The sequence below is a fragment of the Desulfovibrio sp. ZJ200 genome, assembly GCF_011039095.1.
In the GTDB taxonomy this organism is placed as follows: Bacteria; Desulfobacterota; Desulfovibrionia; order Desulfovibrionales; family Desulfovibrionaceae; genus Desulfovibrio.
Genome location: NZ_JAAKEH010000022.1, coordinates 1 through 52,699 on the forward strand (window position 1 = coordinate 1; position 52,699 = coordinate 52,699).

Here is a 52,699-nt window from a genome sequence, read left to right on the forward strand (position 1 = left end):
AGCGTGACCGCCGCCTGTCCGCTGCGGATTATCTGATTATGCCCGACTATCCTTTGGATGACATAACTCGTTCCTCAGTTATGGCCTGGCGTCAGGCCCTGCGCGACCTGCCCGCGCAAGCCGGCGCACCCTGGGATGGCGGCGGAGAGGCGACGCCGTGGCCGGTAAACCCCAGAGGTGTAGAGCAATGACGGATTCATTCAAGCCGCGCAAAGTCATTGACGCTCTGGCCCTGCTCTTCGGCGACCGCGAGCACTGCCGCCAGAGCTTTGAATCCGAACGCCAGGGCCGCCAACTGCCGCCGGAGTGTCGGCGCAGGTAAGAAGCCGCCGCGCGCATTGTGAGGCTGAGATGTACTATTACGGCCTGCATTTTGTGGGCAGCGACAAGGTTCCCGTGCAGGTGCGCGTCCATACCCAAAAAACGGAGATCTGGGCGCGCTCCGCGCCCAACGGAGAGTGGACGCCCTGGCGGCGGCTGGACGTGATCCGCAACGCGGACGGGACGCTTGCGGAACAGGTAAGCGAGGCCACACATGCCAAGGACGCCGATACCGCCGGCAGGCTGCGCAAGCCTGCCCTGCTGACATTCACAGGGGACGTGTCGGGAAAAGTGAGCATCGACGGATCGGCAGATGTGCAGGTATCGCTATCCGTAGTATCCGTTCCGCAACTTGCGGCACTTGAAAGCAGGATTGCCGCCCTGGAAAGGAGCGGCTCGTATGGGGGTGATTACTGATGGCCACGATCACCATCCCCACTTTCGGCGGCGAGGTGCCGCGCACAACGCCCCGGCTCCTTGAGGCAACGCAGGCGCAGCGCGCCGTGAATTGTGATCTGCGCCGGGGCGCCCTGGAGGCGTTGCGACTCCCCGCAAAGCGGCACGAGCTGGCGGCCACCGCCCTCAGCATATTCAAGCACCGGCAGGACGGTTGGCTTGCCTGGCCGAACGTCGTGAACGTCGTCAAATCGGCGGTCATTGACGCGGAGGGGGACAAGCCTCTGGGGCACCTCTTTCTCACCGGGGCGCGCGCGTACCCAACGCAATATCTTGCGGGCGGGGAGGAGTACCGCCTTGGTATTCCCCGGCCCGGCGCGGCGCCGCTTGTGGCCGTAGCCAGGGGGGCGGTGGAAAAGACCGTGGCCTGTTACGCCTGGGGCGCGGACTCGGACAGTCAGATCCCGCCCCGCTACGGCTATGAGGACACCCTTGCCCCCATCCGGGAGGACAACGTGAGCGTGGCGGCGTTTGCCGCATCGGCTTCGGAAGAGCCGGAAAGCTCGCCCACAGACAGCGGCATCGGCCGTTCCTCGGCCTACTGCTACACGCTGGTCCAGTCGCTTGCCGACGGGATATTTCAACAGGAGTCGGCCCCGTCTCCGCCGTCGGAGGTGGTGGACGTGCTGGACGGCGACGGCGTGACCCTGAGCGGTTTTGAAATTCCAGAGGTGGACGGCCTCAAGGTCACGCACATCAGGCTGTACAGGACGCAATCCGGCGAAAAAACGTCCGAGTTTCACTTTCTTGCTGAGCTTCCCGTGCCCGTTGCATCGTACCTGGACACCACGCATGACGCGGACTTGTCCACGCTGGTCTTGCAGACAACGACATGGGATTGCATTCCCGACGATGCACGCGGCCTCATTGTGGCCGACAATGGGATATATGCGGCCTTCCGGGGCAATGAACTCCTGATTTCCGAGCCGAACTACGCCTATGTATTCCCGGCGGACTACCGGCTTGTGGTTGAGGATCAGATCGTCGCCCTGGGGCACACCGACAATACAATCGTGGTCTTGACCACGGGGCGCCCCTATCTCGCAACGGGGAGCGATCCGGGGCAGATGCAGCTTACCCACCTTCCCATTGAGCAGTCATGCGTTTCCGCCCGCTCCGTGGGCAGCCTGCCGGGCGGCGTCGTCTATGCAAGCCCGGACGGCCTTATGCTGTTCACCGCAAGCGACCAGTCGCTTGTGAGCGGTCAGACCTTTACCCGCGACCAGTGGCAGGAGCTTGGCCCCCAGAACCTGATGGGCACCGTTCTTGACGGCAAATACATCGGCTTCTTCGCGGGCACACGCCACGGGCTGATTTATTCGGTAGGCGCGAAGGACATTGTGCGCGTGGAGCTTCCGAAGGGCTGGCAGGTGCGCGCCCTGTACCATCATTCGGTGGACGACTGCATCTACCTGTCCATTGATACGCCGGAGGGGAGCGGCGTCTATCAGTGGGAAGCAGGCGCGCCCATGAGGTACACATGGCGCTCGAAGCCCTTCTTCTTTTCCGCCCTCACAGCAATGAGCGCCGTCCGCATTGAAGGCGAGCAGACCGGGGGCGACCCGGTTGACGTGACCATTTTCGGCCCGGACGCGGAATACCCGCGAAGCATGCTGGAAATCAGAAGCACCAGAACCGCGCGCATTACTGCCACGCGGGCTGAAAAGCTGTGGAGCCTGGAAATACAGGGAACAGCAACAGTTTATGAGGCCCGGCTCGGCGGGAGCGTTGAGGGGGTGGAATATGGCGCATGAGCATGGCCTCCCCTCTGTGCCCCGTGGGCTGCCCAGGGAGCTTACGATATTCCTCCAGGGCATATTGAGAGTTCTGTCCAGCATGGGCGGCTTTGGCCGTGGCACCGAAAAGACGCGCGCCCTTCGCGTATCGGACGGGAAAACCGTTGCGGCGCCGGCCGCGCTTGGCGCAGGGGCCGTGGCCACGCGGCACATCAACGACGGCGCGGTCACGCAAAGCAAGCTGGCCGATTTGTGCGTGACAGAGGGCAAGCTGGCACAGAGTTCAGTGACGGCGTTCGCCATAGCGGGCGGGGCGGTCACGGGCGAGGCGTTGGCGGCGCAATGCGTGTCCGCTGACAAGCTCGCGGACAATGCGCTCCCGGCGAGCATGGAGGGCAGCGCCAGGGACGGGGAAGCCGTCCAGATCGGGAAGTGGTACGGCGCGCCCCATGTGGCCCTGCTCGGCTTTCGCGTTCCCCTCATGGATGGGGCCACGCACCTTCGCGCGGGTATCAAAAATTTGCGCGAGGAGGCCGGCGTGTGGCGTTTTGACGCCGTAGCCCACATGAGCGACGGCGAGGAAACAGAGGCGCAGGCGGAGCGCCAGGGGGAAATTTCATGGCGCGCCAGCGGCATAAGGAGGGTGGCGGATGCAAAGTAACGACGTCGGCATGTTTTATCTGGACTGGCAGAACAAGCAGCGGCGGGCCACGGCATACCTCAGCGACGCCTTCATGGAGATGGAGCAGGACAAGACCATCCGCCCGACTTTCTATGATGGCACGGTCAAGACGATGGATGATTTTTTGGCCGACCTCTGCCGCCCCGGCTCCCTGCCCTACGCGATTTTCTGGAAAGGCGGCCCCGCCGGCGTTGCGTGGCTGAACAGCGTGGAGGGCAAGTCGGCCCGTGGGCATTTCGTGCTTTTCAGCAGGGTATGGGGCCGGGATCGGACAAGGAAGATCGGGCGCTGCATCTATGAGAACTTCCTCGGATACAGGGACGCGCAGGGATACATGTTCGACGTTATCCTTGGCGTGACGCCAAAAAACAACGTCCTTGCCTGGCGTGGAGCGGTGGCAAGCGGGGCGCGGGTTATAGGCACGATACCGCATGGCGCATGGCTGCATTATGAGAACAGGTGCGAGGATGCCGTGCTGACGGCGGCTACAAGAGAAATGCTCGGCCTCGCGGGGGTGACGCAATGAAGATATGCACAATGCTCAAAATGGACATTGCCACGGGAGAAGTGATCGAGGCGGAAGCCTGCGAGTGGGACGGCCCGGTGGCTTTGTGCAAGGGAGGCGGCGGCAGCAGCACGACCAACACGGTGGACTACGCCTACAACGCGCGCATGGCCGCGCTTTCCGAGGAACAACAGGCGTGGGCCAGGGAATATTTTACTCTCTGGCAGACATATCAGAAGCCATACGAGATAGCGCAGGCCCAGGCTAATCTGGCCATGCTCCCCCTTGAGACAGACATCTACAAGCAGCAGTTGACGGCGGCAAAGGAGATTTTGCCACAGCAGAGCGAGGCGACAAAGCAATTCATGACTGCCGCCCTTGACGGCGTGGACGTGAATGAGCGCATGGCCCTGGCCACAGCCGATACGGCGAACGCCTGGAAGGATGTTCAGGCCGCAACGGCGCGGGCCAATGCCCGCCTCGGCGTCAATCCAAATTCGGGCCGCTTCCAGGGAATAGCGGCCGCACTGGATACCCAGAAGGCCGCACAGCTCGCCGGCGCGAGGACGCAGGCGCGCGTGGGCGCCGAGCGGGAGAACTTTGACCGCCTCATGAAAGCCTCTGCCCTCAATGCCCAAAACGGCATTTTGCAGGGGATCGGCTTCATGAAGAGCTAAGGGGTGTGCCATGCCACTCTATAGACCACAGAATCCGTTTGCCGACGCCAGCAGCCAGATGCAGGGCGCGGCGGCAACCATGGGGAAGCAGACAAAGGAAGGCCCGCGCACGGAAATTGAGGCTCCACGGCCAACCGCCGGGCAGGTTCTGGCGCAGGGAATTGGCGTTGTGGGCGCCGGGGAGCAGCTTTGGAATTACGGGAATCGCGGGGTTGACTGGATAAAGGGCCTTGGCGCCCCGGATGCGGCCACCCAGGCGGCGAAGGCCGGGGCAGGAGCGGCGCCCACACAGGGGGCCGTACAGGCTGCACAGGCCGCGAACAATGCCGCAGCGGGCGCCGTCCAACTCAACACCGGGGCGCAGGTCGCCCAGAATGGGGCCACCGCAGCGGCAGAGGCGGGCAAGAATTCCCTGGCCGGAATGTCTGAGGATATTGCCGCGCAGGCTCTTGGGGAGGGCTCCAACAGCGCGGCCCAGACGGCCGGGCAGACAGCCGCCGGCACGGCGCCGCAGGGTTTGACGAGCATGGGCCCCGTGGTCGGGCCGGCCATTGGCGGTGTCGCCGGGGGCTATGCCGGCAGGGAGCTCGGCCAGGCCATTGCCGGCGATACAGGCGCAGCCGTCGGTGGCGTAGTCGGCGCGGCGGGCGGCGCCTACCTCGGCGGCATTGCCGGGGCGTCCATGGCGGGCGCCGCAGGTGGCGCGGCCGGAGGCGCCGCAGCGGGAGCGGCGGCGGGGTCAGCCGTCCCTGGCGCAGGCACGCTGATCGGCGCGGGCATCGGCGCGATCGCTTCATTCTTTTTGTAGGAGGGGGACGGTATGCCTCTTTACAAGCCGAACAGCAACCCTGCGGCGCTGGCGCAGTCCGCCATGAGCAACGCGACACAGGCCGCGGCTTCGCAGACCAGGCAGACCACGGTCAACGTCAAAAAGGAAAGCAACTTCTGGGACGACCTGTACAAGGGAGCGGCCGCGCTCAATATGGGCGCGCGGGCCGTGGGCGGCATGGTGGATGCCGTTGAAGATGTGAAGGGCATGTATGACGAATACAAGGTACGCGACGCCTATGACGCCATGAGCAAGGCATACACAGAAGGCGGCATTGAGGCGCTGCAGACCAATCCGGACTTTCAGGATTATCACCATGCGCAAGCCTTTGGAAGAATAATGAAGGACAGGGCTGCATCCGAGAAAGGACGCATGGAGATGCTCCAGAATGCCAGGAAGATTGCCGAGCAAAATTACAATGACGTGCGTGCCGTCCTCATGCCTGGCCTTGAGGCATACAAATCTGGAGACATGAACACGTTTTCGGACAGCATGGTGAAGGCTTCCCAAGTGGTCAACATGCCCTACAGAATTGAACCGGCCGGTGATGGCAACTACAAACTGTTTTTTCGATCCGATGCAAAAGGCGGGTGGACCGATACCGGGAGGAAAATGACCGGCCAGGAAGTTTTTGAGATGGGCCGGAACTATCTGCGCGGCGAAATCAACGTCCTGAGCGGAATGGGGATGAAGTTGACGCCATACAATCAGCAGCAGGTTCTTGAGGGGATGCGCCGCGCCATGGCGACCAACGACACCAATGTGGAGAACATGGCCGATTATTCCAGGCACATTCCGTTGCTGAACGCCAATGGGCGAATCGTGGGCATGGCAATCCCGCAGAATCCGCTGGATGGCTCAAAGAATACCGAATACGACGCGTACGGGATGAATGGAAAGCCCCTGGGAAGGTTTGACGTGCAGGGAATTCTGCAACGGGGAATGCGTTTTGGGAACATGGTGCAGAAATCCGGCAGAGGTGCTTCAGTGGGTAAGGTCGGGCCGGGGGGGAGCAACGCGCATATTGCCATGCTGAACGCCGGGTACGTCTGGGACAAAGATCAGAAGTGGTACTTCAAGGCCGGGGCGGATGCGGACGGGAAACCGCAGGCCGACTACAGCCAGCCCGCCAGCGTGGAGATTTACCAGAAGGCAGTACGACAGGCTGGCGGTTTCGCTCAAGGTATTGGCGGGGTTCAAGCAAATGACGCTGACCCTTGGGGATGGAGAACTCCACCTTCATCGCAACAGCAGCGCCCGGCGCCGCCCAACATTCCCCGCCGGGAAGCGGCACCTTCCAAGAGTCCCAATGCCGGGCAGCTCGTCATGTACTCGAAAAACGGCGCCTCACAGTGGGCTATCATCGGAGAGGACGGCAGGCCGCAGGAGATCACGCCCGAAGAAGCCAATGCATATTCCCGCCGGCTGGCAGGACCGGAACCGGCCCCCCGCAGACGGGCCGATCGGGTGACCATCCATGACGTGTGGGACGAACTCTCGCCGGAGGAACGGGAAGACTGGCAGAAGACCGGCAAGCTTCCCGGCCGCTATAATCAGGTTCGCTAAAGAAGGTACTGCCATGCTCAGGCTCAGTGAATTCAGGGCGCTCTATCCGCAATATGACGACATGACGGATTTTGAAGTCACGCAGAAAATGCATGACACCCAGTACGCCAACATGCCTTTTGCTGATTTCGCCAAACAATTCGGCGGCCCCTTGCAGGAGGACAAGGCCGAAATTGCGGCCAGAAACTACAACGCCGCGAATCCCGATCACCCCATTACCGCCCAGGACATCCGCGACAAGGACAGGAGCGGATTTTGGGGAGGGATTCGCCTGCTGGGCGAAGGCATCTACGATTCCGTCACCGACCAGTTTCCCGAAGACCTTGCCCGGGCATGGCGTAGCGGCGACATCGACCCGGCCAACCCCGGCATTGCGGACAGCATCATTCGTCAGCAGACCAGGGACAGCGCCGCGCGCATTCCCTCCCTTCAGGAAGCCGAAGGCGATACTTTGGCAAATTCCCTGTATCAGGGGCCGAAATCCGTAGCCACCAGCATGGCGACAGGCATCGCCGGCAGCCTTATCGGAGGAGCTGCCGGGGCGGCCGGTGGTTCCGCTGTGCCCGGCATCGGCACTGTGGCGGGCGGCATTGCGGGTTCCATGCTTGGCGGCGCCACCATGAGCGGAGTGGCCTTCTATCGCATGGCGAAAGACCAGTTCGTGGATGAGGTGCAGCAGGCCATGCAGGCCAGCATGGGCCGCACCATGACCAGCGAGGAAGCCGCCGAACTGAACAAGGCCATTGACTCCGACGCCACGAAATACGGATTTTGGGAAGCCGGACCCGAAGCCATGATCCAGGCTTTCACGCTTGGCCTGATCAAGGGCGCGGGCGGCAGGTTGTTGAAGAAATTCGGGCTGGGGGCCATAGCGGATGCCATCGGCAAACGTGCCCTGACCCGCATTCCCGCGAAAGTGGGGGCAGGGCTGGGGGGAGAAGAAGGCACTGAAGGCATCACCTATCTCGGCGAGGAGGTTATCCGGCAACGGTACGGTTTGCGCCCCGATGCGCCGAGCCTGGGCGAGTTTGTCAGGGAGCAGGCCGGGCCTGTGGCCGTGGGTTCTTTGTTGCAGCTTGGCGGTATGCGGGCCGCCGAGGCTGTCGGCCGCCGGATGCGCCGCCGCTCGGATGAAGCCGCGAGCAATGCAATCAACCCCGGCGAACAGGCACAGCCGGAAACAGTTTCCTCCCAGGCAGCGCCATTCACGGAGGAAGAGCTTGCGGACGTTGCGGCTGGCTTTTCCGGCCCGACGTGGAAGGCGGAAGCCCCCCGCATGAGCGAAGAAATGTGGAACCGGGAGGCGGCCGCCCGTGGCTTTGACCACCTGCGAACCGATCTGAAAAAGCCCGATTCCATTGAGGCAAACGAGCAGGCGCAGGCCGACGCCGACTTCCTTATCGAACAGGGGCGCGCCCCCTCTGTGCGCTACACGCCCATGCTTCAGGCGCTGGAAGCCGGAAACACCATAGACCTCTTGCAACTGCCGCAGGACGCCTCCGGCATGGCCCAGGGCATCCACATGTTTGGGCTGCCCGAAGGCACGGGCGCGCAGGCAATGGGCACCAATGACACGGGGCTTGGGCCGATTGCCACGCCAACCGAGTATTATGAGCCAAGCCCGATTGCCACGCCCTACCAAGCCCGGCAGGCGCTTCCGCAGGTGTCGGGTGCGTCTGCCGGGCCGGGGCAATGGGCAGGCGGAAGGAGCCAGTTGAGCTACCCGTGGCGCGGCATGGCTCAAGGTATCGGCGGCCTGATGGATACGCAGCAGGCGGGACCGTCCGCAGGCCAGGGACGTTGGGCCGGGGGCAGGTCGCAACTCGCCTACGGCGGGGGCAGGATGCAGGGTTTGGGGTTCATGGACGAACAGGGCGTCGCTCATGCCGCTCCACAGCCCATTCCGACACAAGGCCAGATCACCAACACTCAGACGCCGCCGCGCGCCGACACAACGGCCATGGCCGAAGGCCTGGGCCTGATCCCCCCGGCGGCGACACCAGAGGTTGCGCCGGAACCCAAAGAGGCGCCGGACGGCACCGTGGACAAGGACAACGTGTACGTCAAGCATAATGGCTGGTGGTACACGCTGGGCAAGGATGGGCAGCCGGTGGACAGGCTCGGCGTGTCGTACTATGCGCGCCTCGAAGATGAATGGAAGGCGTCCCGAAATGCGGCCAACGAGGCTGCGCCGGCGCCTGCCGCGCCCGCGGCACAAAGGCAAGGTACGGAAGATTTTTTACGGAATCACGTTATGGTGGGCTCGATTCCTTCCGCCGGCCCGCAGCAACGTCCGCATGTCACGCCGCAAGTGCAGCCGGAATGGAATTACACGCTACCCTCTTTCGTGACAGCGCAGTATCAGCAAGCAGTGTCGGAGGCGCAGACAAAATCCAAAGACTCGGGAACCGAACATCCGGCAAAACCGCACGAAAGCCGCAAGGAAGCCCGTCGCCTGACCAGCGCCCAGCTTCGGGAGCGGGTGCGGGCAGAGCAAAACCCGGTGAGGTTTGACGGGGACGCCATCGGCTATACCCACGAGGATTACCCCATGCCCACCGCGCCGGGCGGCACTGTGTTCACCAGCGCCGGCGGGCGAAGGCTGGCTCCGTTTCCACAGGTGGATTATGCGACGCCACGCAAGCACAAGGCCAGCAACGCCAGGGTTGCGGCCTGGCTGCTGGACGAGGCCCGCAAGGAGGTCGCGCACAACGAGTGGCGCTCGCTCTTGCTGCGCGACAAAAAAGCTGACAACCTCAGCCCGGCGGACGTGCAAGAGCTGGTGAATATCCTGTCCAACGGCGTGGAAAAAGACGCGCAACCGTCGTTTCTCAAGTCTTTTCCGGCGGAGACGGAGCGCAAGAGCGACGCGAAGGAAAAGACAGGGAAAGAGGACGGAAAGGAAGCTGTGGCGGCCGCGCCGCAGGCGGAGTGGAAAGAGGAACGGAGTGTTTCCGAGCCCGAAGTTCCCGTTTCAGAACAGGCCGATACGGAGAAGCAGACGCAGGAAACAGGGCGTGATTATGGCAGTGTGGACAATCCCAACACGATTGCGCTCTCGGAACACTTCGCGGACAGGCTCATGTCTGGCGCCGTCTATGGCTCCATTGTCGAGGCCCGGAAAGAGGCCGCCGGGCTTCTTGGCGGAAAAATCTTCCCCGGCACGGAAGCCGCCAAGGCTCTTGACGAGGCCATTGAGCTTGGCGCGGTAAAGGCTGCGCGCAAGACCGTGACAGACATGCGTGCCGGCGGGAAGAGCGACGTTGAAATTTTCCGGGAACTGGTCAGCCTCTATCAGCGTCAACCGAACCTCGGAGCGCGGACAAGCACCAGCGTTGCCCAACAGGCATACAGCACGCCGACCCCCATTGCGTTCCTGGCCTCGCGTCTGGCCGGGATCGGGAAGGAAACGACGGTATATGAGCCTACCGCCGGGAACGGCGCGCTTCTCATTGAGGCAACGCCCCGGCTTGTGACGGCCAATGAATTGAACCCCGGACGCGCGGGCCGCTTGCGCGCGCAGGGCTTTACCGTCACAGAGCAGGATGCAACCGACTTCCGGCCGCCCTATAGAGTGGATGCCGTAATTGAAAATCCGCCCTTCGGGCGCGTCTGGGATGAAAATCATACAGCCACGCAGGAAATGGACGTTGACGGCTTTGCCACGAAGGAGATTGATCAGGCAATCGTTGTGCGGTCTCTCCAGGCATTGAAAGACAAGGGCAGGGGCCGCGCCGTCCTCATCATCGGCGGCAAGCAGGGCGGCGAGGACGCACGCAAGCAAAAATACCGGGCCTCCTCCCAAACAAAATTTTGGGGCTGGCTTTTCAACAATTATCATGTGTTGGATCACTTTTCGGTTGATGGTAAACTATACTCACGCCAGGGGGCCAGCTTTCCCATTGACGTGATTGTTTTGGATACCAACGGCGCCAGCGCCGGGCGGATATTCCCCGGCGCGCAGCCGCCAAGGATATATTCGACCTTTGAATCCCTGGAGGAAATTTTCAATGGCGCGACGATGGGTGAATCCGGGCAGCGGGGTGACAGGGACGCTGGAAGTGCCACCGGGCTGGAAGGAAGAAGAGATCAACTCGTACAGCGTGCTGATGGACTTGCTCGCGTGGAACCTGGAGCAGCTTCTGAAGGCAACGGACGACAAGGACGCAACTCCGGAGGAGAACTACCAGACGAGACTGGAAGTAGCGCGCGAGGCGATCGAGGAACTTCACAGCCGGGGCCTGGCAATGGGAACCGAAGCATCGGCGATAGCCAGCGGGGATCCGGGCGAGATCGACACGATGCTGATGGACGACATGCTGACCGAGAAGCTGAGGTTCTTCTGGTGGGAGGGTTGCAAGTTTCCCCTCAAGGTGACAACCGAGGAGCCGGACGAGTATCCGACAAATCTGATGGAGTGGGCGATGGCCGTGGCGTACACCTGGTAGCATCCCAAAAAACAGAAGCGAAGCTCCAAAAGGCTACAGAGTTTCAGGCCCCCTACAAAAAAACAAGTTCTCTCCCCTCCATGGGAACGCTCGTTCCCAAGAACATGGTTACTGCCGTGGACAACGCCATGAAGGCGTTGGAAAAGGAACACGGCAATATTGACAGCTACGTTGCCACGGAACTCGGATACACGCCGGAGGAGCTTGGCGGCTACTTCGCCGCCGAGCAGGTTGACGCTCTTGGGCTGGCAATCCACAACCTGGCAAATGGCGCAGGCTTCATTATCGGCGACCAGACCGGCATCGGCAAGGGCCGCGTCAATGCCGGCATCATCCGCTGGGCCAAACAGCACGGCAAGACGCCCGTTTTCATTACCTGTTCCAACACACTGTATGCCGATATGGTGCGCGACCTTGCGGACATCGGCATGGAGGGCTTTGCGCCGCTGCCGACAAACCCAGGGCTGACCGGAAAAGATGCGGTGGCCCTGCATGACGGGCGCACGCTGACGACGAAGAACGGCGCGAAGCACAACGCCCTACTGGCGCAGGTGGCCGCAGACGGCCTCGGCGACTACGACGCCATATTCACGACCTACAGCCAGTTAAGCAACGACCCGAAGGGGACGCGCCGCAAATTCCTTCAGGACATCGCGCCGAACGCGGTTTTTATTCTGGATGAATCGCACAACGGCGGATCCGCCGCTGCGGCTTCGAGAGGAGCCAAGGGAAAAGAGAACACGTCCTCGGAACCTCTTTCGGTGTTCATCCGCAAGTTGCTGAACAGCTGCCCGAACGGAACGTTTTATTCCTCAGCTACCTACGCCAAGCGTCCTGATCTCATGGACTTGTACTCCAAGACGGATATGCGCTTTGCCGTCAACGACATCAAGACGCTGGGAGAAGCTATTGCGCGTGGGGGGATCCCCATGCAGCAGGTTGTTGCGGCAGAGCTGACCGAGGCAGGGCAGTACATCCGCCGCGAGCGTACCTGGGAAGGCGCGGATGTGGAAACGGCATCCGTGAAGACGGATACAACGCGGGCCGACGCCAGCGCGGAAGCGCTGCGCGTCATTATGCAGTTCGACCGTGCCAAACAGGAAATCCTCAAGAACATCAAGGACAGCGAGGCGGGCCACGGCGGCACAGCATACGACAACAGAAGCGCCAACGAGAGCGCCATGAGCTCCACCAGCTTCGCTGGCATCATGCATAACCTCATCGGACAAATCACACTGGCCCAGAAGATTGACGCCGTTGTGGACGCCGCAGACGCGGCCCTGAAGCGTGGTGAGAAGCCCGTTATTGCGCTCTACAACACCATGGGCTCTCCCGTTGATGAATATGCCAAAACGAATACCGTGAAGGTTGGCGACGCCATTGACATGACCTTCAGGGATATGTTCCTGCGCTACCTGGACAAGGTGCGCACAATCACCAGGAAGGATGCCAATAAAAAGGTTATTGAGCAGCGCCTGTTGACGGATGCGGAGCTTGGGCCGACAGCGGTGGAGCTCTACAACCATGCGCGTGACATCATCAGCGAATCCGGCCTGGACGAGCTTCCGCTGTCGGTCATTGACAGTATTGAGCATGGCCTGCGGCAGCGCGGCTATAAGGTCGGCGAGATTACTGGCCGGTCATTGGGCATCGACTACTCCGGCACGCAACCCGTGCTCTCCAGCGTTGACAACTCCGCCCAAAACAGAACCAGGGTTATCGCAGGGTTCAATGGCGGGGAGATAGACGCTGTCATTCTGAACGACGCAGGCAGCACAGGCATCAGTCTGCACGCCTCGGAGAAGTTCAGGGATCAGCGTCGCCGTACCATGATTATTGCCCAGCCAGCCCCGAACATTGACACGTTCATGCAGACACTGGGGCGCATCTTCCGCACTGGTCAGGTTGTACCTCCGAAATACCAGTTGCTGTTTACGGACATCCCAGCTGAAAAGCGACCTGCGGCCATCCTGGCAAAGAAGATGGCGAGCCTGAACGCCAGCACGACGGCGGCCAAGGATTCCGACGCATCGTTCAAGAATATCCCCGACTTCATGAACAAGTATGGGGACAGTGTTGCCGTGCAGGTGATGGACGAGAATCAGGAACTTCACGAGCGCATGGGCGCCCCGCTTTCCGGCGGGGAGGATAAGAGCAACGCCGGGGCCATGCAGAAGCTCACGGGATATATTCCCCTGCTGCCCGTGAAAGATCAGGCGCGCCTCTATACCCTTCTGGAGGCGGAATACAATGCGATGATTGCCCAGTACGAGGCCATGGGAACTCTTGACCTCGAAGCGAAAACGCTCCCCCTGGACGCGAGGCTGATACACGAGGAGGTTATCCAGCCGGCAAAGACTGACGAGCATATCTCCAAATCGCCCTTTGCCGCTGCGGCCAAAGTTGGCGCATACGATGTAAAGCGCCTGGGGCATCCGTTCAGCTCCGCAAAGGTGAAAGAGTTTGTGCAAAAGGCCAAACCTGTTGATACGGATGCCGAACAGAAAAAAATGCGTGCCTACGCAAACGAGCGCCTTTCCCGCATCAAGGATGAAGATCGCAGGGAAGCCAATAAGGATCGGCTTGAGGCGGCATTCTCGGATTTCATGTCCATTATACGGCAGTTCAGCATCGGCGACCCGGTGATGGTCAACAATGAACGCGAGCAGCAAAACATCCCCGGCGTCGTCATCGGCATCTACCGCGACGAGCGCATAGAAAATCCGCTCGCGTTGAGTTCGTGGAAAATGGACGTTGCCATAGCCGACGCGGCAAAAAGGATTATTTTCCCGTTCACACAGCTTGCCAGGGGAAGGTCAGAAGAAGGCGCGACCACGGTTGAGGCTTACGGGATTTCTCTTTCAGAAGCCTATAAGGCATTTGACAGCGGGCAGAGCGAAAGCCGCGAGAAAGTATATATTGCCACGGGCAATATCCTTTCAGCGTATGAACGCCTGAAAGTTGGGAAGGTTATTCAGTTTCAGGATCATGATGGCAATATCATCCCTGGGCTGATGATGCCCAGGGGCAAGAGCATGGAGGAGCTGCTTGACGCTGTGGACACGGCCATGACACCAGAGCAGTCAATGCAGTTCCTTGACAGGCTTGCTCCAGGGGCCGGTATCGTCAAGACCGAGGACAAGAATTTTGTCATGACGCGGGGCGAGGACGGATACCATATCTCCGTGCCTGCCTCCAAAAAGGATGGCGCGCAATACTTTTTGAATGGCGGTATCCTGAGCGCGGCGAGACGGGATTTTGTGAAGTCTGGACAAAGCATGGTGCTGCGCGACCTGACGGCCAGGCAGGCGGCCGACGTGCTGAAGGCCATGTCCGGGCAGGGTTATGGTTTTATTGCCGACAACAACAAGGAAGTGGCGCGCCAGATCATTGAGCAGACGAAGCACGCCGAAGCGCCGATGGCTTCCCGTATGCCTGGGCAATACCTCCCGCCGCGCAGGAGCGGCATAGCAAAGTTGAGGGCGGCAACGGTCAAGGCTGTGGCCGATAAGCTGAACGCGCGGGCTTCCCATGCCGCGCCTGTGGAGGTTGTGCAGCGCGCGGAAGAACTGCCCGAATCTCTGCGGAAGATTTTTGCCGACAACCTTTCAGAGATAGAAGGCGTGTACGACCCGGCGTCGGGTATGGTTTGGTTCGTCGCGGACAATATTTCAGATACCGGCCGCGTGGCGGAAGTCTGGGCGCATGAGCAGATCGTGCATCACGGCCTGCGGGGGATGCTCTCCGACGCGGAACGCAAGACCGTGCTGAACCGGCTTTGGCTCAATCTGGGCGGCATGGGCAACGGCATGATCAAAGAGATTGCCGGCAAATACGGCCTGAACCCGCGCACAAGCGAGAGTGCCCGCCTGACCGTGATGGAGGAGGTCATAGCTTCCCTGGCCGAGAAGAGGCAGAAGGGCGGCCTGGACGCCAGGGAGCAGAGCGCATGGCGCAAAATCGTCCATGCCGTTCTCCGGGCATGGAGCAGGCTGGTGCACGCTGTTTCCGGGCGTAGCGCGCGTATGAGCTACGAGAATGTGGATGCCCTGCTGGCAGACCTGGGCCGGTTTGTGATGGAGGGGGCACCCCGGGGAAGGGCCGCTGAAAATGCCGCTCCTGTGTCGGCGTTCGCGTCAGTGGGCACGGATGGCGAAGCCGCGGGCCGGGCCGCGTGGGAACAGGTGAGGAAGGACACGGAGGAGTGGGGGCGGCAGCTTGACGGTGTGCGTTCCGGGTCTATCCATCCCCGCCAAGTGCTTACTGTCGGTCAGACGCCTCCTGTTTTGCGAAAGCTGGGTGCTCCTGCTCTTCCCATGACAATGACACAATCTGTTCTGGCGAAGATCGGACAAGGAGGAAAACATAATCTGCCGGATTCGATGATCCGGAATCTGCCTGCTCTGCTCGCTGAACCCGTGATGGTTTTCCGGTCAGGGACGCAGGCAGACAGCCTTGTGGCCCTGCTGGAAGGTATTCATGAAGAGATGCCGGTAGTGGCGGCAGTACATCTGGACGTGTCACGCGGAAGCGTCAATATCCATGAGATCGCCAGCGTGCATGGCCGTTCTGGCGGCTTGGGCTGGGTGGCCGGGGAAATCCAGGCCGGACGGCGGGTATATGCTGACAAAACAAAAATCCCCACATGGCTGAGGGGATTTTCCGGGGATCAGGGAAGCCGACGCATGTCCGGGCTACAATTGCCCGGGGCCTTCGTGCTTCCGAATGATCCTCGTGGGATTAAGATACTCACGGAAAAGGACGTGGTCAAGCCCGTTGCGCCGCCTTCGGCGCATGAAGCCGACGCTCCTCTGGCCTCCCTTTCGCCGGGCGCCATTCTTGGCATGACCGTCCGGCGGGCGGCACGGGCGGCCGACGAGCCGGAAATCCGGCATATGTTCAGAGAAAATGACATCAGCCTGCTGCAAAGCATCGTCCAACTGCCGCACTGGATAGCCAAGCAGATCCCTGCCTTCGCCACAGTGTATGACCGGCAGTTGCGGCGCAAGGATGAATGCTCCGCCGCGCTGAAAGAGAGTCTGGAAACCGTGCCGAGCATGTTCGGGAAAGATCGCCTGAAGTCCGCCGATATGGACAGCCTGCGTGAAATACTGCGGGCGACAGAAGGCAGCAATCCGAAAGAGCTTGAGGATGTCACAAAGTTCATATCCAAGGACAGCCTGCCCAACGGGCGGAAAACGATTGAGGTGAATCCGGCATTCTACAAGGCATATGAGGCATGGGTGGATACCCTGCCCGGTACGAAGGCCGCAAAGAAGGCCCTGGTGGAAATCCGCAAAAGTCTGGATCAGGATTTTGTGCTGGCCCACAACCGCATGGCGTCCATGAGCGAAATGAGCGACGACGCCATCAAGACCTTCCGGCAGAGCATCGGCCATGTGCCCAACTATTTCCCGCATCACCGCTACGGGGCCTACTTTGTCCAGGCGAAGGTGGGTAACGAGGTGGTGTTCCGGCAGCACTTTGACGCCTTTGGGAAAAAGGCGGCCATGGCCAAGGCCCGGAAAATCGTCGCGGAACAGCGCGAAAACTACCCAGACGCGGAATGGACGGACGGCAAAAATGACCGCCTGCCCGATGAAGTGCTCGGGGCGCCCATAGACTCCGAGGCCATGGAGCAGATCATCCGGGCGGCCACAGCCAAAATCGACGACAAGAAGCGCGCCGGGGAAATTGCCGACCTGCTCACCGAAAGCGTGGCCGATGTGCTCAAGACCCGCGGCTGGGGGGCGCACGGCATTCAGCGCAAGGGTATTCCCGGTTTTGAAACCGAGGACATTGCCAAGGTGCTCTATGACTACAAGGCGGGTCTGAACGGCTGGCTGACCAAGATGGAGGCGGCCCGGGATTTCAGCGCGGCGCTTTCCCAAATCGACGCCCGGCAGACGCCCAACCTGTGGAAGTATACCGCGCAGTATGTCAAGGACATGCTCAGGAACAGCGACCGCGTGGACAGGCTCACCGGCAACATCAAAGCTGTGGCCTTCGCGTGGTACCTGGGCGGCAGCATCAAGACGGCATTTGTGAATGCGATGCAAAACCTTGCTGTCGGCGTGCCGCGTCTGCAAATGGACGTGATGGGCGGCGGCCGGGAATGGCTGGCCGGGGCCCGGAGCGCGCTTGTGGACAGAGTGACCGGCAACAAAGGCAAGGGGCTGACGGAAGATGAGGCCCGGCTGGTGCGGGAACTCTATGGCGAGAGCGTCATTACCGACGCCTTCATGGAAGAGGTGCGCGGTCAGTTGCGCGGCGTGAGCGGCGCGTCCTTGTGGAACAAGTTTACCCGCGTGCTGGGCCTGCCCATGAGCGAGGCGGAGCGGTTCAACCGGGCCTCGCTGGCCCTGGCCGCATTCCGGGCCGCCCGATCGGGAAAGCTGAAAGCGCGTGCCCGGGAGAAATACGGCGTCAAGGGCAAGGCCGATTATGAGCAGGCCAAGGCGTTCGCCGCCGATGTGGTGCGCGACGCGCATTTTGTCTACGGCAAGGGCAATATGCCGGAATTCATGCGCAGCAATATCGCGGGCCGGGCCATGTCCAGCATGTACACCTTCCGCATGTTCACGCACAACATGGTTGCCATGTGGTCATGGGCGCTGAGAACACAGGGCAGAGAGGGCGCGGCCTTTGTGGCCAAGAGCCTGGGCGCGACCATGGCCCTGGGCGGCGTCACGGCCCTGCCGCTGTACGCCACCCTTATGGCTCTGTGCCAGATCGCGACCGGGGATGATGACGACTGGACGGAGCTTATCCGAAAGCATCTGCCGGAAAGCAATCTGCTGCGGGACGTGGTTTGCTACGGCGCTCCGGCCATGGCCGGCGTGAACATCGGCGGCAGCCTCAAGATGGAAACACCCCTCACGCGGGGACTGACGAAGGGCAAAACGCCGCAGGAAGTGCTTACGAACAGCATCGGGGATATTATCGGCATTCCCTATGACCTGCTGGTGGTCAAGCCTTCCCGCATGATGGAAGCCTACCGGGGCGGCAGCGTGTACAGGGCCGTTGAAGAGGCGGCGCCGGTTATCATGAAGAACGCCATGCAGGCGTGGCGGCTGTACCGCGAAGGCCAGACCACCATGCGCGGCAGGCCCATAAACAGCCCTGGTCAGACCGGCGCGCGCAAGCTGACAGGAACCGAGGCGGTTGGCAAGGCTCTGGGCTTCCAGCCTGTGAGCAGCACCAAGAGCTATGAAGCCTACGCGGCCAGCAAGCACGCGGATCAGGTGCGGAGCGACAAGATAGACGAGCTGACCGTGCTGACGCTGCGGACGTATGACACGGGCGACCCGGCAGGGCGGCGGGAGGCCATACGCGAGATTGCCCGGTGGAATGAAAAGATGAAAGACGAGGGCAAACCGCACATGCTGATCTCGTTCAAGGATGTCATGCGGAGGGTGAAGGCCAGAAGGCGGCAGAACCGGGTCAGCGGCAAGCAAAAGGAAAAGGGAGCCCGCCAGACTGAAATCTGGGGCATTTGAGCGGGAAGGGCCGGAGCGTGGAAGCTCCAGCCCTTTTCGTTTAGCCGTGAATCAGCTTTTCCGCTTCCATGAAGGCGCGGAACATGTGCTCAATGGCGATCATGTTGTGATTGATGGACATGAAGAAAGCATCGACGGATTGCCCGAGCGATTCTGAGAAGGCGCGCTGGACTTTACCGAGGTTCTGCCCGTTCCCGTGGGAAAGGCCCATTTGCATGACGGCCTTCAAGTCCACGCTTGCCTTGAAAAGACTGCCACGCAGGTTCAGGATTTCCGCCATGCAGGATGCGCCCGCTTCTGCGAGGGGTGGATAGCCGGCAGGGAGGGCCTTGGGCTTGGGGTTTTCCAACGTCTGCCGCACGATTTCCATCTTCGTGAGATATTCAATGGCCTCGCTCATGCGCGATTGTGGCAACTGGCAGTAGCGGGCAATGCGGAAGTGGTTGTTGAAGCGGCTCCAGATCTGGGGGAACAGCCCTTTGGGCCGCGCATCGACCGGGATGGAGTCCACCCGCGCCTTGACCATCGCTTGCAGCGTGCATTGCTGGTCCGGCGTGAGTGGGGCATCGGAATTTTGGGTGGAACGTTCCGCCCTGCCGTTCATCCAGTAGCTCCACTGCATTGCCCAAAAGGAAAGGCCGGGAGCTGAGAACCGCCAAACGAACGGCAGGGGCATTACTGCTTACCTACTCCCGGCCAATATGTGCGTGAATATATCACGCCATAGGGCACGAAAAAAGCCATTGACAAACGGAATGGCGACCGTCGTTTGGGGAGTTTCTCAGGCTCCGTGCGGCCACCACGCCACAAAATGCGGGAAATGTCAACAACTTTTTTCGAGGGAAAATACTTGATAAAAATTTATATTATAAATATGTTTTATTTACGAAAGGAGAGAAAAGCATGAAATTTGTCTGGGACGCCCAAAAAGCTGCCATAAACAAACGTAAGCACGGGGTATCCTTTGAGGAAGCACAGACTGTCTTTCAAGACTGTGACGCATTGAGAATTTTCGACCCTGATCATTCGGAGGATGAAGACAGATTTTTGCTCCTCGGTCTGAGTTCGGTTCTCCGTTTGCTGGTAGTCTGTCACTGTTATCGCGAAAACGATGAAAAAATCAGGATTATTTCGGCACGGAAGGCATCAAAGTCCGAATTGACAACGTATGAACGGAGGAAATAGCCATGCGGGATGAATACGACTTTTCCAATGGTATCAAAAATCCTTATATTAAGCCGCAAAAAACAACGGTAACCATCCGACTTGACACGACAGTGGTTGAGTATTTCAAAGGTTTGTCGGAGCAGATAAACATACCTTATCAGACATTGATCAATGCTTACCTCGCCGATTGCGCGGCGAAGCAACGGAAGCCCGTGTTAAGTTGGGGGGAATAGCGATGCCGGGTGTTCACAACCGCCAAACAGGAACGGCTTTTGAGCGGGAAGGGCCGGAGCATGGAAAAGCTGCGTATTTCTTGGAGGGTAGTAAAAAGGGGGAACTGATGGGGTAACAAAGTTTTTTTATATTTATTTTATATAATAAATTTACTATGATATAGAAAAAGTTCTCAAGCCTCCCTTGCTACCAGAATGTAATCCCATGCGGGTTTCTATAACCCCGAAAGCCTTGAGAACAGGGTTTTCGGGGTTCTTTGCTTTCTCGTGGCGCCCGGTCCCAGGAACAGGCCACGAAGGTCAGGGAGCTTTTTTACTTTGAAGCCCTTGGAACGCGCAATGCCCGGCATAGCTTTTGCCGTCCCCTGAGACGCTCGCGTAAGGGTATGATCTTTCTGCCTTTTCTTGTGAAGAAGAAACCGCCAGGCACGAAAAGCGAGTGTAGTTGTAGCCTTGACTGAGAGAAGGAACTGATATGAATAGTGAAAAATGGAACGATCTAGTTGATATTTTTGAACAAAACAAATTTAGTTCTGAACAACAGCTGCAAAATATATGGGAAACTATATTTTCTGAATATTTTGGATATAGTAGATTAAAAGGAGATATCGACAGTAAAAGAACTATACAAATTGGTTCTACCGAAAGAATTATCCCTGACATTATTTTAAAAGACAATAATAGTGACTTATTTATTGTTGAATTAAAGAAATCTCAATTACATTGCGGAAATGAACAGTTAATCAGTTACTTAAAATTACTAAAAGTCAATGTTGGAATTTTAATATGCGATTGCATATATGTTTATTCCTTTGATTATACAAAAAATGATGCGGAACAAGACTTTATAAAAATAGATTTTATAAAAAATAACAAAGATGGTGAACTTTTTATTACGATGTTTTCAAAAACAAATTTTACTGAGGAAAATATAAAACAATTTATCAATAGTAAAATACAAACAAAGCAGAATGTATTAAATATTAAAAAAGAGATAAATAATGATTTACTATTCAATTTATTAGAAAAATATTTTTCTAATAAATATTCTACCGAAGAAATTAAAAAAGCAATAGAAACTATAGAAATTATAGTTACGGATAACTCTGGCAATGATTGCAGTAAAAAAGATAAAGCGGTTGCAATTTTCCAAAAATCTTCTTTTGTTCCTGTGGGAAATGATATTGGATCAAAACTGTCAAAAGACGATATTTGTGTATTATTCCAGAAAAATGGTATTAATTTACACAAACCAAATGATTTTACAAAAGCATCAAAAAACAAATCAAATAATGTTTATTGGGCAAATCCAAACATATCTGTGCTTGAACAGGATTGGGAACTTATTTTAAATGATTGGATTAATAAAGAATTACATTATTTTTTTATTCCAGCTAATTCAATACAGTTATCTGAATTAAAGGTAAGAAGTGATAATCCAGATAAGATCAATTTGAATATTCAATACAAAGATCAAAAATATTCCGACAGAGGTAGTAATATTAGTTTTAAAAAATGGCATATAAAAACAATAAAATATCAAATTTAGTTTAATCTCAGTATGTATTTAAAAATAATGAAATTTGTATTCCTAACTTACAAAATAAGCTTTTATAATATATAGTTATAACAAATTTGCATGAGTCCAAATTATGCTTCCGTCAACTATTTTAATCTGAACTCCGCCTCGACAATCCACTGGCCCCCGGTCTTTGCCGGGGGTCTTTTGCATGCGCCGTCTTTGCCGTCACCCGCGCTGCTCGAAAATTATTCACCTGCATAAAAGTTATACATCTTTCTCTGGCCTGAGGCACGCGCCCTGCGCTGAAAATGCCGTGCCTGATCCGGACCGGGAAAAGGGGCCGCGCCTTCATTGTTTTTTGCGGGCATCCGGTATATGATTATTCGCTTGGAGCACAAAGCCCAAGTTTGAAGGAGCGGGAATATGACCGAGGAAAAAAGAGAGACCCCAGCGCCGGAAGACGCTATCGAAGATTTTGCCGCCCTGCTGGCGGCCCACAGCGCGTCGTCCGAGCGTTTGCAGCCGGGCCAGAAAGTCAGCGGCACTGTGATTGCCGTCACCGGCGAAAGCGTCTTTGTGGACGTGGGCATCAAGGTTGACGGGATCATGGAGCGCAAGGACATTCTGGATGCCCAAGGCCAGGAAAGCGTCGGCCCGGGCGACAGCGTGGAAGCCTGGGTCATTGGCGTTTCCCCGCAGGAGATCCGCCTTTCCCGCTCCATGAGCGGCAGTGGCGTAGCCGCTCTGGAAGAGGCCCGGGACGCCGGGCTGCCGGTGGACGGCCGGGTAACCGCCGTGTGCAAGGGCGGCTACAGCGTAGAGGTCCTCGGCAAAACGGCTTTTTGCCCGGGCAGCCAGATGGATGGCGCGGCCCTGGGCGATGCGGATTCCCTGGTGGGGCGCACCCTGCAGTTTTTGATCATCCGCGTGGAGAACAGGGGCCGCAATGTCGTGGTCTCACGCCGCGCCCTGCTGGAGCGTGAGCGCCTTGAGCAGCTTGAGGTCCTTCTTGAACGTCTGAAAGTCAACGACACCGTGGAGGGCCGCATTTCCCGCCTGGCGCCCTTTGGCGCATTCATGGAACTGGCTCCGGCAGTGGAAGGCATGATCCATCTTTCCGAGCTTTCCTGGTCGCGCGTGGGCGCGGCGGATGAAGTCGTTTCGCCCGGGGATGTGGTCAGAGCCAAGGTCCTGTCGATCAGCAAGAACGACAAGGGGCAGGTGCGGATTTCCCTTTCGCGCAAGCAGGCCCAGGGCGATCCCTGGCTGGAAGCGCCGGAGCGGCTCAAGGCCGGAACCGTGGCGCAGGGCAAGGTTATGCGCCTGGCCCCGTTCGGCGCTTTTGTGGAACTGCTGCCCGGCGTTGAAGGCCTGATTCATATTTCCGAACTGGCCTGGGGCAAGCGGATCAACAAACCCGAGGAAGTGCTCAACGTGGGCGAAACAGTTTCCGTGAAAATCAAGGACGTGAACGCGGACGCCCGCCGTATCAGCCTGAGCCTGCGCGACGCCGAAGGCGATCCCTGGCAGGACGCGGCCCAGCGCTTTGCCGTGGGCGCGACAGTCAGCGGCACTGTGGAAAGCCGCACCCAATATGGCTTGTTTGTATCCCTGGCGCCGGGCATCACCGGGCTTTTGCCCGCAGGCGTCATGAAAAGCGCCAGGAATGCAGGGCAGTACGGCAAGCTTGACAAAGGCGACGCCGTCACCCTGGTTGTACAAAATATAGACAGCGCGGCGCGGCGCATCAGCCTTGCGCCCGAGGGCACGGAAGCCGCGGCCATGGCCGACGACAAAGCCTGGAAGCAGCATGCTTCATCCAGGGCGGCATCCGGCGACGCGGGTTTGGGCATTATGGCACAGGCCTTGCAAAATGCTATGAAAAAAAAGTAACGAGGAGCGTTTCCATGACAATACAGAAATACCTTGCCGCTGCTTTGGCCGTGATCTTTCTTGCGGCTGGGCAACTCGCCCAGGCGGCAGGGCTGCCCGATTTCACCGAACTGGCGGCCAAAAGCGGCCCGGCGGTCGTCAATATCGGCACCGAGCGGAAAAGCTCAGGGGGCGGCCCCGAAGACTTCTTCGGGGAGATGTTCCGCAACATGCCTCCCGGCTTTGAAAAATTTTTTGAACAGTTCGGCGGCAGCAAGGGCCGTGGCGGCAAACGGCCGCAGATGAAGCAGAAATCCCTGGGGTCGGGTTTTCTTGTCTCCGCGGACGGCTATATCGTCACCAATAATCATGTGGTGGCCGACGCCGACGTCATTCATGTCACCCTGGATGAAAGCAACGGCAAAAGTGAAACCTTGAAGGCCACGCTGATTGGTTCGGATGAGGAAACCGATCTGGCCCTCTTGAAAGTGGAAACGAAAAAACCTCTGCCGTTTCTTGTGTTCGGCGATTCCGACGCGCTCAAGGTAGGCGAGTGGCTGCTGGCCATCGGCAACCCATTCGGCCTGGATCATACCGTGACCGCGGGCATTCTGTCGGCCATGAACCGGGATATCCGTTCCGGCCCGTTTGACAATTTTCTGCAGACCGACGCCTCCATCAACCCGGGCAACAGCGGCGGACCGCTGCTGAACATGGCCGGGCAGGTCGTGGGCATCAATACGGCGATTATCGCCAGCGGCCAGGGCATCGGCTTCGCCATCCCCAGCAATATGGCCGCAAAAATCATTGATCAGATCAAAAGCGGCAAAAAGATCAGCCGCGGCTGGATCGGCGTCAGCATTCAGGATGTGGACGAAAATACCGCCAAAGCCCTGGGGCTTGCTGAACCCAAGGGCGCGCTGGTGGGCAACGTCATGGAAAACGAGCCTGCCGCCAAAGGCGGCGTAAAAGACGGCGATGTGATTATCGCCGTGGACAAGAAAGACATCGAAGACGCTTCGGCCCTGCTGCGCGCCATTGCGGACAAAGCCCCGGGCAGCCCTGCGGTGCTGACTGTCTGGCGCGACGGCAAGAACTATGATCTTACAGTGACGCTCGGCGAGCGCAAATCTTCCCAACTTGCGGACAACCGCCCCGGAAAAGGGCAGAAGCAGCGCAATGAAGGGCTTCTCGGCCTGACGGTGCGGCCTTTGAACAAGGACGAACGCCGCGAGCTGCGGCTCAACAAGGGCGAAGGTCTGCTGATCGTGGACGTGACCCCCGACAAGCCTGCCGCTGAAGCTGATCTGCGCCCCGGCGACGTGATTCTGAAAGCCAATCTGAAGCCCGTGAACAGCGTGGAAGAGCTTTCCAAAATCGTCAACGAGGAAGGCGTCAAACGCGGGGCAATCATGCTCCAGATCGAACGCCGCGGCGACGTGTATTTCCGTACCGTGCCTTTGCCGCAAAAATAAGCCGTTTACCGTTTTGCATGCAAGGGGGCTTCGGCCCCCTTTTTTTGTTGCAACATAGCTTGACATTCATCAAATAATGTTGAAATATTAATCTATGCAAAGCAGGCAGGCGAGTAAAATTTTTGAGGCGCTCTCCTCCGATGTGCGATTGGACCTGTTCCGGCTGTTGGTGAAGAATGCTCCTGAAGGTCTTGTGCAGGGGGATATTGCCAGGCAGCTCGCTATTCCCCCGACCAACCTTTCTTTTCATCTGAAAACCATTGTGCAAAGCGGGTTGGTGGACGTGGAAAGAGAAGGCCGCTTTATGCGTTACAAGGCCAATATCCCGCTGATGCTGCAAATCGTGGGGTATCTGACGGAAGAGTGCTGTTCGGGTAATCCGGAAGCCTGTCGCCGCTTCAGGCAAGCCAGTCCCGTAAAGGACGGCATACTGCCGAAACGCTAGGCCCGGGTATGAGGATTTTTTTACGAAAACATTTCAACTACTCAACATCTATTGCTCTATTGTATGAGGTTGCCATGTCTGCCACTCCCAAAACTCCAAGCTGTTGTTGTGCGTGCGGTTCACAGCCCACGGCCCCGATTGAAAACCCGAAAGGCTGGAACGGCAAATATTTTGCGGCTGTCGCGGGTCTGGCCGCGCTCTGGTGGCTTGCCTATTCCTCTGTTTTGCCGGCTTCGCACTGGCTGGTATTCAAGGTGCTCGGCCTTGACCCGGATTCGCATTGGGGCTTGTCCCTGGAGTTTTTTCTGTACGACACGGTGAAAATACTCCTGCTGCTGGTGGCCCTGATCTACGGCATTGCATGGATTCGCGCCTCGCTCAATGTCGAACGGGTCAGGGATTTTCTGGCGGGCAAGCGGCGCGGCCTCGGCTATTTCCTGGGCGCGACTTTCGGCGCGGTCACGCCGTTCTGCTCCTGTTCCAGTATTCCGCTGTTTCTTGGATTCACTACGGCGCGTATTCCCATCGGCATTACCATGTCCTTTCTTATAACCTCGCCGCTGATCAATGAAATTGCGGTTGTATTGCTGTGGGGGCTGCTCGGCTGGAAATTCACGCTGGTGTATGTTCTGGTCGGTATGGCGGCAGGCATCCTCGGAGGCTTTGTCATGGACGGCCTTAACGCAGGCCGTTGGTTGCAGCCGTTTATCCTTGAAACGCTGGAGAAAGCTCCGGCGCACCATTTTATCAATGAAGCAGGGGAGGTACAGAAACTGACCATACGCCAACGGCATTCCTTCGCTTACAGCGAGACTGCTTCCATTTGCAAGAGGGTCTGGAAGTGGGTGATCATGGGCGTGGGCATCGGCGCGGCACTGCACGGTTTCGTGCCGGATAACTGGTTTGCGGATAATCTTGGAGCCGGGGAATGGTGGTCGGTTCCGGCGGCGGTACTGGTAGCTATCCCGTTGTATTCCAACGTCACCGGCATTATTCCGATTATGGAAAGCCTTTTGACGAAGGGGCTGCCCATTGGCACGACTCTGGCTTTTTGCATGAGCGCAGTCGCGGCGAGCATACCGGAAGTTATGATGCTCCGGCAGATTATGACCATCAAGCTGCAAGCGACGTTCATAGGCTATTTGTGGGTGATCTTTACAGTACTGGGCTGGCTGTTCAACATCCTTGGCCCGTATATGGTTTAATCAACTGGAGAAAGACAATGGAAATCAAAATATTCGGCCCTGGCTGCGCCCGTTGCACGGAAACGGAAAATCTGGTGAAAGAAATAGCTGCGACCAAAGGCGGAAATATCACAGTGCAAAAAGTATCCGACTTTAAAGAAATGATGGCGGCGGGCATCATGTCTACCCCGGCCATAGCTGTTGACGGCGTGGTGAAATCCAGCGGCAGGGTTCCCGGCAAAGCAGAAATTGCGGCCTGGATTGACAGCGCCTCCGGCTCGGCTGTTCAGGGCACAAGCGGTGGTTGCTGCGGTGAAAACTGCTGACGGATTGATAGAAGCAGATTGTCATGAACTATGGCCCGGATGCGATTCCGGGTCATAGAGCAATTTCACTTTGAAATTGCTCTGGCGGCCGCGGGAGCGGACGCCCGCGCCGAATGAGCGTCCAGACCGCGCTCTGGACGCGAAATGATGGCAGCGCCGCTTTTGAAATTGAATAATTTCAAAAGCAAAATGCTCTCGTTCATTTCCGATCAAGTCGAAACCAGTTCACTTGACGATGGCTCTTTTTGCCAGGTTTCATGTGAATGGAACTCTTGATGATAGTGAAACATTATTTAGTTAATATACTCATCTTGTTAATACTCTTGATGAAAAAACCTCGCGTCGAGGCTCAAAAAACGTACAGCCCGGCTGCAATGCAACCGGGCTGTAACATTCACAGGCCACAGCGTTTCACTGAGCAGGCTAGCCGATATCCCAGTCAAGGCCGAAGGTGTCGTGCAGGATGCGCACAGCCAGCTCCACATATTTTTCCTGGATCAAAATGGTTATTTTGATTTCAGAAGTGCTGATCATCAGAATATTGATGCCTTCCTGGGTCAGTGCGGCAAAAGCGCGGGCCGCAACGCCGGAATGATTGCGCATGCCTACGCCGATGGCGGAAACTTTGGCTACGCTGACGTCGTGCATCACTTCCGAGGCCCCTGTTTTCCGGGCTACTTCCGTCATGATCTCAAGCGTCTGGGGCAGATCCTTGCGCGTGATGGTGAAGGTAATGTCGGTATGCCCGTCAAGGCTGGTGTTCTGGACGATCATATCCACCAGAATGCCTTTTTCCGAAAGCGGGCCGAACACCGCCGCCGCAACTCCCGGCACATCGGGCAGATCCCGCAGGGTTACGCGGGCTTGATCTTTATCGTAGGCAATGCCGGAAACAAGCACAGCTTCCATGCTGGAATCCTCCTGAGTGACAAGAGTGCCGGGATCGTCGCTGAACGTGGAGCGCACGTGCACAGGGACCTTGTATTTTTTGGCAAATTCCACAGATCGGATATGCAGAACCTTGGCCCCCATGCTCGCCATTTCCAGCATTTCCTCATAGGCGACGCGATCCATCTTGCGGGCCGTGGAGCAAATATTGGGGTCAGTGGTATAAACGCCATCCACGTCCGTGTAAATTTCGCATTCCACGGAACCGAGAGCCGCGGCCAAGGCCACTGCCGAGGTATCGGAACCGCCGCGGCCCAGGGTCGTGACCCGGCCGTTTTTCGTGCAGCCCTGAAAACCCGCCACCACCAGAACGTCGTAGTGCTCCAGGTACTGGCGCAGCGCCTTGCTGTCAATGTCCAGAATACGCGCCCGACCGAAATCGTCGTCCGTGGTGATTGGAATCTGGCTGCCCAGCAGGGAACGGGCGCGGATGCCCGCATCTTTGAGCAGCATGGTGAAAAGGCTGATGGAGACCTGCTCGCCGGTGGAAACCAGCATGTCGCACTCCGCCTTGTCAGGGGTGTCCGACCAGGCTTCCGCAAGCGCCAGCAACCTGTTGGTCTCCCCGGCCCTGGCCGAAAGCACGGCAATCACCTTGTTGCCGCGTTGCAAGCCGTTCAGGACTTTTTCACGCACTTTTTTCATGCACTCCAGGGTTGCCACTGAAGTGCCGCCGAACTTTTGTACAAGAATCTTCATGCCTGTATCCATGTGTCCACGATCCTTCACCGAGCAGGCAGGCCGCTTAACCTGCGCATCAAGACATGAGACGGCCGCAAAACACTCAAAACATGTTAGCGCGGGCCGTGAGCGTAAAAATCGCCTTTTGCCCGGCTGTCACGGCAAACGCGTGGCCGGTCCGCCCGGCACAGCAGTGCGAAGTCGTCGCGAAAGGCCGATCTTACGCCTCGCTCTCCGGCCAGACGGCGCGCAGACTGCCCAGAAGAGCCGTTGCGTTGTGGCCGTGGGCCTGCATAAGCAACAGTCTGCTTTCTTCGCACGACTCAAAGGATATGTCCAGATATTCTTCCGGCAGTTCAGCCTCGGGCAGATATTCGGCCCATTCCACAATGGTCAGAACAGCGGGATCGTCCAGCCCTTCCGCAAGCTCATCCGGCAGGGAGGAGCCGCTGCGGTAGAGATCGCAATGCAGCACAGGCGGCGAGGTGGGATAATGGTTGCAAACGGTAAACGAGGGGCTTGCCACTTCCGCTGAAGAGCCGCCGGGCAAGGCTTCGACCAGCGCGCGGGTCAAGGTGGTTTTGCCGCTGCCCAGAGGGCCGCGAAGCAAAAGAGCCCGCAGAGCGGGGCAGGCGGGCAGGCTTTGGGCCAGCCACTGCCCGAGGCGGGTCGTATCCTCAAGCCCTGCCAGTTTCACGACGGCCACGGCAAAATCTCCTGATCCGGTGTGACACGGGCAAGGCGCGCCCGCACATGGGGCAGGGCATCCGCCACTTCCCCGGCCGTATTGCCCCGCGCTGGATAGCGCCTTGCGCAGGCCCGCCCGGCCAGAGCGTGCAACGCCACTCCCATGCCGGCTACGGGCAGGCTGGTTTGCCAGCCCGCCTGACAGGCTGCCAGGAGACCGCCAAGGCAACCGGCAAGCACATCGCCTGATCCGCCCACTGCCAATTGGGGCACGTCATAGGGGCTTGCCAGCAGCGGGCCTTGCCCTTGCCCTGCCAGTGTGCCCGCGCCTTTGAGCACGACCGTGCCCAGGCAGGCGCGGCAGAGCGCGGCCAGAGCCGCGAACCTGTCCGCCTGCACGACCGGCGCGGCGCATTGCAGCAGGGCCGCGGCTTCGCCGGGATGCGGCGTCAGAATGTCGCGCTCGTTGATCTTGCGCAGTAGCGCCGGTTCACGGGCGAGCAGGATCAGTGCGTCGGCGTCGAACACGGCGGGAGGGCGGTTGTCCAAGGCCAGCACAGAGGCCAGAAAGGCGGCGGCCTCCTTGCCCCGGCCCATGCCGGGGCCCACGACCAACGCGCCGCAGCGTTCCAGCAGATTGCCCAGCGTCTCGGGAATTTCCGAAGGCCAGCGACACTGATCCGGCTCTCCCAATGCCAGAGTCATGATTTCCGGCCAGCCGTTTTTGATCTCGGTCACGGAGGCCGCGGGCGCAGCCGCGGTGACCAGCCCCGCTCCGGCGCGCAGGGCTGCTCTGGACGCCAGATGGGCCGCGCCGCCGAGACCGGGCGCGCCGCCGAGCACAAGGACATGGCCGAAACGGTTTTTATAACTTTCCGCCGCGGGAGAGGGCAGAGCCGCCAGACTGCGCCCGTCCAGCAAATACGCGCTGCAAGGACAAGTTTTGCGCACCACGGCCGGAATGCCGATGGCGCGGACATGCAGCGTGCCGGCCCAGGCGCGCGCCCAGGGCAGAATCAGCCCGGGCTTGGCCGCCGCAAAGCTGACTGTGGCGGTCGCGCGCACGGCTATGGGGCAAGGTCTGCCGGTAACGCCGTCGAGCCCTGAGGGAATATCCAGTGCCAGCACAAAGCGGGGCGGGTCCAGGGCATTGAGGCGCTGGACAAGTTCCGCCAGATCCGGCCGCAAATCACCGTTGAAGCCGGTCCCCAACAGCCCGTCGACAATAATTTCCGGCGCTGCCTTCCAGTCCGGCAGATCCGGGCGGCGCAAAAAAGCAAAGGGAACGCCTGTGGCCCTGGCCATGCGGATGTGCCTGGCTGTTGCTCCTGCATAGCTTTTCAACGGCCTGATGTGCCAGACCAGCGGGCGGGCGCCTTCGTCCAGCAGGTGACGGGCGAGACAGGCCGCATCCCCGCCGTTGTTGCCGCTGCCCATGAACAGCCAGATCTTGTGACCGGCAAGATCCGGGATATGTTCCCGCAGCGCCGCCAAGGCGGAGCGCGCGGCATTTTCCATGAGCATGACGTCCGGCAGGCCCAGGGCCACGGAAGCCGCATCCCAGCGGCGCATTTCGGCGGGCAGGGGCAGGGCGGGCAGCATGTCGAAAAAATCGGCCGCAGTGCGCATCATGCCTCCAGAACCACCACGGCCACAGCCGCGAAACGCTCGTGGCTGATGGAAAGGTGGCAATGTTTGACGCCCAACCGGCGCGCCCGGTTTTCGGCCTCAGCCAGCAGGCGTAATTGCGGCGCTCCCTGCGCATCGTGCCCGACTTCGATCTGGCGCGGCCCGATCCCGTTGCTGAAGCCTGTGCCCAATGCCTTGACCGCCGCCTCTTTGGCCGAAAATCGCCCGGCCAGGTAGGCGATAGGACGCGCGGGCAAAGCCGCCAGTTCAGCGGGAGTCAGGATTTTTTCCAGGAACCGGAGGCCGAATTTCCGGTAGATGGCCTCAAGGCGCGCCAGTTCCGTCATATCTATGCCCAAACCCACAATCATAGCCGCTCCGCTGCCGAAGACCCAAGCGCCCGATCGTAGTCTGACGCTTGCCCGCCGCTGAAATTTCGTTTATGCTGATACATTCACTACACCTATTCTGACCCGTTCCCGGCCGGTACGTCAAGCGCGCCCGACTGCCGGGAACGCAGGGGAGCATCATTCATGAAACTGTGCATTATCGGGACAGGCTATGTGGGCCTGGTCAGCGCGGCCTGCTTTGCGGAAATGGGCAATACCGTAACCTGCGTGGACGTCAATCCGGCCGTGGTCGATAAACTTAATGCCGGTTCCGTGCATATTTTCGAGCCAGGCCTTGAGCCCATGGTGCGGCGCAGCCGCGCCGACGGTCGACTGCGCTTCACTACCAGTCTTGAGCAGGGCATTGCCGATGCCGACTGCGCCTTTATCTGCGTGGGCACTCCCCCCCAGCCTGACGGCTCCTGCGATTTGAGCTATGTGCGGCAGGTCGCCTCTGAAATCGGACGGCAGATGCAAAAGGATCTGATCGTAGTGGACAAGTCCACTGTGCCGGTCGGCACGGCCGACAATGTGCGCGCGCTGATTGAAAAGGAATTGGCAGCGCGCGGCCTGAATTTGCATGTAGACGTGGTTTCCAATCCCGAATTTCTCAAAGAGGGCGATGCCATAGCGGATTTCATGAAGCCGGATCGCGTGGTCCTGGGCACGGATTCAGAGCGCGCGGCCGCGGTCATGCGCGAACTTTACGCGCCCTTTGCCCGCACGCGCGAAAAGCTGATCGTCATGGGCGTTCGCAGCGCGGAAATGACCAAATACGCCGCAAACTGCATGTTGGCCACCAAGATTTCCTTTATCAACGAGATTGCCGCCATTTGCGAGCGGGTGGGAGCCGACGTGCGCGACGTGCGCGCCGGCATCGGCTCGGATTCGCGTATCGGCTACCAGTTCATTTACCCCGGCGTGGGCTATGGGGGATCGTGCTTCCCCAAAGATGTCAAGGCGTTGATCCACACTGCGGAAAAGGCGGGGGCCGACCCTCTGCTGCTCACTGCGGTGGAGGCCGTCAATGCCCGCCAGAAACTGCATATGGCTGAGCGCATTCAAGAATACTTCGCGCCGCAGGGCGGGGTCAAAGGCAAGACTCTGGCTCTCTGGGGCCTGGCTTTCAAAGCCAATACCGACGACATGCGCGAAGCCGCTTCCATCAGCATCGTCAAGGCCCTTACGGACGCGGGCATGCGCATCCGCGCTTTTGATCCCGTTGCCGGGGCCAATGCCCGGCGGGTTTTCCAGGGCAATCCGCTGGTGGAAATACTGGACGATCAATATGCCGTCTGCAAGGGCGCGCAAGCCCTGCTCGTGGTGACGGAGTGGAACCAATTCCGCAATCCGGATTTCGAGCGCGTGAAAACACTGCTCACGGCCCCCTTGCTCTTTGACGGGCGCAATTTATATTCTCCTGCATTCATGGCGGAGTGGGGCTTTGCCTACTTCTGCATCGGCCGCCCGGCCGCCTGATTTAGAGCGGTTTGCTAATGAAATTAGCTAAACCGCTCTGGCGACAGCGTTAGCTGGCGCCCGCGCCGGCGGTAGCCGTTAGCAAGCTTTGCTTGCTTGCGCCAGCCGTTGGCGAGTCTGCGAGCCTTACGGATGGCGACAGCGGTTGCGTTGGCTGGCTGCCGCAGTAACCAGTTGCTGTCTTCATCCGTAGCTTCCTTCGTCGCAACGGCTGAAGCCTGGACGCGAAATGATGGCAGCGAAGAAGTGATTGAAAATGAATATTTTCAATCAGAAAATGCTCTAGAGCATTTTCACTTTGAAAATGCTCTGCTGACGCGAAAGCGGCAGCCGCCGCAACGCGGCGTACATTCAGGCGAAAACCGCGTTTTTCGCCTGAATGCCACCTTTGACTTTTATAAAAAGTCAAAGGTAATCTGCTCTAGGATTCCATATCGGGGCCGGGGCAGTTTTTTTGCCTCAGCCCCGAACCGCAAAAGCCCAATACCAGGCCAGAATCGGTACTGCCAGCGCCAGCAGGGCCGCCACTGTCTGCGGCAGCGCGGGCCAGCCGCGCCGCAGCCGCCAGGCCTCGCAGATTCCCAAAGCCAGGCCGCACAACAAGCCGCACACATGCGCCGCGTAGTCGGTGTTTTCCCCTTCCGTGCCCAGCATGGCCAGAAGGGCCGCTCCGGCGGCCACCGGCAGCATGGCTTTGCGCCGCTGTTTCTGCTGGCAGGCCATAAAGCCCGCCAGAATTCCCACCGTTGCGAAGAGGGCCGTGGAAAAACCGATGCTCAGCGTGGCTCGGGGCCGCAGCAATGCCGCCAGCGCGTTGCCCAGTATCCCGCCGAGCATTGTCAACAAGAGGGCGCGGCCCACCCCCGCCACACGGGCCAGCAAGGGCAGAAACAGCGCTCCTGCGGCCACATTGCCCCAAAGGTGGGGCAGACCCGCGTGCAGGGTTAATGCCGTGACCAGCCTGTAGGCCTGCCCGTAAACGCGCAAAAGCACGTTGTCCAGTACGCCCGCGCCAAGCCAGGTGTTCGGCGGCGGCAAAAAATCCGGCGCAGCCCACCACCCGAAGCGCCAGCCGTGCCAAAGGATCAGCGGCAGTAAAAAAAAGATCGCCACAACGCTGTGCGCATGCACGGGCAAAGGCCGCGGCGTTCGATCCTGTGCCGGCTCGGCTTCAAAGCCGCGCAGCTCTGTGAGAGCATAGTGCTCCAGGAGGGGAGGCACATAGATATACTCACGCTTGCGGAACGTGTTCAGCACATAGGGGATGCCGCAGGCGTTCAGCACCAATTGCCAGTCGCGACGCTGCGCATAATCTTTGATGCCGCCGGGGCCCGTAATGTTGCGCCAGAACGACGGCAGAGCACGAGGCCTGCGCCGCATTGCCCAGCGTTGAGCCCCACGCCGAAAAGCTTGCGGTTGAACGCCGCGCATCCGTACCCTCGGTTGATGAACAAAAATGCCTGATCCCCATGTTGCCGCCACGTCGCGCAACGATGTGCCGAACTCAAGGCTGCGCCCAACGGCAAAACCCCAGGGCAGGCGGCACAAAAAAAGCCCCGACAGCGCGCTGGCGGGGCTTGCCTGGCAGCAATAAATTTTTTAGCCCTGCTTGCGGACCACGGGCTTGGTCACCACGCCGGAACGCAGGCAACGGGTGCACACGACAAGCGTGCGCACGCTGCCGTCCGGGAACTGATGGCGCACGCGTTGCAGGTTAGGGTTGAAGCGGCGTTTTGTCTTGATATTGGAATGGCTCACGAGATTGCCGACCTGGGGCTTTTTGCCGCAGAAATCGCATTCCTTGCTCATACTTGTCCTCCGTATATGCAAAAAACAGTTTAGTCCAAATGCGGCAAAACCGTGGCCCGGCGTCATGTAATACCGATTTGCTTAAGGGCGTAACCGCGCGAAAAGTTCATATAGCCAATGCCTTGTGAAAAAGCAAGTTTTTTTCTGGGAGCCGCTAAAGAAAACCGCTTCAGAAGCAGGGCCTCATGATTGCGCCGCGCCCGGTTCCGGCATATACTGAAGCATCTACGCTGGAGGTGCGCATGGCTGTTGTTCACACTGACGCAGGGCATTTGCCCGCTCCCGACAAGCTGGAACACATTCCCGCGCTGATCAGCGCGTATTACACCGAATTTCCCAATCCCGCGGTGGCCGCCCAGCGGGTGGCCTTCGGCACGTCCGGGCATCGCGGCTCTTCGGTGCTGCATACCTTTAACGAAGAGCATATTTACGCCATTACCCAGGCTGTCTGCGATTATCGCAAAGCCAACAGCATTGACGGGCCGCTTTTTTTGGGCGGAGACACGCATGCGCTTTCCGAAGCCGCCTTTCGTTCCGCCCTGGAAGTGCTGGCGGCCAACAATGTGACTGTGCGCATTGCCGCGGGCGGGGCATTTACAGCCACGCCCGCCATTTCCCATGCCATTTTGCGCTGGAATGCGCAGCGCGAAAAAGGCCTGGCTGACGGCATCGTGATTACCCCTTCGCACAATCCGCCCCGCGACGGCGGGTTCAAGTACAATCCCCCCCACGGTGGCCCGGCCGAGACGGCCGTGACCGGCTGGATTGAGGCAAAAGCCAATGAGTACCTTGAAAGCGGCAACCACGGGGTGCAGCTCATGCATTTGCGCGCCGCCTTGAGCTCCTCGCTGGTGGAAGAATACGACTTTACCCGCGCCTATGTGGAAGACCTGCCCAAGGTTCTGAATCTGGCGGCTATTGCGGCCTCCGGGCTTAAACTCGGCGTGGACCCCCTGGGCGGGGCCAGCCTCTCTTTGTGGGAACCCATTGCCGAGGCGTATAAGCTCGATCTCACTGTGGTCAACAAAGAAGTTGACCCCACATTCCGCTTCGTCCCCTGCGACAAGGACGGCAAAATCCGCATGGACTGTTCGTCCCCCTACGCCATGAGCCGCCTTTTGACCATGCGTGAAAGTTTCGATTTGTCCTTTGCCTGCGATCCCGACTCGGATCGTCACGGCATTGTGACTCGCCAGGAGCTGATGAATCCCAACCATTATCTGACCGTGGCCGCCTGGCATTTGTTCCGGTCGCGCGACCAATGGCCCGCGGATTGCGGCATCGGCAAGACCCTTGTGACCAGCGCCATGCTGGACAGAGTCGGCAGGGAGCTTGCCCGCCCGGTTGTGGAAGTGCCGGTGGGCTTCAAGTGGTTTGTTCCCTATCTGCTGAACGGGCGCTGCGGCATGGGCTGCGAAGAAAGCGCGGGCGCTTCGTTTCTTTGCTTTGACGGCAGCCCCTGGAGCACGGACAAGGACGGCCCCTTGATGTGCCTGCTGGCTGCCGAGATTATGGCCGTAGAGCAGGCTTCGCCCAGTGAAATTTACCAAAAGTTGACCGAGCGGCTCGGCGCGCCTGGCTATCAGCGTCTGGATGCCCCGGCAGACGAGCGCATTCGCACACGGCTCAAGGGGATAACCCCGGAAAGCGTTGACCTGAAAACCCTGGGCGGTTCGCCGGTAACCGGGGTCCTGACGCGCGCGCCTGGCAATGACGCGCCCATCGGCGGCGTGAAGGTCATCAGCGAGGACGGCTGGTTTGCAGTACGGCCGTCGGGCACGGAGCCCATCTGCAAGGTTTATACGGAGAGCTTCAAGGGCGAGCAGCATTTGTGCGCCGTGCAAAAGGACGCCATTGCCTTTCTGGAACGGCTGCTGGGCGGCGAGTAGGCTGCCGGTCAGCTGTATTCCCTGATGAGGCCTGTCTCTGCGTTGGTTCTTGCTTTAGCCGCAGGCGCGCGCGGCAGCCATGCCCGCCGCGCGCGTCAGCCGTTGGCGGCTGTGCCGCCTTGCGGCTGACGCTTGCCTCTCAGCTTCGTCAGGCTGCGCTTTTTGCGAAAGGACAAAATTCCTCAATTCAGAGAGAACCCCTGGAGCATGATAAAGGTAACATGCTCTGGGAGAGAAAAAACCTGATAAAGGATGCTGCGAACCCTTCACAGCGCCACGCTTTTTTTCAGAGCCGCCACTTCCGTATCCGTCAGCTCTCGCGCCGTGCCCGGCTTGAGATCCCCCAGAGTCAACGGTCCCTGGCCAACCCGCCGCAGACGCAGAATGGTCAGGCCCAGATCGCGGCACATCCGCCGGATCTGCCGGTTGACGCCCTGGCGCAGCACCATCCGCAGCAGGCTGTCGCCGCCCTGAGTTTCCTTCTTTTCCACCTCCACGGGCAGCAGATTTTCGCCTTCGGCCAGGCGCATGCCGTGGCGCATGGCCTCAAGCGCCGCGGCATCGACCGATCCCCGCACCAGCACTTCATACAGTTTGGGCTGGTGGTGGCGCGGGTGGGTGAGGCGCTGGGCCAGCTCGCCGTCATTAGTCAGCAAAAGCAGCCCTTCGGAAAAATAGTCCAGGCGGCCCACGGGGTAGAGACGCAGATGCCGCAGGGCAGGGGGCAGATAATCCATGACCGTGGAGCGGCCTTCAGGATCGCGTACCGTACAGACGGTTTGCACGGGCTTGTGCAATATGAGATAGCAAAATTCCTGCGCCGCTGAAAGAGCGTGCCCGTCCACAAGCACAGCGTCGTCAGGCAGCACATGACGGGCGGGGTTTTGTTCGATCTGACCATTGACAAGGACCCGACCGGAAAAGATCAGTTCATCGGCCTTGCGGCGCGAGCAATAACCGGCCTGCGCAATGGTTTTGTTCAAACGGGTTCCCGCAACGTCCTGCGGCGGCGGTTCCAGACGCTGAGCCTGGGAAGCGCGGTTTGCAGGCTGGACGGCCTGGCCTGAGGGCCGACCGGCGCGCTGGTGTCGGCGCAACGGGCGCGATGATTTTTGGGACGTATGTTTTTCGGGCATGGCAGCCTCCCTGGACCGAAGAACTATGGTGAAGAAAGAGCGGGGGCGCGTCAAGAGCCACGGCAGCGGATTCCCACGCGCATAAAAGTTTACATAATTATCATTATGGGACATTTATTTGATCCCCGAATACTGCGGGGGAGCGCCTCGCCGCCCTCTCTTTTGAGGCTCGCAAAGCCCGCGCGCTGCATGCGCTTGCCCTTGACCGGGGCTTGCCAGATTGCGCGGCTCTGACGTACAACACCTCTGTGAAGGCGCCATTATTTCCAAGGAGTTTTCATGGGCTTTGCCAACAGCACATGCAGTTTCAGCCGCTTTCGGATTCTGGACCCCGTACCCGCGGAACTCTGGCCGCAAGTTCCTGACAGGCTGAAGCAGTTTGCTTTCCGGGACATAGACGAGATTCCGGAAATGCAATCCCAGGGCTGGACGTCCTTTGAGGACATGCTGGATACGGATTGGGCCTCGGCTCCGCCCCAGAAAGGCGCGTATCTTGTCTTTTCCCTGCGTCTGGATATGCGGCGCATTCCCGCCGGCGTGGTGAAAAAACATCTGGCCCTGGCGCTGCGGCAGGAAAAAGAACGCATGCGCGAGCAAAACAAGACATTTATTTCCCGCGAGCGAAAAAAAGAACTCAAGGAACAGGTTCTTCTGCGTCTGCGCCAGCGTTTTCTGCCGGTGCCGGGCGAATTCAATGTGCTGTGGGCCACGGATAAAAATGAAGTCTGGTTCGCTTCCACCCAGGGGAAGATGATTGACATGTTCCTGGAAGAATTTTTGAAAACCTTCGGGCTGCATCTGGAGCTGTTGACTCCCTATAATCTGGCGGCGTCCCTGCTGGATGAAGAAAGCCTGATCCGTCTGGATCAACTGGAAGCCACACAGTTCGCGCCGTTGAGTTAGAGCGTTCAGCTAATTTCAGTAGCAAAACGCTCTGCTGCGACCGGACCGGATTTGCCCGTGGTGCGCGGGGGGAGCCGGATTGCCCTGAAAAAGCGCGCGCCAGACCGCAAGGAGTGCTTCATTTCATGAATATACCCTATCCCGGCGAGTCCACAGATGCTATTTTGGGTCAGGAGTTTCTGACCTGGCTCTGGTATCAGAGCGATACGGCTCCGGGCGCGTTTACAGACAGCCAGGGCGCGCCCTTTTCCGTTTCCATGGAGCAACGCATTGTGGTTCAGGGCGGGGAAGGCGAAGCCAGGGAGACGGCTTCGGTTTCCGGCTCGCTTTCGCCCTTGCGCGAAGCGCGCTTCGGGCTCGGCACAGGCAAAAAGGTCAGCCGGGCTTTGATTCGCCTGGAAAAAGATGAACTGGCCTTTCAGCTCTCCCTCAAGGCCGAGGATTTCAGCCTGAACAGCCTCAAAACCCCCAAGCTTGACAAGAGCGACAGCGACGAGGAGCCCGATGCCCTGCTGCTGGAAAAATTTTATCTGATGGAAGTGTGTACCGGTCTGCTGGACGCGTTGTACGCCCGCTTTCTGCACGTGCGCCTTTCCGCGGACTGGCCAAAGGAAGTGGCTGATATGCGTCAATGGATGACCCGTACCGAGTGACATGTGTCCGTATGAGCCCTCTGCCCTTCCTGACCCGCCGCCGCTCGCGCCTTGCGGGCATTGCCCTGAACATCGCCGGAAAAACGCTCTGGATGCTTCTGGTGCTTTGGGGCATTACCCTGATCTCTTTCTGGGTCATCCATCTGGCCCCGGGATCGCCCACCGATCTGGAAACGACCCTTAATCCTTTGGCGGGCGAAGCCGCGCGCCAGCGCCTTGAGGCTCTCTATGGCCTGGATCGGCCTTTGTATGTGCAATATTGGGACTGGCTCACGCGCTTGCTGCATTTTGACTTCGGCAACTCCATGTCCGCCGACGCCCGACCGGTATTGACGAAAATTCTGGAGCGCCTGCCGCTTACGGTGGGCATGAACGTGACGGCCCTGGTTCTGACCCTGCTGATCGCCATCCCGGTGGGTATCCTCTCGGCCTGCAGGCAGAACTCCCTGTTGGACCGCACGGTCACGGTGCTGGTTTTTCTGGGCTTTGCCATGCCCTCTTTCTGGCTCGCGCTGCTCCTGATGATGTTTTTCGGCATTGATCTTCAATGGCTGCCCATTTCGGGCCTGACCTCCATGGATTATGCCGCCTTGAGCCCCTGGGGCAAATTCTGCGATCTGGCCCGGCATCTGGCTTTGCCCATTCTGGTGTATACCGTGGGCGGTCTGGCGGGCATGTCGCGCTATATGCGGGCCTGCATGCTGGAAGTGCTGCGCCAGGACTATATCCTGACAGCGCGGGCCAAAGGGCTTTCCCCCAGCGCGATTATCTGGCGACATGCCTTGCCCAACGCGCTTTTGCCGGTCATCACCCTGCTCGGCCTTTCCGTGCCAGGTCTTATCGGCGGCAGCGTGATTATTGAGTCCATTTTCGCCCTGCCCGGCCTTGGGCAATTGTTTTACACCGCGGTCATGGCCCGGGATTATACCATGATCATGGGCAATCTGGTTTTGGGCGCTGTGCTGACGCTGGCGGGCAATGTGCTGGCCGATGTCTGCTACGGGCTGGCTGATCCGCGCATCCGCTCCGCCAGGGAGAAAAACTGATGCTCCCCCGCGTCGTGAAAAAACTGCTGACCCGCCACCTTATGCTTGCGCTGGGCCTGTTCATCGTGCTGGGCGTGTCGCTGCTGGCGCTGTTTGCTCCAGTGCTGGCGCCGTACGATCCTGCGCAACAGCATCTGAACGAAATCTTTGCGCCGCCCTCCTCCCGCTTCTGGCTGGGCACGGATCGCCTGGGCCGGGATGTTCTTTCGCGCCTGCTCTACGGCGGGCGGGTTTCGCTCTGGGTGGGCTTTGTGGCTGTGGGCATCTCCATCAGCATCGGCACCTGTTTGGGATTGATCAGCGGTTATTTCAGGCGCTGGGTAGATGAGGCCACCATGCGCGTGGTGGACATCATGCTCTGCTTCCCTTCCTTTTTTCTGATTCTTGCGGTGATTGCCTTTTTGGAGCCTGATCTTACCAATATCATGATAGTCATCGGCCTGACCTCCTGGATGGGCGTGACGCGGCTGGTGCGCGCCGACACGCTGAGCCTGCGCGAGCGGGAATTCGTGGCCGCGGCGCGCCTGGCCGGCAGCCCCACCCGGCGTATTTTATTGCGGCATATTCTGCCCAATGCCCTTGCGCCGGTGCTGATCACGGCCACGCTGGGCGTGGCCGGAGCCATTCTGGTCGAATCGAGCCTGAGCTTTCTGGGGCTTGGCGTGCAGCCGCCCACGGCCAGTTGGGGCAATATGCTCATGGAAGGCAAGGCGGCCATTGAAACCGCGCCCTGGCTTTCCTTTTATCCGGGCCTGGCCATTTTGGTGACTGTGCTCGGCTATAATCTTCTGGGCGAAAGCCTGCGCGATATGCTGGACCCGAGGCTCAGGCAATAAACCCGGCTTTGCCTTGACGCGTCGATTTTGCTATTTTTTCCGGTGCGCGGGGGCGCGGCAGACGCAAGCCGGGCCCGCGGCGCGTGTTGCGTATTGTTGGCAGCGTCGATTTTATTACGATAAGTTGTTGAAAATATGCTGGAATATCTACGCATCCGCAATCTGGCCCTCATTGAAGACATGGAACTGGATTTTTCGCCGGGCATGAATGTGCTGACCGGGGAAACCGGGGCCGGGAAAAGTTTCGTCCTGAAAGCTTTGGGTTTTCTGCTGGGCGAAAGGCTGACGGCGGATATGGTGCGCCCCGGCGCGCAACGCGCCCAGGTGGAAGCGCTTTTCACCCTCAAGGAGCAGGATCTGGTGCTGCGCCGCGAGCTTTTGGCTGAGACCGGGCGCAGCAGACTCTACATCAACGACGAATTGCGCTCGCAGGAAAGCCTCAGGGAATTGCGCGCGCGCCTGATCACGCATACCAGCCAGCACGGGCAGCAACAGCTTTTGCAGCCCGCTTTTCAGGCCCGGTTGATGGAAAATGCCCTGCCCTGCCCGGAACTTTTGCGGGAGCGCGACGGCCTGCTCGATCGCTTGCATGAAATTGCAGCCAGGCGCGAGGCGTTGCAGGAAAAACAGGCCGGTCTCGCGGAGCGGCGGGATCTGCTTGAAATGCAGCAGCAGGAAATAGATAAAGTATCACCTGAAGAAGGAGAGGAAGAACAACTTGAAGAATTGCGCGCCAAGTCCCGCTCAGTGGAGCATCTGCGCGAAAATTATGAAAATGCGCTGGAATTGCTGCACGGCGGCGACAATGTGGGCCTTCTGGATCTTCTGGGCAGTTTTGAAAAACTCATCCATGCCATGAGCCGCGACGACCCGGCGCTCACCCCTGACGCCGAAGCCGTGTCCGCCCTGCGGGAGCAGCTTTCGCATCTGAGCGGCCATCTGCGCCGCCCGCCCCTGCCGGATGAAGAAATGGACATGGACAAGATCGAGGCGCGCCTTTTTGCCCTGGCTCAGCTCAAACGAAAACTGCGCCGCAGCCTGCCGGAAATACTCTCCTTGCGCGAGGAAATCACCGAGAATCTTTCCTTTCTGGATGTCTGCGGCCTGGATCTTTCGCGCCTCGCCAAAGAAGAGTCCGCCCTGGCGGAAAAACTCGCGGCAGTCACGGCACGGATCAGGCCTTTGCGCCGTGAATCCGCGGCCGCCTTTGCCCAGAACCTTGAGAATGAATTGCGCGGCCTGGGGTTTTCCGAACAGGTCCGGGTTATTCCGGACTTTGTCGCGCATGAGCTCTGGCCGGGCATCAACGACGAGAAGGTGCGCATTCTCTGGGCTCCCAATCCGGGCCAGCCTCCGCAGCCGCTGGATCGGATTGCCTCGGGCGGCGAGCTTTCGCGTTTTCTGCTGGCGCTTACCAGCGTGCAGCCCAGCGCGGAGAGCGCCACATATATTTTTGACGAAGTGGATGCCGGCGTGGGCGGGCTCACGCTGAACAAGCTGGCCGAAAAACTCTATGCTCTGGCCAAAAAGCGCCAGATGCTCCTGATCACCCATTGGCCGCAACTGGCCGCGCGGGCGCAGAAGCATTTTCAGATCAGCAAGGTCGTCAAAGAGGCCGCGACCTTCACGCTGTGCACGCCGCTTGACGGGTCCGCGCGCTACGCCGAACTTGCCCGCATGGCCGGGGGCGGGGCTCAGGGCGAAGCCCTGGCGCGCTCTTTGGCTGATTGATTTTTCCTTTTCTCCCGCACCGCCGCTCTTCCCCGTATTTTCAAGGCAATTTTTGCCCATGCGAAGGGGGAGCAGGCTTTTAGCGCCGCCGAGTCCGTCTCTTGACGGCCGCGTCACAATTTCCGTTTTCCGGCTCAGTGCCACCCCTGCCTTTTCAAACTTGCAAAATATCTGAATATTTTCTAGACATTTTCAAACAAGAGCCTGCCGGCGCTGCTTCTGGCATCCATTTTGCTTACGTCAGGGCAACGCGCCTCACGGAAAAAATGACCGTGGTTTTGTACGCGCTTGGAAATGAAGAGGACTCATTTTTGGGGTGATACGGCATCCGCGCCATCCGCCTCGGGGCTGCTCCGGGGAGACGGCAAGGATTGAAACGACGCAAACGTGAGTGGAGGATACTGTGAATACCGACAGCCACAACCAGCTCGCCAGTATGGTCCACATGCAAACCGGCGTTCAGGCGATCCGCGGCATTGCCGCTCCCGATCCGGAAACGGCCGCGCTGTCGGAACTTGCGGACGACGCGGCCCGCATGCTGCGCATGCTGTCGCGCAATGGGCAGGAGCTTTCAGAGGCCCTGGAAGCCCGCCTGGACTGTTTGCAGGAATCCTTCATGGAACTTCTTAACAAGCAGATGGCCGCGGGCACGCTGAAAGGTGAAACCCGGCTGCATCTGTACCTTTCGCCGGAAGGCCGGCTGGTGGTGGAAGGCGAAGACGGCGATGCCGAAAAATTATGCGAGCTCATTGCCGGCGCCCCTGTATTGCAACGCCGCTTTCAGGAGCTGGCCCGTCTGGCTTTGCTCTCTCGCGGCGTGGAAGTGGCGCGGCAGGCTCATGACGCTCTGAAGAGCCCGGAAAGCTCGCCGGAAAACCCGCTTTTCGGGCGTTACCACATGTGCCTCAAGGGTTCCCTCTCACATTTCTATGTGCGTTGAGCTTGCCAATCCCGCATAAACAGCTTACTATATGCAGTATTCCCAATAAGGGGGCGCACTGGTTTCGACGGGGACGTAGAAACCGGAGTGGCAGGCCGAGGCGCCGCTGGCCTCGTAAAAAGCGGCAACAACAGTAATTGCCAACAACGATTACGACTACGCTTACGCTGCCTAAAAACAGATAAGCACTGACCGCAAAGCCGGTCGCGCTGCCCGGGACCACGCCTGATAATCCCGGTCGGCGACATGTATCAGGCTGGCGAAAACCGGCGCTCGCCGGGGTTTTTCGTGAGATGTTACCGGCGGGCTTGTTGTAGCGCGCCTGGTCCGGGGCTACCGATACAACGAGATATAATCCTGACCTAAGCCTGTAGATGCTTCGCGTGGAATGTTCGCGGACGGGGGTTCAATTCCCCCCGCCTCCACCATCAGTTCATCCGGCAACAGCCATTTGAATCCCGAAAGTCAAGCTATTCAGCGGACTTTCGGGATTTCTTTCTCCAGCTTCATCCAGCCAGGGACAGGGAAGTCCGCAAACTTTTGGTACCTTTTTCCCGAAAAAGGTGCCATATGCTGGAAGAAGGTACCATTAAGGTACCATTCCACAGGAGTTTGAAAAATGGCAACAAAAACACAATCTTTGGAACTCGTTATCAGAAACGCCCGGGGCGTGCGGGGAGACGTGCAGGTCATCCGTTGCGGGGCCGGGCTGGAAATGTGGATTTCGGTCAATCAGGCCGGCACCACCATGAAAAAATGGGTCTTGAGATACAGCGACGCCGCGGGCAAGCGCCAGAAAGTTCGCATGGGTTCGTACCCGGAGCTGACGCTTGCAAAAGCCCGCGCCACCGCCGAAGATTTGAAGGAAAAGGCGAAAGCCGGTCTCAAGCCCGCACGGGAGAACGCCAAAAAACAGGTTTCGCCCATCCCTCGCACCTTTGAAAGCGTGGCTCTGGCCTGGCTGGAGAAAAAAACGCCGGAGTGGGATGACGCTCACGCCAAGCGCCAGAAGGAGCGCCTGACCGGCAACATTTTTCCCGCCTTCGGAGATATGGATATCAACGCCATAACCATGATGCACATCGACAAGGCTCTGGGCGTTGTCATCAAGCGCGGCGCGCGGGAAACCGCGCAGCGCATCTGCTCCATCCTCATCAATATCTTCGAGTATGCCGATCTCATGGGCCTTCTGGAAAATCCGGTCATCATCAACAGGCTGACGCGGTATCGCAAGGAAATGCCCAAGCCCCTCGCCAAACGGCATTTGTACAGGGAAATGTCGGAAAGGGAAATCGGCCTCTTGTTAAAAGCCCTTGAGGATTTCAAAGGCAGATGGACATTGCAGACGAGTGTCGCCCTGCGACTGGCTCCTTACGTCATGCTGCGTCCTGCGGAAATCTGCGAGGCGAAGTGGGAAGAGATCAATCTGGAGACAGCCGAATGGTACATTCCCGCATCCAGAATGAAAATGTCTCGCGACCATATCGTTCCCCTGCCCCGCCAGGCTGTGGAGCTGTTTTTGGAAATACGCCCCTTTTCAGGAGCTAACACCTATGTGTTTCCATCTCCGAGAAAGCCGAATACGCCCATTTCCACAGCGTCCCTGATTCAGGCCATCAGACGCATCGGCTACGCTTCCACAAGAGAGGAAGGAAACAGCTTTTGCACACATGGATTTCGCGGCATGGCATCAACAACCCTGAACCAGCATCCGAAGTTCCAGCATCTGAAACATGACTGGATAGAGATGCAGCTTGCCCATGTTCAGACGGATAAGGTCAGAGCGGCCTATAACATCCTTTCGCCACGTTCCTATCTGCTGGAACGGCGAAAAATGGTACAGGAGTACGCAAATTATCTTGACAGCCTGCGCATGAATGCTGTCCAATCTTCAACAATGAGCCAATGTGTGGATATGCCCACACAAAAAGACCTATCGCAGCCAACAGAAGGATTTGCTTCATCTGCTTTGGATATACCCACTCTGATCGGCACCATAAAGCACAATAGTCAGATTACCGTCATGGATACCGGCTGGAGTGAGGAACAGAAAAACAGAATGAGGCAGTTTGGTTATGATGATATGGACATAGTCCGGGCATGGTACAACTGATCACAGTCAAAAAAGAAAAAAACGGCGGGTCTTGTGCTGTGGAATGCGATTTCTGATCCGCACGGCCCGCCGGCCAATCTCCACATGCCGGGCGGCAGCACGCCACCCGGCATATTCATTCCCCTATGTGTGTCATCTCTTCCGGTAAAGGGATGCCTCCCCATAAAGCCTGTTCGGGGAAATCCTGAAATTCAGGCGCTACGCAGCTGCATACTTATGACCGTCCCCCCTGGAACGACTTACAGTATTTGATTCATTTTTTGCAGAGCGGAAACCTGTTCCTCACATTTTTCGCGGAAGGGGAAGATACGGTCAGGTCGGTCGTTGTTTCACGAAGTCTACACATGGTTGACTTGGCGATGGCTCTTTTTGCCAGGTTCCATGTGAATGGAACCCTGGATGACATTAAAACATTATTTAATTAATACTCTCTCTTTTTTAGATAATAATTTTTCTGTCTCATTTTTGTCTGAAAGTATTACCTCAAATTCTTTCAATTTTTTTTTTGGTCTATTTCGTTAGTTTTCATAATTTCATGCCCCATATAAATATGTAGATAATTATTGATGATTCATATGTGAAAGTGCTTATCCTTGTACTACATGATGTTGCTGCGCGGGTATCACCGCCAGCCGCATTCCCATAGCTCCGAGAATAGCCTTAAAATTCCTGAGTTCGGGATTCCCCGTTGGAGAAAGTGTGCGGTAGAGAGTTTTGGGATTCAGGTGTGCCGTTTCAGCAATGTTCTTCATACCATAGGCAGAGGCAATACGGCGCAATGCCAGCATAAGCTCTTCCTGTGTGCCGTCCTCAAGCACGGCATTCAGGTATTCCACTGCATATTTATGGTCGTTCTTAAAGCTTTCAATAGTGGCTTCTTCGTGGGAAATATAGGGAGCACCCATACATTCTCCTTACTTGTCCGTCAGAGCTTGCTCATCAGGGCTTGTTTATCCGGCGCAAAAAGTCGGCGCGGCAGGCGACTGCCCGGCTGATATCGGCATCCTGCGTCTGTTTGTCGCCGCCGCATAGCACAACCACAAGCTGCCCTTGATGCTGAAAGTAGTAGACGCGATATCCCGGCCCGAGATCGATGCGCATTTCATACACGCCGTCACGGCAAAATTTGTGGTCGCCAAAGTTGCCGGCGGCGGCGCGGTCAACCCTGCGCAAAATGGCAACTTTGGCGCGTGTGTCCCGCAATCCGTCCACCCACCTCTGATATATGTCAGTGCCGTCTTCTGTGCGGTAGTGGATGATTTCCATGGGAATATAGTAGCTTTTAAGCGAAATAAGTCAAGACTGCTTTTGAGTTTTCCGGGCAAGCGCTGCCAGTTTTTCTGCCCGTTACCACAGCTTTGGTTCCTGGCGGGGGGGGGCTGTGTCTGAGTACTTTACGGGTTACGCCCGCCGTAAACGCGACACGGCCAAGGAACTGCTCGCCAACGACATTGACCCCGGCGCACAAAAAAAGGCCGCCAAGGAAAAAGCTGATGCGGCGGCCAAAGAGCAGGCGCTGACCTTGCCGCTTTGCCGCACCTGCGGCTATATCGTCTTCAATCCGACTGACGGCCTCAAGGAAGTCCTCAAGCCAATCCAGACAAAGCTTTACGCCACCCTCACCGATCCCGCAGCCATTGGGCATCTTTTGCGCTGCATAGACGAATATCAGGGCGGAGCCGTTGTCGGTTATGCGCTCAAGATACTGCCCTATCTTGCGCTTCGGAGCGCCGAGCTTCGCGGCGGCAGGTGGTCGGAGATTGATCTCGACAAGGCGCTCTGGATTGTGCCCGCCGCCAGACGGGAAAATGCAAAGGACGGCGGCGGCATGAAGATGCGCATTGCTCATGCCGTGCCCTTGCCCACCCAGGTGGTAAGGCTTTTCCGCGAATTGCATCTGCTTACCGGCACCGGCGAACTCTGCTTTCCGGGACGGCATTCAGCTTCACGGTGCATTTCAGACATGGCGCTTTTGAACGGTATCCGCCGAATGGGCTTCAGCAAGGAAGAAATGACCATCCACGGTTTCCGCGCCATGTTCTCCACCATCCTGAACGAGAAAAAGCTGGACTGGGGCTTTGACGGCGACATCATCGAGGCCCAGCTTGCCCATAAGGAGCAAAATACCGTTCGGGATGCTTACAACCATGCGTCATATCTGGAGAAACGAAGGGAGCTGCTTCAGAGGTGGGCCGATTATCTGGACGAATTACGCGGGCAAAGTGTGTCCAATACATTGGAATAGTTGAATAAGGAAAACATAATTCAGGTTTATGGCAGGGCTTTGCGGCGTCATGGCTGCAAGGCTCTGCTTTTTTATTCGCACAAAAATTTTTTCAGGAAAAAACACTTTTTTGTACATCTCCATCAAACTGTAATGGACAGTATAAAACCACATCATACTGTCGTGTATCTCTTCAAACTATGTGGATTTATTGAATAAACATGCTATAAAACTCCGTAATCAACCCATTCATACGGAGTTATCGCCATGACATCAGATATACCCTCCACTGGTTTTCTTCGTCTTCCGCACATTCTGAAGCTTTTCCCCATCAGCAAAAGCGTGTGGTGGAAAGGCTGCGCAACAGGGCGTTATCCCAAGCCCTTGAAACTCGGCCCGCGCACTACGTCTGGCGCGTCGAGGACATCAAAGAACTTATCGAACGCCTGGGCAACGGTGAAAACAATACCAGGTAACTGAAAATCGCGTGGGCATGGTGGGCATGTGGGCGAAGCAAGGAATACCAAGGGAAAATCGCGCCCACATTTTCAAAAACAGCCTTTTTCAAAAGTGGGCATGTGGGCGCGGGGTGGTTTTTCCGCCCAGATGCCCACATTCGCAAAAACGACATTTTTTAAAAGTGGGCGGAGAAAGACGTTGATATTGCTTGCTTCGCCCCTGTGCCCACCTCGCCCACATAAAAAACAATGGGAGAGAGAAATATGTCACTCCTCGTTTCCCTTTCCCACTTGTCCCGCACGACCGGCGACAGTGGCGACAGCGGCGGCAAGCCAATAGCACCAAGGCTTTTCCCGTCGCCAGTACGGAAAAAGTAACTGGTGACACTGGCGACAGACTGGAGACTGTTGTCGCCACTTTTTTCCCTGTCGCCAGAGCGAAAAACGCGATCGGCAACAGGGAAAGCGTTGATACTCCTGGCCTGTCTCCAGTGTCGCCGCTGTCGCCATAAGAAAGTATCATAGGAAAAAGGCTATGTCCTTTCTCGTTTTGCATATGGATAAATTCAAGAAAGACGCCGTTCGCGGCATCCAGTCGCACAACCGGCGCGAACGCGAAAGCCATTCCAACCCCGACATCGACTACAGCCAAAGCGCCGGAAACTACGATCTTCATTAATCCGCTTCGGCAAACTACGCGCAGGCCATTCAGAATCGCATTGACGATCTGCTTATGGTCAAGGCTGTGCGCAGGGACGCCGTGCATCTGTGCGGTCTGATTGTCAGTTCCGACACATCCTTCTTTACCCGAATCGGCAAAGACGAAACCAGACGCTTTTTTGAGGAAGCCGCAGCTTATCTCACAGATTTTGTCGGCAGGGAAAACGTCATCTCGGCAATGGTTCATACTGACGAAAAAACGCCGCACATGCACTTTCTTCATGTGCCGGTGACGTCGGATGGGCGTCTCTGTGCCAACGACATCTATACCCGCGCCAGTCTGAAAAAGCTGCAAGCCGACTTGCCCGCCCATCTGCAACGCTGTGGCTTCGACATCCAGCGCGGCGTCGAACAGAAGCCGGGAGCAGCGAAAAAGCATCTGGATACGCGGGAGTTCAAACAGCAGCAGGAGGCCCTCGACGGTCTGCGGAGCGAGGCTGATGCTGTAGTGGCTGAAAGACAGAAGCAGGAGGAAGTCTTGCAGGAACGTCTGCAATTCATAGAACGACAGGAACGCGAGCAACAGGAAGCGGAGGCCCGCCAGCAGTCCGAGCGCGAGCGGCACATCCGGCAAGAGCTGGAAGCCGTGCCGCAACACCGTCGCTCAAGGATGCGCTGACCATCCGCCGGGAATCTCGGCTCAGGGTCGAGCCATAGCACATTATGCTTTCTGCGAAAGCAAATGTGCAAGCGTGCCGCTTGACCGCCAAAGGCAAAAGACAAAACCGGGGACATCTCCCCGTCAATCACAGGAGAAAACACCATGACTATCACAGCCAGCCAACTGAAAGAAATCCGGCAGGAGTTTGCCCACCTCAAGCCCGCCACCGTCACGCTGGACGGAAACCGCGCCATGACCGTGAAGCAGTCCATTTTCACCCTTGCCCCGACGCTGGAGCGGATGAAGAAGCGCGGCTTTGACACACAGGAGCTCGTCGAGAAGCTGCACGAAAAAGGGATCGAGGTGAAGGCCCAAACCTTGACCAAATATCTGACCGAAGCCCGACGGCAACGGGAAGGACGGAAAGCCCAAAAGCAAGACACGCCCCCGCCCGCCTCAGCCACGGCGAAGGCCCCAGCCATACCCCCCAGCCCCGCACAGAACAATGACAGGCCCAGGCCGCTTTGGAGGCCGAACCTTCCCCCCGATCATCCGCAAAACCATCGGTGAGATCAACTGTGAACCGATGCAAAAGGACAACCCTATGGAACAGACTTACGGCTACATCCGCGTATCCAGCGTGGATCAGAATGAAATCCGGCAGCGCATCGCCCTGGAACAGCAGGCCATACCACCCGACCGCATCTTCATGGACAAGATGTCGGGCAAGGACTTTCAGCGGCCGCAATACCAGGCCATGCTCAAAAAGCTCAGGCCCGGCGATCTGCTCTGCATCACCAGCATTGATCGGCTGGGCAGAAACTATCAATATCCTGTTCAACCGGGCCACCAACGACATAGCCGTGCAGGATACCGAGCGGGACATGGGCGCGGCCCTGCGTGGGGCGGACGTTCATTCCCTGGCCGCAAAACTGCCGGACATTCCCCCGGACAGTCCTGCGTTCTTTCCCTGCATGGCCGCTGAAATGCAAGACGTTCTGCCGCTTGCCCGGCGCAATGTGTCCCGTTTCGTGCGTCATGCCGCCAATGTGGGCCGGATGCTGGCCCGGCTTCATGTTCACCTGCCCATCGTGGCCACGCCGGACGGTACGGTCATCAACGGCGTGGGCAGACTGGAGGCCGCCGCCCGCAAGGGCCGGAAGGAAATAGCTGTGGTCACGCTGGACGAAGAGCGGGCCGAACTGGCGCGCGCCATGCTGAACCTTTTGAGCATGGACTTCCGCTTCACGGGCGACAATGCCGATTTTCTGCGCTACGGCGCGTTTCGGCGGAAATGGCTGCATCGCACCTATCTGGGTCGGGCGTTCGCGCTGCCGGTGTATCGGCACAAGCGGCTCTCCGATGTCCGGCTGGATGCCGCCTTCATGGGAAAATGGAAGGCCGCCTGCGGGGAAAGCGTGCTGGACTTCGGTTCAGGACAGGGCGACGAAGCCCGGATGCTCCGGGACGCGGGCATCCGCGTGACGGAGTTTGAGCCGTATCCCGCTGACGGCGACACGGTAAACAGGGAAAAGGGGCGCGCTTCGGCCATGGGCTTTCTTTCCGCCGTGCGGGCGGGCACGCCATTCAGCGCCATTTTCGTTTCCAGCGTGTTGAACAGCGTGCCCTTCCCGGAGGACAGGGAACACATTCTGCGCATTGTGGCGGCCCTGTGCGGCCCGGAAACACTGGTATGCGCGGCGGCGCGCGGAACCAAAAGCAGCTCGTGGGGCTGGTTCACGGAGGGCGAAGCCTCAAGCGAACGGGCATCCAGGGCGTGCAACTTCCCGCTGGATATGGAAAAAGGCGTCATCCTGGGGGATATTGCCACGGCTCCCAAGGCGCAGAAGTTCTTTGAGGAAGCGGAATGGCTGGAACTGTGGAGCCGGTATTTCGGCTCCGTTGAGGCCGGATTGTCCGCTTTGAATTTGACCTTCCGTACCCGGACGGGCAGCGCATGGGGCTTGTCCGCCTGGCTCTCAAGTCGTTTTCCCATCGGCTCGGCTTGTCTTTGGAGGACGTATGAGCCAGGGGCGCGACTGGACGTTTCACGGCTTCGCCGGGGAATTTGACGGCCATGTGCGGGAACAACTGCCCTGGTATGAGCTGGCCAGCGCCGCCATGGGGCTGATAGCCCGGCAATATCTCCCGAAAGAGGGCAAAGTCTATGACCTTGGCGCGTCCACGGGCAACGTGGGCCGTGTGCTTGCTCCCACGCTTGAGGCGCGCTGCGCGCGGCTGACGGCGCTGGATGAATGCCAAAATATGGTGGAGGCGTACAACGCGCCGGGGCGGGCGTTGCGGGCTGACATAACCCGGTTCGACTACAAGCCCTTCGACGTGGCCGTGGCCTTTCTGGTGTTCATGTTTCTGGCCGTTCCCGCCCGCAGGAAGCTGCTGGCCCGCCTGCGGCAGCAGCTACGCCCCGGCGGGGCCATCATCGTCTTTGACAAGCTAGAGCATTTTGCTTTTAACTTTTTACATAGCCACAGGATTTAAACCATCCTTCAGCGTCTTTTTGTGTGATACAACTTAATGCTTTTCCAATGGACTTGTACAGTTCATCACATGTTTTTGCTTTCATACCCCGAAGTAATTGTTTCACTTTGCTCCACATCTTTTCAATGGGATTTAAATCCGGGCTGTATTCTGGAAGGAAAATATACTTGCAGCCTTTTTCCCTTATCAAGTTTTGGGCGGTTTTTGATTTATGGACATTCAAATTATCCATTATAACAACATCGTTAGCTTTAAGCGTTGGAAGAAGAAATTTTTCAATATAAGCATTGTACATTTTTCCATCCAGTGCCCCATCAAAAACAACACTGCAAGTCTCTCCCGTTACCCGGATTGCTGAAAGTATGCTTATCCTTTCCCAACGTCC

At 58.2% G+C, this 52,699-nt stretch carries 43 protein-coding genes, 1 other RNA gene and 3 pseudogenes; 35 read left to right on the forward strand and 12 right to left on the reverse strand.

The window, feature by feature from the left end; genetic code table 11:
* From G7Y52_RS07685 to G7Y52_RS07730, 10 genes are all read left to right on the forward strand, one after another.
* On the forward strand, nt 1–191 hold a 191-nt coding region (locus G7Y52_RS07685), incomplete at its 5' end, for a phage tail assembly chaperone (RefSeq protein WP_241159653.1).
* Complete coding sequence (locus G7Y52_RS07690; RefSeq protein WP_346773712.1) at nt 188–322, forward strand: hypothetical protein; 135 nt, start codon at nt 188–190, stop codon at nt 320–322. The genes G7Y52_RS07685 and G7Y52_RS07690, both read left to right, overlap by 4 nt.
* Nucleotides 323–351: 29 nt before the next feature.
* Nucleotides 352–738: a hypothetical protein gene (locus tag G7Y52_RS07695; protein WP_165069462.1), complete on the forward strand. Its 387-nt coding sequence runs from the start codon at nt 352–354 to the stop codon at nt 736–738.
* Nucleotides 738–2,531, forward strand: coding sequence for a hypothetical protein (locus G7Y52_RS07700; RefSeq protein WP_165069465.1), 1,794 nt, complete (start codon nt 738–740; stop codon nt 2,529–2,531). Before G7Y52_RS07695 ends, G7Y52_RS07700 begins: the two co-directional genes overlap by 1 nt.
* A complete protein-coding gene (locus G7Y52_RS07705; protein ID WP_206215234.1) occupies nt 2,521–3,174 on the forward strand; it encodes a hypothetical protein in 654 nt (217 codons plus the stop codon). Before G7Y52_RS07700 ends, G7Y52_RS07705 begins: the two co-directional genes overlap by 11 nt.
* Nucleotides 3,164–3,721, forward strand: coding sequence for a hypothetical protein (locus G7Y52_RS07710; protein WP_165069477.1), 558 nt, complete (start codon nt 3,164–3,166; stop codon nt 3,719–3,721). The genes G7Y52_RS07705 and G7Y52_RS07710 overlap by 11 nt, the downstream gene beginning before the upstream one ends.
* Nucleotides 3,718–4,377: a hypothetical protein gene (locus tag G7Y52_RS07715; RefSeq protein WP_165069481.1), complete on the forward strand. Its 660-nt coding sequence runs from the start codon at nt 3,718–3,720 to the stop codon at nt 4,375–4,377. Before G7Y52_RS07710 ends, G7Y52_RS07715 begins: the two co-directional genes overlap by 4 nt.
* A 10-nt stretch (nt 4,378–4,387) precedes the next feature.
* Entirely contained in the window at nt 4,388–5,185 is a 798-nt protein-coding gene (locus G7Y52_RS07720; RefSeq protein WP_165069487.1) for a hypothetical protein, read from the forward strand.
* Between the two features lie 12 nt (nt 5,186–5,197).
* Nucleotides 5,198–6,772: a hypothetical protein gene (locus G7Y52_RS07725; protein WP_165069492.1), complete on the forward strand. Its 1,575-nt coding sequence runs from the start codon at nt 5,198–5,200 to the stop codon at nt 6,770–6,772.
* Nucleotides 6,773–6,785: 13 nt separating this feature from the next.
* Nucleotides 6,786–18,719, forward strand: a complete 11,934-nt coding sequence (locus G7Y52_RS07730; protein ID WP_165069513.1) for a PLxRFG domain-containing protein — start codon at nt 6,786–6,788, stop codon at nt 18,717–18,719.
* 40 nt (nt 18,720–18,759) lie between these two features.
* Here G7Y52_RS07730 and G7Y52_RS07735 read toward each other — a convergent pair whose 3' ends face one another.
* Nucleotides 18,760–19,395, reverse strand: a complete 636-nt coding sequence (locus G7Y52_RS07735; protein WP_165069516.1) for an ORF6C domain-containing protein — start codon at nt 19,393–19,395, stop codon at nt 18,760–18,762.
* 227 nt (nt 19,396–19,622) lie between these two features.
* Here G7Y52_RS07735 and G7Y52_RS07740 point away from each other — a divergent pair, with 227 nt between their 5' ends.
* The 8 genes from G7Y52_RS07740 (at nt 19,623) to G7Y52_RS07775 (ending at nt 26,943) form a co-directional block, all read left to right on the forward strand.
* Nucleotides 19,623–19,904, forward strand: coding sequence for a BrnT family toxin (locus G7Y52_RS07740; RefSeq protein ID WP_165069519.1), 282 nt, complete (start codon nt 19,623–19,625; stop codon nt 19,902–19,904).
* Nucleotides 19,905–19,906: 2 nt separating this feature from the next.
* Entirely contained in the window at nt 19,907–20,119 is a 213-nt protein-coding gene (locus tag G7Y52_RS07745) for a BrnA antitoxin family protein (RefSeq protein WP_165069524.1), read from the forward strand.
* 475 nt (nt 20,120–20,594) lie between these two features.
* Nucleotides 20,595–21,668 carry a hypothetical protein gene (locus G7Y52_RS07750; protein ID WP_165069528.1) on the forward strand — a complete coding sequence of 358 codons (1,074 nt, stop codon included), beginning with the start codon at nt 20,595–20,597 and terminating at the stop codon, nt 21,666–21,668.
* Between the two features lie 396 nt (nt 21,669–22,064).
* Nucleotides 22,065–23,534, forward strand: coding sequence for a 30S ribosomal protein S1 (locus G7Y52_RS07755; RefSeq protein WP_165069532.1), 1,470 nt, complete (start codon nt 22,065–22,067; stop codon nt 23,532–23,534).
* 14 nt (nt 23,535–23,548) lie between these two features.
* Nucleotides 23,549–24,988 (forward strand): DegQ family serine endoprotease, encoded by a 1,440-nt coding sequence (locus G7Y52_RS07760; RefSeq protein WP_165069534.1) that lies wholly within the window; start codon nt 23,549–23,551, stop codon nt 24,986–24,988.
* Between the two features lie 94 nt (nt 24,989–25,082).
* The gene (locus G7Y52_RS07765) at nt 25,083–25,433 is read left to right on the forward strand and encodes a helix-turn-helix domain-containing protein (protein ID WP_165069537.1); all 351 of its coding nucleotides are present in this window, start codon (nt 25,083–25,085) and stop codon (nt 25,431–25,433) included.
* An 8-nt stretch (nt 25,434–25,441) separates the two neighbouring features.
* Entirely contained in the window at nt 25,442–26,638 is a 1,197-nt protein-coding gene (locus tag G7Y52_RS07770) for a permease (RefSeq protein WP_241159654.1), read from the forward strand.
* A gap of 17 nt (nt 26,639–26,655) precedes the next feature.
* Entirely contained in the window at nt 26,656–26,943 is a 288-nt protein-coding gene (locus G7Y52_RS07775) for a thioredoxin family protein (RefSeq protein WP_165069540.1), read from the forward strand.
* A 423-nt stretch (nt 26,944–27,366) separates the two neighbouring features.
* Here the strand turns inward: G7Y52_RS07775 and G7Y52_RS07780 are convergent, their stop codons facing one another.
* The 4 genes from G7Y52_RS07780 to G7Y52_RS07795 form a co-directional block, all read right to left on the reverse strand.
* A complete protein-coding gene (locus G7Y52_RS07780) occupies nt 27,367–28,590 on the reverse strand; it encodes an aspartate kinase (protein WP_165069544.1) in 1,224 nt (407 codons plus the stop codon).
* A 202-nt stretch (nt 28,591–28,792) separates the two neighbouring features.
* On the reverse strand, nt 28,793–29,278 hold the full coding sequence (gene tsaE / locus G7Y52_RS07785) for a tRNA (adenosine(37)-N6)-threonylcarbamoyltransferase complex ATPase subunit type 1 TsaE (RefSeq protein WP_165069562.1): 486 nt from the start codon (nt 29,276–29,278) through the stop codon (nt 28,793–28,795).
* Nucleotides 29,266–30,891 (reverse strand): NAD(P)H-hydrate dehydratase, encoded by a 1,626-nt coding sequence (locus G7Y52_RS07790; RefSeq protein WP_346773713.1) that lies wholly within the window; start codon nt 30,889–30,891, stop codon nt 29,266–29,268. The genes tsaE and G7Y52_RS07790 overlap by 13 nt, the downstream gene beginning before the upstream one ends.
* Nucleotides 30,888–31,259: a holo-[acyl-carrier-protein] synthase gene (locus G7Y52_RS07795; RefSeq protein WP_165069567.1), complete on the reverse strand. Its 372-nt coding sequence runs from the start codon at nt 31,257–31,259 to the stop codon at nt 30,888–30,890. The genes G7Y52_RS07790 and G7Y52_RS07795 overlap by 4 nt, the downstream gene beginning before the upstream one ends.
* 162 nt (nt 31,260–31,421) lie before the next feature.
* Between G7Y52_RS07795 and G7Y52_RS07800 the strand changes: the two genes are divergently transcribed.
* On the forward strand, nt 31,422–32,756 hold the full coding sequence (locus G7Y52_RS07800; protein ID WP_165069572.1) for a UDP-glucose/GDP-mannose dehydrogenase family protein: 1,335 nt from the start codon (nt 31,422–31,424) through the stop codon (nt 32,754–32,756).
* A gap of 49 nt (nt 32,757–32,805) precedes the next feature.
* On the opposite strand, the gene G7Y52_RS07805 is transcribed toward G7Y52_RS07800, so the two are convergent.
* From G7Y52_RS07805 to rpmB, 3 genes are all read right to left on the reverse strand, one after another.
* Nucleotides 32,806–33,165 (reverse strand): hypothetical protein, encoded by a 360-nt coding sequence (locus G7Y52_RS07805; RefSeq protein WP_165069575.1) that lies wholly within the window; start codon nt 33,163–33,165, stop codon nt 32,806–32,808.
* 50 nt (nt 33,166–33,215) lie between these two features.
* On the reverse strand, nt 33,216–34,136 hold the full coding sequence (locus G7Y52_RS07810) for a rhomboid family intramembrane serine protease (RefSeq protein ID WP_241159656.1): 921 nt from the start codon (nt 34,134–34,136) through the stop codon (nt 33,216–33,218).
* A 219-nt stretch (nt 34,137–34,355) separates the two neighbouring features.
* Entirely contained in the window at nt 34,356–34,565 is a 210-nt protein-coding gene (gene rpmB / locus G7Y52_RS07815) for a 50S ribosomal protein L28 (RefSeq protein ID WP_165069589.1), read from the reverse strand.
* Between the two features lie 242 nt (nt 34,566–34,807).
* On the opposite strand from rpmB, the gene G7Y52_RS07820 reads away from it, so the two are divergent.
* Entirely contained in the window at nt 34,808–36,454 is a 1,647-nt protein-coding gene (locus tag G7Y52_RS07820) for a phosphoglucomutase (protein WP_165069611.1), read from the forward strand.
* A gap of 266 nt (nt 36,455–36,720) precedes the next feature.
* Here the strand turns inward: G7Y52_RS07820 and G7Y52_RS07825 are convergent, their stop codons facing one another.
* Nucleotides 36,721–37,590 carry a pseudouridine synthase gene (locus G7Y52_RS07825; RefSeq protein WP_165069616.1) on the reverse strand — a complete coding sequence of 290 codons (870 nt, stop codon included), beginning with the start codon at nt 37,588–37,590 and terminating at the stop codon, nt 36,721–36,723.
* A 279-nt stretch (nt 37,591–37,869) separates the two neighbouring features.
* On the opposite strand from G7Y52_RS07825, the gene rdgC reads away from it, so the two are divergent.
* The 8 genes from rdgC (at nt 37,870) to G7Y52_RS07865 (ending at nt 45,812) form a co-directional block, all read left to right on the forward strand.
* A complete protein-coding gene (rdgC, locus tag G7Y52_RS07830; protein WP_165069621.1) occupies nt 37,870–38,493 on the forward strand; it encodes a recombination-associated protein RdgC in 624 nt (207 codons plus the stop codon).
* A gap of 125 nt (nt 38,494–38,618) precedes the next feature.
* Nucleotides 38,619–39,146, forward strand: coding sequence for a hypothetical protein (locus G7Y52_RS07835; RefSeq protein WP_165069625.1), 528 nt, complete (start codon nt 38,619–38,621; stop codon nt 39,144–39,146).
* 92 nt (nt 39,147–39,238) lie between these two features.
* The gene (locus tag G7Y52_RS07840; RefSeq protein ID WP_165069676.1) at nt 39,239–40,192 is read left to right on the forward strand and encodes an ABC transporter permease; all 954 of its coding nucleotides are present in this window, start codon (nt 39,239–39,241) and stop codon (nt 40,190–40,192) included.
* The gene (locus G7Y52_RS07845; protein WP_165069630.1) at nt 40,192–41,028 is read left to right on the forward strand and encodes an ABC transporter permease; all 837 of its coding nucleotides are present in this window, start codon (nt 40,192–40,194) and stop codon (nt 41,026–41,028) included. The genes G7Y52_RS07840 and G7Y52_RS07845 overlap by 1 nt, the downstream gene beginning before the upstream one ends.
* A 135-nt stretch (nt 41,029–41,163) precedes the next feature.
* Nucleotides 41,164–42,759: an AAA family ATPase gene (locus tag G7Y52_RS07850; RefSeq protein WP_165069633.1), complete on the forward strand. Its 1,596-nt coding sequence runs from the start codon at nt 41,164–41,166 to the stop codon at nt 42,757–42,759.
* 403 nt (nt 42,760–43,162) lie between these two features.
* A complete protein-coding gene (locus tag G7Y52_RS07855; protein ID WP_165069636.1) occupies nt 43,163–43,699 on the forward strand; it encodes a hypothetical protein in 537 nt (178 codons plus the stop codon).
* A 49-nt stretch (nt 43,700–43,748) separates the two neighbouring features.
* Nucleotides 43,749–44,127: a transfer-messenger RNA gene (gene ssrA, locus G7Y52_RS07860) on the forward strand.
* 191 nt (nt 44,128–44,318) lie between these two features.
* Entirely contained in the window at nt 44,319–45,812 is a 1,494-nt protein-coding gene (locus tag G7Y52_RS07865) for a tyrosine-type recombinase/integrase (RefSeq protein WP_165069640.1), read from the forward strand.
* Nucleotides 45,813–46,399: 587 nt separating this feature from the next.
* On the opposite strand, the gene G7Y52_RS07870 is transcribed toward G7Y52_RS07865, so the two are convergent.
* Complete coding sequence (locus tag G7Y52_RS07870) at nt 46,400–46,717, reverse strand: addiction module antidote protein (protein WP_165069644.1); 318 nt, start codon at nt 46,715–46,717, stop codon at nt 46,400–46,402.
* Nucleotides 46,718–46,751: 34 nt separating this feature from the next.
* Nucleotides 46,752–47,078, reverse strand: a complete 327-nt coding sequence (locus G7Y52_RS07875) for a type II toxin-antitoxin system RelE/ParE family toxin (RefSeq protein WP_165069648.1) — start codon at nt 47,076–47,078, stop codon at nt 46,752–46,754.
* A 115-nt stretch (nt 47,079–47,193) separates the two neighbouring features.
* On the opposite strand from G7Y52_RS07875, the gene G7Y52_RS07880 reads away from it, so the two are divergent.
* From G7Y52_RS07880 to G7Y52_RS07905, 7 genes and pseudogenes are all read left to right on the forward strand, one after another.
* Nucleotides 47,194–48,057 (forward strand): site-specific integrase, encoded by an 864-nt coding sequence (locus G7Y52_RS07880; RefSeq protein WP_165069652.1) that lies wholly within the window; start codon nt 47,194–47,196, stop codon nt 48,055–48,057.
* A gap of 246 nt (nt 48,058–48,303) precedes the next feature.
* A pseudogene (locus tag G7Y52_RS15255) lies at nt 48,304–48,512 on the forward strand (AlpA family phage regulatory protein).
* A gap of 538 nt (nt 48,513–49,050) precedes the next feature.
* Nucleotides 49,051–49,833, forward strand: a pseudogene (gene mobV, locus G7Y52_RS07885) (MobV family relaxase).
* A 144-nt stretch (nt 49,834–49,977) separates the two neighbouring features.
* Nucleotides 49,978–50,385 (forward strand): protein MobC, encoded by a 408-nt coding sequence (locus tag G7Y52_RS07890; RefSeq protein ID WP_241159657.1) that lies wholly within the window; start codon nt 49,978–49,980, stop codon nt 50,383–50,385.
* 34 nt (nt 50,386–50,419) lie between these two features.
* Nucleotides 50,420–50,584: pseudogene (locus G7Y52_RS15260) on the forward strand (recombinase family protein); the annotation flags it as partial.
* Nucleotides 50,585–50,618: 34 nt separating this feature from the next.
* Nucleotides 50,619–51,887 (forward strand): methyltransferase domain-containing protein, encoded by a 1,269-nt coding sequence (locus G7Y52_RS07900; protein WP_241159659.1) that lies wholly within the window; start codon nt 50,619–50,621, stop codon nt 51,885–51,887.
* The gene (locus G7Y52_RS07905) at nt 51,838–52,314 is read left to right on the forward strand and encodes a class I SAM-dependent methyltransferase (RefSeq protein WP_165069663.1); all 477 of its coding nucleotides are present in this window, start codon (nt 51,838–51,840) and stop codon (nt 52,312–52,314) included. Before G7Y52_RS07900 ends, G7Y52_RS07905 begins: the two co-directional genes overlap by 50 nt.
* On the opposite strand, the gene G7Y52_RS07910 is transcribed toward G7Y52_RS07905, so the two are convergent.
* On the reverse strand, nt 52,286–52,699 hold a 414-nt coding region (locus G7Y52_RS07910; RefSeq protein ID WP_165068458.1), incomplete at its 5' end, for a transposase. The genes G7Y52_RS07905 and G7Y52_RS07910 overlap by 29 nt on opposite strands.

Coding starts and splice junctions, on each gene's coding strand:
- G7Y52_RS07715 (WP_165069481.1), top strand. CDS start 3,718: ATGAAGATATGCACAATGCTCAAAATGGACATTGCCACGGGAGAAGTG.
- G7Y52_RS07890 (WP_241159657.1), top strand. CDS start 49,978: ATGACTATCACAGCCAGCCAACTGAAAGAAATCCGGCAGGAGTTTGCC.
- G7Y52_RS07825 (WP_165069616.1), bottom strand. CDS start 37,590: ATGCCCGAAAAACATACGTCCCAAAAATCATCGCGCCCGTTGCGCCGA.
- G7Y52_RS07770 (WP_241159654.1), top strand. CDS start 25,442: ATGAGGATTTTTTTACGAAAACATTTCAACTACTCAACATCTATTGCT.
- rdgC (WP_165069621.1), top strand. CDS start 37,870: ATGGGCTTTGCCAACAGCACATGCAGTTTCAGCCGCTTTCGGATTCTG.
- G7Y52_RS07695 (WP_165069462.1), top strand. CDS start 352: ATGTACTATTACGGCCTGCATTTTGTGGGCAGCGACAAGGTTCCCGTG.
- G7Y52_RS07700 (WP_165069465.1), top strand. CDS start 738: ATGGCCACGATCACCATCCCCACTTTCGGCGGCGAGGTGCCGCGCACA.
- G7Y52_RS07790 (WP_346773713.1), bottom strand. CDS start 30,891: ATGATGCGCACTGCGGCCGATTTTTTCGACATGCTGCCCGCCCTGCCC.
- rpmB (WP_165069589.1), bottom strand. CDS start 34,565: ATGAGCAAGGAATGCGATTTCTGCGGCAAAAAGCCCCAGGTCGGCAAT.
- G7Y52_RS07745 (WP_165069524.1), top strand. CDS start 19,907: ATGCGGGATGAATACGACTTTTCCAATGGTATCAAAAATCCTTATATT.
- G7Y52_RS07820 (WP_165069611.1), top strand. CDS start 34,808: ATGGCTGTTGTTCACACTGACGCAGGGCATTTGCCCGCTCCCGACAAG.
- G7Y52_RS07730 (WP_165069513.1), top strand. CDS start 6,786: ATGCTCAGGCTCAGTGAATTCAGGGCGCTCTATCCGCAATATGACGAC.
- G7Y52_RS07775 (WP_165069540.1), top strand. CDS start 26,656: ATGGAAATCAAAATATTCGGCCCTGGCTGCGCCCGTTGCACGGAAACG.
- G7Y52_RS07690 (WP_346773712.1), top strand. CDS start 188: ATGACGGATTCATTCAAGCCGCGCAAAGTCATTGACGCTCTGGCCCTG.
- G7Y52_RS07760 (WP_165069534.1), top strand. CDS start 23,549: ATGACAATACAGAAATACCTTGCCGCTGCTTTGGCCGTGATCTTTCTT.
- G7Y52_RS07765 (WP_165069537.1), top strand. CDS start 25,083: ATGCAAAGCAGGCAGGCGAGTAAAATTTTTGAGGCGCTCTCCTCCGAT.
- G7Y52_RS07840 (WP_165069676.1), top strand. CDS start 39,239: ATGCTTCTGGTGCTTTGGGGCATTACCCTGATCTCTTTCTGGGTCATC.
- G7Y52_RS07845 (WP_165069630.1), top strand. CDS start 40,192: ATGCTCCCCCGCGTCGTGAAAAAACTGCTGACCCGCCACCTTATGCTT.
- G7Y52_RS07780 (WP_165069544.1), bottom strand. CDS start 28,590: ATGAAGATTCTTGTACAAAAGTTCGGCGGCACTTCAGTGGCAACCCTG.
- G7Y52_RS07710 (WP_165069477.1), top strand. CDS start 3,164: ATGCAAAGTAACGACGTCGGCATGTTTTATCTGGACTGGCAGAACAAG.
- G7Y52_RS07755 (WP_165069532.1), top strand. CDS start 22,065: ATGACCGAGGAAAAAAGAGAGACCCCAGCGCCGGAAGACGCTATCGAA.
- G7Y52_RS07835 (WP_165069625.1), top strand. CDS start 38,619: ATGAATATACCCTATCCCGGCGAGTCCACAGATGCTATTTTGGGTCAG.
- G7Y52_RS07795 (WP_165069567.1), bottom strand. CDS start 31,259: ATGATTGTGGGTTTGGGCATAGATATGACGGAACTGGCGCGCCTTGAG.
- G7Y52_RS07870 (WP_165069644.1), bottom strand. CDS start 46,717: ATGGGTGCTCCCTATATTTCCCACGAAGAAGCCACTATTGAAAGCTTT.
- G7Y52_RS07865 (WP_165069640.1), top strand. CDS start 44,319: ATGGCAACAAAAACACAATCTTTGGAACTCGTTATCAGAAACGCCCGG.
- G7Y52_RS07850 (WP_165069633.1), top strand. CDS start 41,164: ATGCTGGAATATCTACGCATCCGCAATCTGGCCCTCATTGAAGACATG.
- G7Y52_RS07810 (WP_241159656.1), bottom strand. CDS start 34,136: ATGCGGCGCAGGCCTCGTGCTCTGCCGTCGTTCTGGCGCAACATTACG.
- G7Y52_RS07705 (WP_206215234.1), top strand. CDS start 2,521: ATGGCGCATGAGCATGGCCTCCCCTCTGTGCCCCGTGGGCTGCCCAGG.
- G7Y52_RS07735 (WP_165069516.1), bottom strand. CDS start 19,395: ATGCCCCTGCCGTTCGTTTGGCGGTTCTCAGCTCCCGGCCTTTCCTTT.
- G7Y52_RS07905 (WP_165069663.1), top strand. CDS start 51,838: ATGAGCCAGGGGCGCGACTGGACGTTTCACGGCTTCGCCGGGGAATTT.
- G7Y52_RS07720 (WP_165069487.1), top strand. CDS start 4,388: ATGCCACTCTATAGACCACAGAATCCGTTTGCCGACGCCAGCAGCCAG.
- G7Y52_RS07725 (WP_165069492.1), top strand. CDS start 5,198: ATGCCTCTTTACAAGCCGAACAGCAACCCTGCGGCGCTGGCGCAGTCC.
- G7Y52_RS07750 (WP_165069528.1), top strand. CDS start 20,595: ATGAATAGTGAAAAATGGAACGATCTAGTTGATATTTTTGAACAAAAC.
- G7Y52_RS07875 (WP_165069648.1), bottom strand. CDS start 47,078: ATGGAAATCATCCACTACCGCACAGAAGACGGCACTGACATATATCAG.
- G7Y52_RS07740 (WP_165069519.1), top strand. CDS start 19,623: ATGAAATTTGTCTGGGACGCCCAAAAAGCTGCCATAAACAAACGTAAG.
- G7Y52_RS07800 (WP_165069572.1), top strand. CDS start 31,422: ATGAAACTGTGCATTATCGGGACAGGCTATGTGGGCCTGGTCAGCGCG.